General features: G+C 48.2%; 51 protein-coding genes and 1 tRNA gene. 18 read left to right on the top strand and 34 right to left on the bottom strand.

What is annotated here, in order from left to right; all coding sequences use genetic code 11:
• Positions 1-195: 195 nt before the first annotated feature.
• The 4 genes from B5F25_RS14030 to B5F25_RS14015 form a co-directional block, all read right to left on the bottom strand.
• Positions 196-894: a response regulator transcription factor gene (locus tag B5F25_RS14030; protein WP_022039812.1), complete on the bottom strand. Its 699-nt coding sequence runs from the start codon at positions 892-894 to the stop codon at positions 196-198.
• Position 895: 1 nt separating this feature from the next.
• Positions 896-2,455: a HAMP domain-containing sensor histidine kinase gene (locus B5F25_RS14025; RefSeq protein WP_087213062.1), complete on the bottom strand. Its 1,560-nt coding sequence runs from the start codon at positions 2,453-2,455 to the stop codon at positions 896-898.
• Positions 2,456-2,717: 262 nt separating this feature from the next.
• Positions 2,718-4,877 carry an elongation factor G gene (locus B5F25_RS14020; RefSeq protein WP_087250249.1) on the bottom strand — a complete coding sequence of 720 codons (2,160 nt, stop codon included), beginning with the start codon at positions 4,875-4,877 and terminating at the stop codon, positions 2,718-2,720.
• Between the two features lie 400 nt (positions 4,878-5,277).
• Positions 5,278-5,868: a YqgE/AlgH family protein gene (locus tag B5F25_RS14015; protein ID WP_022039860.1), complete on the bottom strand. Its 591-nt coding sequence runs from the start codon at positions 5,866-5,868 to the stop codon at positions 5,278-5,280.
• A 160-nt stretch (positions 5,869-6,028) separates the two neighbouring features.
• Between B5F25_RS14015 and B5F25_RS14010 the strand changes: the two genes are divergently transcribed.
• The 6 genes from B5F25_RS14010 to B5F25_RS13985 all read left to right on the top strand — a co-directional run bounded on the left by B5F25_RS14010 (position 6,029) and on the right by B5F25_RS13985 (position 10,168).
• Positions 6,029-6,102, top strand: a tRNA-Asp gene (locus B5F25_RS14010).
• Between the two features lie 404 nt (positions 6,103-6,506).
• The gene (locus B5F25_RS14005) at positions 6,507-7,730 is read left to right on the top strand and encodes a site-specific integrase (RefSeq protein ID WP_072545349.1); all 1,224 of its coding nucleotides are present in this window, start codon (positions 6,507-6,509) and stop codon (positions 7,728-7,730) included.
• A gap of 14 nt (positions 7,731-7,744) precedes the next feature.
• Positions 7,745-8,386 (top strand): site-specific integrase, encoded by a 642-nt coding sequence (locus B5F25_RS14000; RefSeq protein ID WP_117616275.1) that lies wholly within the window; start codon positions 7,745-7,747, stop codon positions 8,384-8,386.
• A 14-nt stretch (positions 8,387-8,400) separates the two neighbouring features.
• Positions 8,401-8,814, top strand: coding sequence for a hypothetical protein (locus B5F25_RS13995; RefSeq protein ID WP_072545351.1), 414 nt, complete (start codon positions 8,401-8,403; stop codon positions 8,812-8,814).
• A 12-nt stretch (positions 8,815-8,826) separates the two neighbouring features.
• On the top strand, positions 8,827-9,147 hold the full coding sequence (locus B5F25_RS13990; protein ID WP_087250233.1) for a hypothetical protein: 321 nt from the start codon (positions 8,827-8,829) through the stop codon (positions 9,145-9,147).
• Between the two features lie 103 nt (positions 9,148-9,250).
• Positions 9,251-10,168, top strand: coding sequence for a ribonucleotide-diphosphate reductase subunit beta (locus B5F25_RS13985; RefSeq protein WP_087250231.1), 918 nt, complete (start codon positions 9,251-9,253; stop codon positions 10,166-10,168).
• Positions 10,169-10,233: 65 nt separating this feature from the next.
• On the opposite strand, the gene B5F25_RS21265 is transcribed toward B5F25_RS13985, so the two are convergent.
• Positions 10,234-10,431: a hypothetical protein gene (locus B5F25_RS21265; RefSeq protein WP_140406949.1), complete on the bottom strand. Its 198-nt coding sequence runs from the start codon at positions 10,429-10,431 to the stop codon at positions 10,234-10,236.
• 131 nt (positions 10,432-10,562) lie between these two features.
• Positions 10,563-10,820, bottom strand: a complete 258-nt coding sequence (locus B5F25_RS13980) for a hypothetical protein (protein ID WP_087250230.1) — start codon at positions 10,818-10,820, stop codon at positions 10,563-10,565.
• A gap of 555 nt (positions 10,821-11,375) precedes the next feature.
• Between B5F25_RS13980 and B5F25_RS13975 the strand changes: the two genes are divergently transcribed.
• The 7 genes from B5F25_RS13975 to B5F25_RS13945 are packed head-to-tail and all read left to right on the top strand — an operon-like array spanning position 11,376 to position 13,732.
• Entirely contained in the window at positions 11,376-11,636 is a 261-nt protein-coding gene (locus B5F25_RS13975) for a hypothetical protein (protein WP_164496648.1), read from the top strand.
• A gap of 12 nt (positions 11,637-11,648) precedes the next feature.
• Entirely contained in the window at positions 11,649-12,191 is a 543-nt protein-coding gene (locus tag B5F25_RS13970) for an SLOG family protein (RefSeq protein ID WP_140406948.1), read from the top strand.
• Positions 12,145-12,363, top strand: coding sequence for a hypothetical protein (locus B5F25_RS13965; RefSeq protein WP_087250227.1), 219 nt, complete (start codon positions 12,145-12,147; stop codon positions 12,361-12,363). The genes B5F25_RS13970 and B5F25_RS13965 overlap by 47 nt, the downstream gene beginning before the upstream one ends.
• A 12-nt stretch (positions 12,364-12,375) precedes the next feature.
• Positions 12,376-12,966 carry a hypothetical protein gene (locus B5F25_RS13960; protein ID WP_162612730.1) on the top strand — a complete coding sequence of 197 codons (591 nt, stop codon included), beginning with the start codon at positions 12,376-12,378 and terminating at the stop codon, positions 12,964-12,966.
• A gap of 28 nt (positions 12,967-12,994) precedes the next feature.
• Positions 12,995-13,252, top strand: coding sequence for a hypothetical protein (locus tag B5F25_RS13955; protein WP_087210254.1), 258 nt, complete (start codon positions 12,995-12,997; stop codon positions 13,250-13,252).
• Between the two features lie 11 nt (positions 13,253-13,263).
• Positions 13,264-13,494, top strand: a complete 231-nt coding sequence (locus B5F25_RS13950; protein WP_087250225.1) for a DUF3873 domain-containing protein — start codon at positions 13,264-13,266, stop codon at positions 13,492-13,494.
• Positions 13,487-13,732 carry a hypothetical protein gene (locus B5F25_RS13945; protein WP_087250224.1) on the top strand — a complete coding sequence of 82 codons (246 nt, stop codon included), beginning with the start codon at positions 13,487-13,489 and terminating at the stop codon, positions 13,730-13,732. The genes B5F25_RS13950 and B5F25_RS13945 overlap by 8 nt, the downstream gene beginning before the upstream one ends.
• 217 nt (positions 13,733-13,949) lie before the next feature.
• Here the strand turns inward: B5F25_RS13945 and B5F25_RS13940 are convergent, their stop codons facing one another.
• The 16 genes from B5F25_RS13940 to B5F25_RS13865 are packed head-to-tail and all read right to left on the bottom strand — an operon-like array spanning position 13,950 to position 26,258.
• Positions 13,950-14,954, bottom strand: coding sequence for a site-specific DNA-methyltransferase (locus B5F25_RS13940; RefSeq protein WP_204247022.1), 1,005 nt, complete (start codon positions 14,952-14,954; stop codon positions 13,950-13,952).
• Positions 14,923-15,390 carry a DUF3872 domain-containing protein gene (locus B5F25_RS13935; protein WP_162612728.1) on the bottom strand — a complete coding sequence of 156 codons (468 nt, stop codon included), beginning with the start codon at positions 15,388-15,390 and terminating at the stop codon, positions 14,923-14,925. Before B5F25_RS13935 ends, B5F25_RS13940 begins: the two co-directional genes overlap by 32 nt.
• A 15-nt stretch (positions 15,391-15,405) precedes the next feature.
• A complete protein-coding gene (locus B5F25_RS13930) occupies positions 15,406-15,993 on the bottom strand; it encodes a conjugal transfer protein TraO (RefSeq protein ID WP_087250220.1) in 588 nt (195 codons plus the stop codon).
• Between the two features lies 1 nt (position 15,994).
• Positions 15,995-16,993, bottom strand: coding sequence for a conjugative transposon protein TraN (gene traN, locus B5F25_RS13925; protein WP_087250244.1), 999 nt, complete (start codon positions 16,991-16,993; stop codon positions 15,995-15,997).
• Between the two features lie 31 nt (positions 16,994-17,024).
• Positions 17,025-18,326: a conjugative transposon protein TraM gene (traM, locus tag B5F25_RS13920; protein WP_162612727.1), complete on the bottom strand. Its 1,302-nt coding sequence runs from the start codon at positions 18,324-18,326 to the stop codon at positions 17,025-17,027.
• Complete coding sequence (locus tag B5F25_RS13915; protein WP_087250216.1) at positions 18,265-18,588, bottom strand: TraL conjugative transposon family protein; 324 nt, start codon at positions 18,586-18,588, stop codon at positions 18,265-18,267. Before B5F25_RS13915 ends, traM begins: the two co-directional genes overlap by 62 nt.
• 6 nt (positions 18,589-18,594) lie before the next feature.
• The gene (gene traK / locus B5F25_RS13910) at positions 18,595-19,218 is read right to left on the bottom strand and encodes a conjugative transposon protein TraK (RefSeq protein WP_072545361.1); all 624 of its coding nucleotides are present in this window, start codon (positions 19,216-19,218) and stop codon (positions 18,595-18,597) included.
• Between the two features lie 30 nt (positions 19,219-19,248).
• Positions 19,249-20,256: a conjugative transposon protein TraJ gene (gene traJ / locus B5F25_RS13905; RefSeq protein WP_072545362.1), complete on the bottom strand. Its 1,008-nt coding sequence runs from the start codon at positions 20,254-20,256 to the stop codon at positions 19,249-19,251.
• A gap of 2 nt (positions 20,257-20,258) precedes the next feature.
• A complete protein-coding gene (locus B5F25_RS13900; protein ID WP_071150624.1) occupies positions 20,259-20,891 on the bottom strand; it encodes a DUF4141 domain-containing protein in 633 nt (210 codons plus the stop codon).
• A 26-nt stretch (positions 20,892-20,917) separates the two neighbouring features.
• Complete coding sequence (locus B5F25_RS13895; protein WP_087210234.1) at positions 20,918-21,199, bottom strand: DUF3876 domain-containing protein; 282 nt, start codon at positions 21,197-21,199, stop codon at positions 20,918-20,920.
• A gap of 4 nt (positions 21,200-21,203) precedes the next feature.
• Positions 21,204-23,708, bottom strand: coding sequence for a TraG family conjugative transposon ATPase (locus tag B5F25_RS13890; RefSeq protein ID WP_087250214.1), 2,505 nt, complete (start codon positions 23,706-23,708; stop codon positions 21,204-21,206).
• Positions 23,705-24,025: a DUF4133 domain-containing protein gene (locus B5F25_RS13885; protein ID WP_071150627.1), complete on the bottom strand. Its 321-nt coding sequence runs from the start codon at positions 24,023-24,025 to the stop codon at positions 23,705-23,707. The genes B5F25_RS13890 and B5F25_RS13885 overlap by 4 nt, the downstream gene beginning before the upstream one ends.
• A 33-nt stretch (positions 24,026-24,058) precedes the next feature.
• Entirely contained in the window at positions 24,059-24,361 is a 303-nt protein-coding gene (locus B5F25_RS13880) for a DUF4134 domain-containing protein (protein WP_071150628.1), read from the bottom strand.
• A 31-nt stretch (positions 24,362-24,392) separates the two neighbouring features.
• The gene (locus B5F25_RS13875; RefSeq protein ID WP_241148415.1) at positions 24,393-25,160 is read right to left on the bottom strand and encodes a conjugal transfer protein; all 768 of its coding nucleotides are present in this window, start codon (positions 25,158-25,160) and stop codon (positions 24,393-24,395) included.
• On the bottom strand, positions 25,099-25,491 hold the full coding sequence (locus B5F25_RS13870) for a DUF3408 domain-containing protein (protein WP_087250209.1): 393 nt from the start codon (positions 25,489-25,491) through the stop codon (positions 25,099-25,101). The genes B5F25_RS13875 and B5F25_RS13870 overlap by 62 nt, the downstream gene beginning before the upstream one ends.
• A gap of 2 nt (positions 25,492-25,493) precedes the next feature.
• Positions 25,494-26,258: a ParA family protein gene (locus B5F25_RS13865; RefSeq protein WP_072545369.1), complete on the bottom strand. Its 765-nt coding sequence runs from the start codon at positions 26,256-26,258 to the stop codon at positions 25,494-25,496.
• Positions 26,259-26,274: 16 nt separating this feature from the next.
• On the opposite strand from B5F25_RS13865, the gene B5F25_RS21845 reads away from it, so the two are divergent.
• From B5F25_RS21845 to mobC, 5 genes are all read left to right on the top strand, one after another.
• Positions 26,275-26,439, top strand: a complete 165-nt coding sequence (locus B5F25_RS21845; RefSeq protein WP_158098077.1) for a hypothetical protein — start codon at positions 26,275-26,277, stop codon at positions 26,437-26,439.
• A 142-nt stretch (positions 26,440-26,581) separates the two neighbouring features.
• Complete coding sequence (locus B5F25_RS13860; protein WP_140406947.1) at positions 26,582-26,962, top strand: hypothetical protein; 381 nt, start codon at positions 26,582-26,584, stop codon at positions 26,960-26,962.
• A complete protein-coding gene (mobA, locus tag B5F25_RS13855) occupies positions 26,955-27,398 on the top strand; it encodes a conjugal transfer protein MobA (RefSeq protein ID WP_087250206.1) in 444 nt (147 codons plus the stop codon). Before B5F25_RS13860 ends, mobA begins: the two co-directional genes overlap by 8 nt.
• Positions 27,373-28,599, top strand: a complete 1,227-nt coding sequence (mobB, locus tag B5F25_RS13850; protein WP_087250204.1) for a conjugal transfer protein MobB — start codon at positions 27,373-27,375, stop codon at positions 28,597-28,599. The genes mobA and mobB overlap by 26 nt, the downstream gene beginning before the upstream one ends.
• A gap of 57 nt (positions 28,600-28,656) precedes the next feature.
• The gene (gene mobC, locus B5F25_RS13845; protein ID WP_087210210.1) at positions 28,657-30,672 is read left to right on the top strand and encodes a conjugal transfer protein MobC; all 2,016 of its coding nucleotides are present in this window, start codon (positions 28,657-28,659) and stop codon (positions 30,670-30,672) included.
• A 2-nt stretch (positions 30,673-30,674) separates the two neighbouring features.
• Here the strand turns inward: mobC and B5F25_RS13840 are convergent, their stop codons facing one another.
• The 12 genes from B5F25_RS13840 to B5F25_RS13780 all read right to left on the bottom strand — a co-directional run bounded on the left by B5F25_RS13840 (position 30,675) and on the right by B5F25_RS13780 (position 42,080).
• Positions 30,675-31,286 (bottom strand): RteC domain-containing protein, encoded by a 612-nt coding sequence (locus B5F25_RS13840; protein WP_087250202.1) that lies wholly within the window; start codon positions 31,284-31,286, stop codon positions 30,675-30,677.
• Positions 31,287-31,368: 82 nt separating this feature from the next.
• On the bottom strand, positions 31,369-32,226 hold the full coding sequence (locus tag B5F25_RS13835) for a helix-turn-helix transcriptional regulator (protein ID WP_087250242.1): 858 nt from the start codon (positions 32,224-32,226) through the stop codon (positions 31,369-31,371).
• A gap of 119 nt (positions 32,227-32,345) precedes the next feature.
• Complete coding sequence (locus tag B5F25_RS13830) at positions 32,346-32,870, bottom strand: hypothetical protein (protein WP_087250240.1); 525 nt, start codon at positions 32,868-32,870, stop codon at positions 32,346-32,348.
• Between the two features lie 119 nt (positions 32,871-32,989).
• The gene (locus tag B5F25_RS13825) at positions 32,990-34,060 is read right to left on the bottom strand and encodes a hypothetical protein (protein WP_241148414.1); all 1,071 of its coding nucleotides are present in this window, start codon (positions 34,058-34,060) and stop codon (positions 32,990-32,992) included.
• 182 nt (positions 34,061-34,242) lie between these two features.
• A complete protein-coding gene (locus B5F25_RS13820) occupies positions 34,243-34,734 on the bottom strand; it encodes a DUF2004 domain-containing protein (protein ID WP_087213691.1) in 492 nt (163 codons plus the stop codon).
• A gap of 99 nt (positions 34,735-34,833) precedes the next feature.
• Positions 34,834-35,916 carry an Imm5 family immunity protein gene (locus B5F25_RS13815; protein WP_087250238.1) on the bottom strand — a complete coding sequence of 361 codons (1,083 nt, stop codon included), beginning with the start codon at positions 35,914-35,916 and terminating at the stop codon, positions 34,834-34,836.
• A gap of 410 nt (positions 35,917-36,326) precedes the next feature.
• Positions 36,327-37,229 carry a hypothetical protein gene (locus B5F25_RS13805; RefSeq protein WP_087250200.1) on the bottom strand — a complete coding sequence of 301 codons (903 nt, stop codon included), beginning with the start codon at positions 37,227-37,229 and terminating at the stop codon, positions 36,327-36,329.
• A gap of 129 nt (positions 37,230-37,358) precedes the next feature.
• Entirely contained in the window at positions 37,359-38,441 is a 1,083-nt protein-coding gene (locus B5F25_RS13800; protein ID WP_087250198.1) for a hypothetical protein, read from the bottom strand.
• A gap of 47 nt (positions 38,442-38,488) precedes the next feature.
• On the bottom strand, positions 38,489-38,947 hold the full coding sequence (locus tag B5F25_RS13795) for a DUF4375 domain-containing protein (protein ID WP_087250196.1): 459 nt from the start codon (positions 38,945-38,947) through the stop codon (positions 38,489-38,491).
• A 68-nt stretch (positions 38,948-39,015) separates the two neighbouring features.
• Positions 39,016-40,125 carry an Imm5 family immunity protein gene (locus tag B5F25_RS13790; protein WP_087250194.1) on the bottom strand — a complete coding sequence of 370 codons (1,110 nt, stop codon included), beginning with the start codon at positions 40,123-40,125 and terminating at the stop codon, positions 39,016-39,018.
• A 79-nt stretch (positions 40,126-40,204) separates the two neighbouring features.
• Positions 40,205-41,230, bottom strand: coding sequence for a hypothetical protein (locus B5F25_RS13785; protein ID WP_087250235.1), 1,026 nt, complete (start codon positions 41,228-41,230; stop codon positions 40,205-40,207).
• An 85-nt stretch (positions 41,231-41,315) separates the two neighbouring features.
• Positions 41,316-42,080, bottom strand: a complete 765-nt coding sequence (locus B5F25_RS13780; RefSeq protein ID WP_018709299.1) for a hypothetical protein — start codon at positions 42,078-42,080, stop codon at positions 41,316-41,318.
• Between the last annotated feature and the right edge of the window lie 126 nt (positions 42,081-42,206).

Below are 42,206 nucleotides of genomic sequence, written 5' to 3'. Positions count from 1 at the left end.
ATTTTGTATTGCCGGATGACCCGAAGCCCGGCTTCCACCGCCTTCCTCCGCCCTTTCCGCTACGCTCCAAGGACGGAGGAAGGCGGTGGAGGAGTTGCACTTCTAACTTGACGGTGGGATTGACATAGAATTGCATCCAAAGACACATACACCCTATGCCAATCCGCGTCCCAAGAACCTTGTCAATAAAAGACATCAATCCTGTTCGGGAGTAATGAGCTTATATCCCTTTCCGTGAATATTAATAATTTCTATCGAATCATCTTCTTTCAAATGCTTACGCAACTTGGTGATATACACATCCATACTGCGAGCATTGAAATAATTGTCATCAATCCAAATGGTTTTCAAGGCAAAATCACGCTGAAGAATTTCGTTGGCATGTGCGCATAACAGTCCTAACAATTCCGATTCCTTTGTAGTAAGCTTGGTCTGCTTATCGCCTATAGACAGTATCTGTTTTTGAGTATCAAAAGTAAAACGGCCTATCTTGTACATATTGCTTTCTTTGTTACGTTTACCACGCACACGACGCAAGATAGCTTCGATACGGAACGTCAATTCCTCCATACTGAACGGTTTTGTAATATAGTCATCGGCACCAATCTTAAAACCTTCCAGAATATCTTCTTTCAAAGTCTTTGCTGTAAGGAAGATAATAGGAATTTCCGCATTTGCCTGCCGGATTTCCTGAGCTAGCGTAAAGCCGTCCTTCTTCGGCATCATAACATCCAATACACACAAATCATACTTATTCTTCAAGAAAGCTTTATAACCGGCTTCACCATCCGGAAATAATTCGGCAGAATATCCTTTAGCCTGTAAATATTCTCTTAACAACATGCCAAGATTCTCATCATCTTCGCACAACAAAATACGTAATTTCTCGTCCATTTTATTCATCTTTAAATAAAGGTAATACAATAATAAATTTAGTACCCACATTCAGTTCACTTTCGGCACGAATCGTACCTTTGTGATCTGTAATGATCTTTTTCACATAGGCCAAGCCCAAACCAAAGCCCTTCACATCATGCAAATTGCCGGTATGAACCCGGTAGAACTTCTCAAATATTTTTTTCAGGTTTTCCTTCTTTATGCCAATGCCATTATCTTCAATAGATATATGAAGCTTACCAGACTCATTCCACGTACGGACTTTCAGATGGATATTGACATCCGGTTTCTTATACTTTAACGCATTGTCAAGCAAGTTAAAAATCACATTCGTAAAATGCATCTCGTCTACATAGATAAACGGATCATCTGCATCCAAAGCAACATCCAACGCGCCGTTACAATTCTCCACTTTCAACCGGAAAGTATTCGTAACATTGTATATCAATTCATTGGCATCCACTTCTTTCTTCTTTAATGTTGCTTTCTGACGCTCGAACATAGACATCTGCAACACCTTTTCCACCTGAAAACGCAAGCGTTTTGTCTCATCATTGATAACTCCCGATATGTGTTTAAACATTGCAGGAGATTTACCTACCGCCGGATCATTCAACATTTGCGCAGCCAAAGAAATAGTCGAAATCGGAGTTTTGAACTCATGCGTCATGTTATTAATAAAATCGTTTTTGATTTCGGTAAGTTTCTTTTGACGGAAAATAATGTATATGGTAAATATAAATGTCACCAGCAATACCAGCGTAAATATGATAGAAGGTATCATAAACCGCACCGAACTGAAAATGTAATTATCCATTGTCGGGAAAAATACATTTACAAATCCCATCTTAGCAGGTGGATCTTTTTCAAAAAGCAAACGGGAATAGATTTTTTCATTATCATATTCATAATCTGAACACCGGTACACTTCTTTCCCATCCCGATCAGTTACTGTAAAATGATAAGGTATATCTACCCCATTGTTTTTCAGTTCTGAGTTCAAATAATAATCCAGCTGTTTAAAGTTAATCCGTTCCTTCAGCGGCTTGTCACTGGCCGTATATAAAATATTGTAAATCACCTCGTCCAACAATGCACGCTGGTAAACATAACGTTCCTTTAATATTTCCTGCAGGTTTCGAGAAGTCTGCGGAATATTCTTTCCGGTCGAAATAATCACCTTAGGCACACTGGAGGGACGATTAATAATCGTTTTCCATTCAAAACTGGAGAAAGTGCTCCCATCAGGTGAAGTCACCGTATAACGGCGATGTTCTACCACATCCCGGTCACTATCCTTAGCCAATGTCTGTTGACGAAACTGATCGGAAATACGTGCCGCACGTTCTGTTGCAGCCACATCTTTTTCCAAATACTTTTTCGTTTCTACCAATTCCAAATTATGAACTGCCTGAGCAAGGCTTCGTCCTACATTTTCTTCGAACTGCTCCTTACGCATCTTGACCATCTCTTCTATATAGCTTACCTGCAAATACAGCAAACTGAGAAAAGACAATCCCATAACGATTCCTAATATCCAAATAGTTGACTTTTTCATGAGGGCAAAATTAAACCGCTACCTGTTACAATACACCTTGCTTAACATGTTTTAATCCGAGATTCTCTTATATTAACTGAAAATTCCATTTAACATATCAAAACAAGCACTTCAGAAGCAATCAGCACTTACTCAGTTGCAAAATTAATAAAATTTTAAATCAATAACAAATAAATATCCCTAATAGTTTAAGCTTAGTTAAACAAAAAAAGGCCGTATTTTAAGAAATACGACCTTTTAATGTATGAAAACAATAAGCTACTTACATTTCATCCTTTTCCTGTTCTTCGAATTCTTTCATCAATTTCGTCTGAACATCAGCTGGAACCAACTCATAACTTGCAAACTTCATAATGAATGAGGCGCGTCCTCCTGTCAACGAGCTCAATGCAGTAGAATAATTAGACATTTCTTTCAAAGGTACTTTGGCAGCCAGTTTTTCGTAGCCTTTCTCACTACTCATACCCATAATCATGCCCCGACGACCTTGCATATCGCTCATTACATCACCTAACTTATCACTCGGACAGAACACTTCCACATCATAAATAGGCTCCAATATTTTGGGACCTGCATTCTTAAACGCCTCACTGAAAGCATGACGCCCTGCCAGCATAAAAGAAATTTCATTTGAATCGACCGGATGCATTTTACCATCATAAACAATAACCCGCACATCCCGGGCGTATGACCCAGTCAACGGTCCTTGTTCCATACGGCTCATAATACCTTTTAATATAGCAGGCATAAAACGGGCATCAATAGCACCACCTACCACACTATTAATAAATACCAACTTTCCGCCCCATTCCAAATCAATGGTTTCAGTTCCTTTTACTGTAACCTTAAATTCCTGGCCGTTAAACCTATAGACGTCTGGAGCAGGCATTCCTTCATAATAAGGCTCCACAATCAGATGCACTTCACCGAACTGTCCTGCCCCACCCGATTGCTTCTTGTGACGATAATCGGCACGTGCTGCCTTCGTAATAGTCTCCCGATAAGGAATTTTAGCCTCAATAAACTGTACAGGCAATTTTTCATTATTCTCCAAACGCCATTTTAACGTACGCAAATGAAATTCCCCTTGGCCATGAACTAAAATCTGCCTCAATTCTTTCGACTGTTCGATAACCCATGTCGGGTCTTCTTCACGCATACGGTTTAAAATTGACATCATCTTTTCCATATCCGCCTCATTCACCGGTTTAATGGCACGAGTATACTTCGGATTGGGATATTTGATAAAGTTGAAACGATTGTCACAGTCTTTACCATTCAATGTATTTCCGGTCTTTACATCTTTCAGTTTTACCGTACAGCCAATATCACCGGCACGAAGTTCTTCCACTTTTTCACGTATCGAGCCGGCACATACATACAACTGTGCCATACGTTCTTTCGAGCCACGGTCAGCATTAGTCAAGTCATCGCCTTCATGCACCACGCCACTCATTACCTTAAAATATTGTACATCACCAATATGCGGCTCTACAGCCGTCTTGAAAAAATACAATGAAGTAGCGCCATTTGCATCGGGGGGAACAGGCACTCCACGTGTATTATGAACCACCGGCATTTCATCTACAAAAGGAACCACATTGCCTAAAAACTCCATCAAACGACGAACGCCCATATCTTTCCCTGCACAAACACAAAATACAGGGAACATTCCTCGTGCAATCAGCCCCTTACGGATACCTTCACGCATTTCATCCTCGGTAAGGGAATCCGACTCAAAAAATTTCTCCATCAAAGTCTCATCATGTTCAGCTGCAGCTTCTACCAATATTTTATGCCATGCCTGAGCCTTTTCCATTTCTTCAGCAGGAATTTCTTCAATCGTCGGCTCACCGCCTTCCGGTTTCCAAGAATATTTTTTCATTAAAAGTACATCAATCAACGAATTAAAATCGGGACCTGTACTGATAGGATATTGCACTGGCACCACCTTGGAACCATAATTTTCCTTCAATTGCTCCAGCACACGATCAAAATCACATTTTTCACTATCCAACTGATTAACTAAAAATATGACAGGTTTACCCAATTTTTCCGTATAACGGAAATGGTTCTGCGTACCGACCTCTGGTCCACATTGACCATTCAACAACAAAACAGCCGTATCAGTTACATTTAGGGCCGTAATGGCGGCACCAACAAAGTCGTCACTTCCCGGACAATCAATAATATTCAACTTCTTGCCATTCCACTCTACATGATAAACAGTAGAAAAAACAGAATATCCATATTCCTGTTCTACCGGGAAATAGTCACTAACTGTATTTTTAGCAGTAATTCTTCCGCGACGTTTTATAACCCCACTCTCATAGAGCAACGCTTCTGTGAGAGTGGTTTTACCTGATCCATCGTTGCCAAGCAACGCAATGTTTTTAATTTCGTTAGTCTGATATACTTTCATGGTATTCAAGATTTTAATAAACAACAAAAGGATATGCTTTTCATATCTCTTACTTAATGGGGTGCAAATTAGGAATTAATGTCGAGAAATGCAATGTTTTAGCCAGTGTTACTAAACTATGTTTTAAGACAGATTTTATCTTATGAAATCTCCGTATTCCCTCCAATTGATATACCTTTTGATATACCTTCAAAACAAAGATATACTTCATAAGCCATTCCAGTTATACTATGCGCGGTATGAATTTGTGCATTTTGTTGATGTCACAGTTCCAGCATGCTGCCTCCATTCCGTTCACCGCTTCTCCCAACGCAGATAACTTCGTCTGGTGTAAGATTAATAATCTTACAGCGAATGACCCTATATCATTATTTTAGCAGAATCGGGTCCATCCTTTTCTTCAGTTACAAGACGGATATTGAGGATAAGTAGCCCATAAACTATAAGGCTTCCCAAGCTCATTCATACTATTGAACCAAAGATTATGATAATCTTCATCCAACAGATGAGTTTTAGTTCCCTCACCTACCATCCACGAATCATCATCTATTTCTTTTTCCAACTGTTCATGTTCCCAACCCGCATAACCAGCAAAAAAACGGATAAACCCCTCTACCGGATTTCCATTCAAGATATATTGTATCACCGCCGAGAAATCACCATTCAGATAAAGCCCGTTTCCTAAGTCTAAAGCACCTTTTAAATGGCCAAGCACATGCAAAAAGAAAATCGTATCACGATCAACAGGTCCTCCTTTAAATATCGGGATAGCAGGCACAGCTGCCAATTTCGGCACTAACTGGTTCAGTGCAATAAGGTATCTGAAATTTTTATTCATCACAATACCCATACTTCCTTCTATGTTATGTGTCACCATCAAAACAACGGAACGTGCAAAATGATAATCATACAATAGCGGAGAAGCAATAAGAATACTTCCTACATGTGGAAGCGCCTTATTTGAGTGTACCTGAAAAATGCGCATATCCATATTACATTTCTTTTTATCTACTAATATAGCTTTTTATTCTGATACTCAAAAGCTTTTTAACTTTTTTCTAAAAAACATCTCCTAAAAGTTTGGAAATTACAAAAAACATTGTACCTTTGCATCGCAATCGAGAGAGGTAGCAACGAAAGAAAAACAAAATGGTGCGTTAGTTCAGTTGGTTAGAATACATGCCTGTCACGCATGGGGTCACGGGTTCGAGTCCCGTACGCACCGCTTACGAAAAAAGACTGAAACAAGAAAGTCGAAGACAATATCCTCAAAGTCAGTAACTTTGGGGATATTTTTTTGTTATACCACGACAGATGAATACCCCGTTGGAAGTCGAAAATTGGACAAATCGAGTAACCAAATCGTAACCAAGAAAAAAAACGGGAATTTTGGTTACGACTTCGTAGATATGTCGTTGATTTGTCGTTGTTTACATTCAATTTTATCGACACGCCGTAACCTAAAATCCTGAGCAGAAAAAGGAAACAACCGGCACGTTTACGATTCATTTCATGAGGATACACGACAATGACCCTCAAATGTCTGTTTCATAGCCGCCAAGTGTCCGCCTGTGGATTGCGTCAAGTGATTGTCAAACAGTATTTTTGCAACAAAAAACTTAAAAGCGCATGAAACGGAACACATTCAGCGTACTTTGTTACGCAAGGAAAAGGGAACAAGGAAAGGACAAGCAATATCCTATCATGGTTCGCATCACCATTGACAGCGAACAGGTACAGTTCAACTCACAGTTAATGGTGGATAAGAAGATGTGGAAGGACGGTGGCGTAGTCGGTCGTAGTGCGACGGCGGTGTATTTGCGCACGCAGATAGAGAAAATCAAGACCGACATTACCCGCATCTACGAAAAGGAAATCGAAAACAACCGCTACCCTTCACCGCTGAAGCTGAAGAACATCTATCTGGGCATTGAAACGAAAGCCAACACGTTGCTGACCGTGTTCAAGAAGATGAACGAGGAAAAGCGGAAGGAAGTGGGCACGTCGCTCTCACAGAACACCTACAAGAAATACGACCTGACATACCGCCGTATGGAAGAATACATTCAGTTCAGGTTCAGGAAAGAAAAGTATAAAGACATTCCATTGACGGAAATCAACGAGGAATTTATCAACGGCTTCCGCAACTTCCTGCGTGTGGACAAGAAGGTCGGCCACAACGCCACCTCGAAGATGATGCAACTGTTCAAGAAAGCCGTTACCCGCGCAAGGAACGCCGGTCTTATCCAGTTCAACCCATTCACGCAGCCCATCACCTTCGTTCAGGTGGACAAAGGCTTTCTGACAATGGACGAACTCCAGAGCATTATGGACAAGGAGATTGAAGTGGAACGCCTGCAACGGGTGCGCGACGTCTTTGTATTTTCCTGTTGGACGGGGTTGGCGTACATAGACGTATATCTGCTCAAAGACGAACATATCCAGAAGTATCTGGACGGCAACTATTGGATTATCTCCAAGCGCCATAAGACCGGTGTGCCCATCAACGTGCGCCTGTTGGACATTCCCCTGCGCATCCTGCAAAAGTACAAGGGTAAACAGCCCGACCACCGCGCCCTGCCCATGCCGAGCAATCAGAAGATGAACGCATATCTGAAGGAACTCGCTGATATTTGCGGAATTAGGAAGAACCTGACCTATCACCTCGCAAGACACACGTTCGCCACAACCGTTACGCTAACTAACGGAGTATCAATAGAATCCGTATCAAAAATGTTGGGACATACTAATATTCGCACTACGCAAATCTACGCGAAGGTAATCAACCAGAAAAGCGGCAGCGAGATGGAAGCCCTTTCCGACAGGCTGCATGTATCCATGAACGCATTATAGAAAGGAGGACAAATATGAGAACGATAGAAAGACAGCTTAGAGCCAGACAAACGGCGGTGAGTCTGAACGAAAAGGAATTGAGCAGACTGATGAAAGCCACGTTTGACACACCGCGTTTGGAACAGGTGCGTGACCTTTTCATCTTTTCGAGCTTTACAGGCCTGCATTACCAGAACCTGAAATCCCTCCGTAAAGAGAATTTCCACAACAAGTACGGGCAGAAGTGGATTTTCATGGTAAGGGAGCAGACCGACGCTTTCATCCACATTCCCCTGCTGCCTGTTCCACAAATGATATTGGAGAAGTACAAAGTCCGGTTTGCCGGAACGGATGAACTGTTGCCCGTCCCCAGCAACCAACGGCTGAATGTCTATCTGAAAGAGATTGCGGAACTCTGCGGCATCGAAAAGAACATGACCATGTATCTGGCTTACCATACGTTCAAGGATACGATAACGACAAAAAACGGCATATCCACCGGTACGGTATGCCGCATGTTAGGGCGGTTCGACCTGCGCGGCCGCCATGCTTATGTTACCGACCGCATCATCAAGCGCGAAATGGACAGAGTGGCGCGTAACTGCACCCCGTTTGAAAAAATTGCGGCGCAATACATCATGACAACCAATAAATCCGTATATTGTCCCACCAAATAAAAACGATACCCCCTATGCTACACAGAGGAAACATCACCATCACCGGGCTGGAGGACATCAACCGCCACCCCACAGTCAGCGTCAGGCTGGAGAACGGCAACGTATGGCTCACCAAACATGAGCTTGCCCGCCTGTTCGGAGTGTTCATCCAGACGATAGACGCCAATATGCGCTCCATCTTCAAGTCGCGCATCCTGAACGAGAGCGAGGCAACCATCACGGAGAAGCAGGATAAGCGATACGTTACCTACTATAATCTGGAGGCCGTCATTTTCCTCAGCTTCCGCATCAACACCTATTGTACGAAGCTGTTCCGCGAATGGGTGCTGAACTCCCTGTGCGAGTACAAGCGGCTGAAGGAGAAGCAGCCCGAAGTCCTTGTCGTGTTCAACGCTTCGGACAACCAGACATTCATTTCATACAATTAAGTAACAGGAAATATGGCTACAAACAAATCGCAGATAGAAAAGTGGATAACGGCGCAGAAAAAACATCGGCTGTCCGACACCCACGTACAGATGGCGCGTGAACTCGGTCTCAATTCCGATAAGTTAGGCAAGATAGACAACCATCGGCAGGAAACATGGAAAGCCCCTTTACCCCAATTCATCGAGGACATCTATTTCAAACACTTCAAGAAAGAACGTCCCGATGCAGTGAAGCCTTTGAAGCAAATCCTGAACGAACTGGAGGCGAAGAAGGAAGCAAAGAAAAAGGCGAAGGAGGAACGCTGCCGATTGAAGGAGAGTAACGAAGCCTGAAAACTGAAATCCCACAAAAACGGGGCTTGTCCGTGAAATAAACCGGGCAAGGCTCGTTTTGTATCCTCCAAACCCTTATCTTTGGGCAGAAAAAGCCCCAAAGATGATAGAAGACCTCCACATATCCGTCCCTCTTAGTGAAGTACCCGAAGCCCAAGTGGGCAATTACTTCACCCTCTCCGAGATGCCCGGCGAGTTCCTGATAATCCAAAAACCCGACAACACGTTCTATTTCCTATGCAGCCGGGAGTGCGACATCGTGCGGATATGCGAGTCCTTCGACTGGTACATCGTATCGAAGGACGCTTTCAACGACCGCCTGAGCATCGGCATCGGTCTGGCCGACAAGGAGAGCATCGACGGCGAGGTCTATCGCGTGCAGGATGAGGCCACGCTCTCCCTTTGGCGCGACATCCTTCATTTCACCTTCGACAGCGATTTCGTGCGCCGGTTCTTCCCCTACAACACCCGTTTCAAGGGCAAGATGCGCATCGACGGCGCATTGTGCTTCTACATCCACGATTATTACCCCACGCGCTGCAAGGGCATCGCTGTGGAAGACCGTAAAACCAGCAACTTGGTTTTCCGCTTCAAGGAAGGACAGCAGGCAGCTCTCGTCGCCAAAATCTTCTCCCTTTGCATCGCCCGTATGCCTTTCTACAAGGAAAAGGCGGCCAATGCCGTACTTATCCCCATCCCGGCGGCTACCCGTGAGCGCAACGCCGCCCGTTTCGCCCGGTTTTGCAGCCTTCTTTCGCGTCGCCTGAAAATCACCGACGGCTTCCGTGCCACATGGATAAGGGAAGACCGTGAGCAGATGAAAGGCACTCATGGTCTTGATAAGCTCTCCAACCTCATTTTCCACCCCGTCTATTTTCAAGGACGCGATGTCTTTCTTGTGGACGACATCGTGTCCACCGGCGAGAACTTCACGCAGATGAAACGCAGGTTGATGCAGCTTGGAGCCAATTCCGTTACCGGATTATTCTTGGGACGGACGGTGAAAATGGGGAAAGAATAAAAAGACACACCCTTGGTTTCGACATTTCCGCAAGTCGGGCAACCCAAAGTGCTGAGTTGGGCAACTCAGCAAAACGAGTTGGGCAACTCACGGAAACGGGTTGGGCGACTTTGCAGGCTTGGGATAAATGCAAAGAATACAATATTCCAATCCCCGACCCATGCTGCGGAATGTAAAAGCCCGTCATTTCCGTCGGCAAGCATATCCCCGTTCCCGTTGGGAATGGAAATACCCTTGCCGCCTACGCAAAACCGTAGAAACATGCCGCATGGTCAAGCGTGATGAACCAAATCATCACACCATATCCCATACGCCACTTTTCCTTGCCCGGTTTTGCCGCCAAGGTAGGCTTTTACGATTGTCTGTCCCGCCCGTTAATATGCGTTGCCGCTTTTCAGAGGGCAGAATCCATTGCTTCGTAATGGTCGCCATCATGTACGCTCAATGCCGCCACGAGGCTGTTCAACGTGCGCACGGCCTCCAGCCGTTGTTCCGTCGAGCTTTCCTCCGGATGGCTCAATACATCGATGGCACAAGTCAGATGCGCCTTTGTCTGCTGCAAGGTGGACACATCTTGAATGGGAAACAGGTAGAAAAGTCCTTCATCGGAAGAACGGACGATGCCCTTCAGGGCGGTAGCTTGTAATTCCATATCTTTCGGGTATTAACAAATGACGTAACGCTGCCGGCCACCACGTTCGAGGTATCGCCAAATAACCCAACACAAAGTGAACCGGCAGGTTACGTCAAGGTATAACCTACCCGGTTCATTTACCTTTGTGTTTTTGAAATTGGCGATTTCCGAACGTCAGTAAATGAACAACATTACCACGATGCTATTTGCACCGCTGGCACAAAGGTAAGAAAATAACGCCAATAATCCATTGCCATCCTTAAAAACCTCCTTCGGAAAATCCATTGCGGAAAGAAATCAATGTCCCTACGGTATGTTTCCCTTGCCGCTTTCATTCCCCATCACTCCACAATGTGCTATTGAAAGGTTGGATGAGCTGACTTATTACGTGCGCAAAGGTAATTTCGGGTTTTGACGGACTAATCAAATTTTTTAGGCACAATCTCCACGCTTCGCAGGCTCAGGTAGTATTCTGCCGAAAAAATTTGATTCTGCAAAACCCTGTCCTTTGCCCCGCTTACGAAATAAGTCAGCTCACCCAACTCGTCAATGCATAAAAAAAATGTCGTGATTATGAAAGCAACAAGAGAAACAAATGGAAATAAGTCGCTTCCCAATCTGCCTCTGCATAAATTCTTGGGCGTGACGGTGAGGTTCTTCCTTGCGGCATTCTGCACATCCCTGTACGGTGGCTCCCTGCTGGTGTGGTTCGTCGGGTTGTGGCTGGTGTGGAACTTCCTTGCGGGTGTAGTACGTTTCCTGTGGGTCTGCCTTGTGTTCCTGTTGGCATTTGTTTCGCTTGTCGCTTTCATGGTCTGGGTATTAACACTCTAAACTCACATCATCATGGAAACAACAGACATCTCAAAAAACGTGTCGTTTACCGGACACCGCTCCGGCAGGATAAGCCAACCCATGCTCACCCTTTTTGCAGGCATGGTAACGGAAATCAAAAGCCTGTATGCTTCGGGATGCCGTAATTTCTTCTCCGGCATGGCGGAAGGCGGCGATTTGGTTTTCGCCAAGGCGGTCTTGGCGGCAAGAAACGAATTGACCGACATTCGGCTGGTAGCTGCCATCCCGTTCCGGGAGCAGTCCGCACGCTATTCCGACATGAACAAGAGGCTTTACATCAGCCTGTTGGAAGAAGTGGACAAGACGGTTGTCCTTTCAGAAAGCTATCACAAGGGCTGTTTCCACCGGCGCAACGACTTTCTGGTGAAACATGCGGCAATCATGCTCGCCTATTGGGACGGACAACCCTATGGCGGCACATACTATACGGTAAAGAAAGCTATCGAAGCAGGTAAGAAAATCGTTAATCTCTATAAATGGAATCATTATGAAACGGTACAGCAAGACTATCGCACAGCAGTGCAAATATTATGAAGTGGAGAACATTTTCGAGTACATGGTGGAGACCTACATCAACGGCAACCACAGCACCTTTACCCGGCTGTTCAAGGAATTGGAGAAGGACGCACGCAAGCTGTTCATTGAATACCTGTTGTGGGAAGTCAATCCCCAATACCACGTGGTAATACTGAAAGCAACCATCTAAAAAATTACAGTTATGGACAAGAAAATATCCCAAATGACGAGAGAAGAAAAATTGCAGGCTTTGACAGACTACCATGCTTGCAAGCGTGAGCGGCACATCATTCACCGCTATGTTCAGGCACTCCGCCGGGAAGATGCGGAACAGACCGCCTATTTCGAGAGCTTCGGTGAAAGCGTGCATCACATCGTACTGAATGTGAACACCTACGAACGCAGGCTCATTTTCGGCTATGTGGACAGGCAGTTTAACGAATACGGGTGGATAAGCGGCATGTTGCCCATCGTGGAAGAAATCCGGCTGGACAATTCCAATGTAATACACATCGGCCAGTCCGTGAACGGCACGTATGTCGTTACGGTGGGCTGGTGTACCGGCACGGCAGGAGGCGGCAGCCACCCTTCGGTATGGGAGGAACCCATTGCCGATTACAAGGAAGCGGTAGCGAGCGGCATCCGCCAGTTGGAAAGAATCTATAATGATGCGGAACGCCGCTCCCTGACAGACAGGGGGAACTACAACCCGAAGTATATCCGCAGGCTGAAAGCCGGATTACAGGAGGTAAAGCGCCGCTATACCGCTCCGCAGCAGTTAAGTCTATTCTGATTATTCACACATATAACACCAAATGATTATGGACGTAAAGATTGAAAGCATGATTTTCGGGTGGGATGAACGCATACCCGATACGTTGATTAAGTTCATCAACTCCGTGACGCTCACAAAGGACGAGCAGGAACTTCGCGGACTGATGGAAGTGTTCGCCCGGAGCAAGGAGTTCAACCGCTTCTTTTCCTTCGGATATGGCAGCCACCATCTGTGGCTCACGCAGAGGATGGCGTCAGACCCGGCAAGGTGCATGGAAAACCGATTGTTGATTGTTGAATTTTAGCAGATTGCATTATGACTACAAGAATGACGGAAAACGGAGTTTCGACCTGCCGGAAGGCAGGTTCGGAACAGTTCGAGAAGTTCCAGACCGGCATCGGAAGAAGAAAACGCACGCTGGTGCAGTACGATTACAGGGCATACGATGGAGAACTGTTCTCCTGTGTGGCTCCGACTTTGGAGGAATGCCGCCGCAAGTGCAATGGATGGTTATCGGCAAAAGGAAGGAGGCACAGCGATGAATGACAGTTATGACACGCTGATAATCACTTTCAGCGAACCCATCCGGGTTTTGGACGGCATGTTTGAGGACACCGACACATGGGGAGTTTCCACGCTGAAAGAATGGGTCGATACTTACGAATCCACACGCTTCACCCCGATAAACGACTATACGGCAGTCATCACTTCCGAACACAATATGAAGCACGTAAGGGAATGGCTGGAACGATACTTGCCCATTGACAGCCTGCAAATCCGATAACCGGAACAAGCATGGAACAGGAAAAGGTCAGAGCCGATAAAAGCCCTGACCTTTTCTATATCTTATAGGAGATAAAGGAAGTCAGTCCGTTTCTTCTCCCCAAAGTTCGATGTCCGTCGGCGCATGGCGGATTGACCGGACAATAAGGCTGGCTGTAATGGTCACCAATGCCAGATGAGCAATAATGAAATATTCCATAAGCATATACGGTACAGGATTAAAGATTACACCGCCTGTTGGCTATATCCACATATTCCCGGTTCATATCAAAGCCGATGAAACTTCGTCCCAGCCGTTTTGCAACGGCTGCTGTCGTTCCGGCTCCCATGAACGGGTCAAGTACGATGCCGCCTTCGGGCGAGCCTGCCAATATGGGCACTTCCACTAACTTTGTCGGGAACATGGCATAGTGCTTCTGCTTGTTCTGTTCAAAAGCGATACGCCAGACACAACGCATGTTGCGCCCGTTAGGATTTACTTTCATCATCCCTTTAGGCGTACCGGCTATCCGTTGGAACTCGCCGCATTTCCCATTGGAAGTCATCGGATGGCGGTATCTCTCAAAGGTGGATGCGGCATAAGGCTCATACTGCCGGTTAAACCGGTAACGCGGGTGCTTGACAAAGAAGAACATTTTCTCGAAATCCACCGTGAACCGGTCTGTCACGGGAGAAGGCACGCAAGTGGGCTTGTACCAGATAATCTCGTTCCGGAGTATCCATCCGTCCAGTATCATTTCATCGGCAAACCGGCCCGGAATGTTGCATAGGGACTTGGAAAGCACCCGATGCCGTTTCTTGTCCACACGCATGTCAATCAGGCAATGGTCGTTCTTCCAGTTGGAAGCGTACCATTCCGGGGCTTGGCGTGCGTTGTATTTGTACGGCTTGCTGTATGAATCGCCGAGGTTCACCCACAGCGTGCCCGTTTTTTTCAAAACCCTGCGGCATTCCCGGAACACGGAAACCAGATGCGCGATGAATTCCTCGCGCACCGGTTCCTGCCCCAACTGTCCTTGCCATCCCCCGCAACGGGCGCAATATCCGCTCTCGTCGGGCTGGTGGCTGCACCTTTCGTCCGCAGCCCACCACAAGGGGGCAATGCCGTAATCGCGCATCTGCCAGTAAGGTGGTGAAGTCACGATGCAGTCCACCGACCCGTCCGGAAGCATCCGCAATCCCGACAAGGCATCAGTATGGTAAATCCGGTTCAGCTCCATCATCGCCTCCTTCTTCCTCTGTTTCGTTATTGAACGAGAAACTTTTGGTTACAATTTGGTTAAATGAATCCACAATGTAGATGTCAATCGTCTGCTGGTCTGTGCAGAGCGACTTGTAATAGAGCCGGAAGGTTTCGTCCGGCAACGGGTAGAGGTCGTTGGGCAGCAGCACCGTGCCGTCCTCCAGACGAAGTTCCCCTTTGCCCGTAGGCTGGAAATAGCGGATGAAATACTCCGTTTCCTCGTACCGCCCGCTGCGTACCAACTGGCAGCGTATTTCGGCTTCCCCGCCTTCCACGATGGTACTCTGTACCGGCAGGGTTGCCAAATCGAACTCATACACCTGCTGGATGTCCAGCTTGTCGGAACAGGCGCAAAGCAGCACGGCGGCAACCAATGCGAAACCGGCGGTAAAAATCAGTTCAGTCATTCGTTTCATTTTCTTGATGATTTATTAGTCCAATATGAATTTCAGTCCCACCCCGAACTGGAAGTGGAAATTTCCCGTACCGCCACCCCACAGGCAGCGTTCACGCGCATGGAGGAGCAGTACTGTCCGGTTGGTGAGGTAGGTTTCTATCTCCAGCGATACCGCGCCGCCATAGACGAAAGCGTCGCCGTCCGTGATGCGTGCCCCGTCATGGAGCAGGCTCTCGCCCCAATTCACCGTTTCATAACCCGCCATCGCCGAGCCGCCCACGTAGCAGAGGAACACCTTGTTCGCGTCCGAGAGGAAGTTGTAGTAGTATCCCCCTTCCGCCGTGAACTGCGACAGCGGCAGGCGCGTGTCCTTGTACGGGTGGTACTTTTGCAGGTACTCTGCGCCGAACACCCACTTGCTACACCCTTTCGTGTACGAGTCCATTGACAGCCCGAAGTGGTAGCCCAATTCATTGCGCCGGCTTGCCGAATGGAAGCCGTCCGCCATGCCAGCCGTCAGCCGCAGCCCTTTCATGCCCGGCAGACAGCGTTGCGCCTGCACCTTGTCTGCAAGGACAAGGCACAGCGCCATGCTGATTAGAATAAACACCGTCCGTTTCATCTTACTTCACCTTCAATTCGTTGATGACACGGGCACGCACCAGTTCGGCATTGGTGACCGTGAACTGCTGATGCCTCCCGCCGTTCTGCTCGTTTATTTCCACCACCAGTTGCTTGTCGTCCGGCAGGGTGAATTTGGGCAGAGTGAACACCGTGCGCTCCCGGCTCTTGCCGCCAATCTCCGTCACGTAGTTATAGGCACGCAGCGGTACAATCACCTGCTCTTGGATGGCGGTGCGCTTCGCCACTTTCCGGTCCACCACCTTGAACGACACGAAGTCCACCGTGAACGGCACGTTGGAGGAGTTCTTCAGTTCCGTATGGAAATAAAGCAGCCCGTTGTGCGTGTAGATGCCCTTCAGGATGTACTGGATGCCGAAGCGTTTGCAGCCGATGTGCTTCACCAGCCGCTTGTCGTCCTTGTGGATGGACTTCATGATGAGCCGCACCAACAGCGGCGATTCGCTGCCCAACTCCTTCAGATAAACCTCCTGCGAGTTGTTCGGGCGGTTCACCGCCTCTCCGTCGTGCAGGAAGTCCTTCATCTCGATGTTCAGCTTGGTCGGCTCGTCGGCATACTTCACGTTGAAGGTATAGTAGCTTCCATCCTCGGTAATCACCGCCAGATTGGTTTCGCGGGAGAAGTCGCGCAAGGCGGCCTTCACTCGGAGCACGTTTTCCGAGCCGTCCGCCTTGCCCGCGATGATGTCGGCGGAACCCAAGTCCACGTATTTGATAGTGGCGGGGAAGATGATATGCACGGTCTTGTAAAACGTAACCTCCAGCGCATACGGGGGTATCATCCGGTCGAAGGTTATCGGGCGTGTCAGCCCGTCGAACAAATCACCGGTGGACGGACTTCGTTTCATCCCGCCATCATCGGCAGTTGTCGGGACAGCCGTTTTTTCCGTTTCTTTCAAATCGGTTTCTTCCACGACCTTTTGCGCATGGGCTTGGGTCATTGCGGCGATGAACGCCGCCATAAGCATAATTTTCTTCATTTTTCCTTGTGAATAATAGTGATACATAAGATTATTTCTTGGCCACGAGCAGTACCGCGTGGTTCGCCTTGAGCGTTACCTTGACGGTGCGGAACTTCGTGGCGAGGTATTGCGACAGCCCCTGTATCGCACCGCGTCCCAAGTCCGAGGCCAGTTGCGCCCCGGCATCGGTGGAGATGTTGATGCTGCTGCCCATCGTGGAACCCATGTTGGCCGCCATCTCCTTGAGTGCGGTCAGTTCCTGCGACCCCGGCACCGAGATGCCTTTCATGCCGCCCATGTCATATACCTCCAGTTCCACCGGCACGACCCTCCCTTTATAGGCAATGGTACTGATGGTCAGTTCCATACGCTCCCCGTTGATGCGTGCCGTGGCGGTCAGCACGGTGTTGGCCGGTATATACATGCCCCCGACGTCAATCGGTTCCAGCAGGCGGATTTCCGCCTCCTTGCCGTCGCTTACTGTAACCGTGCGCCGGATGCAGGCACGGATGCTGTTCCTGCCTGCCGTGTGCGCTTGGTCTGTTACCGTGTGGAACCCCATGTTGTGGGGACGGCTGTACCGTTCCATGAACTCGGCATCGGACATCGGTTGTGCCAGCATCGACACGACCTGCTCCGCCACCTGCGTGACCGGGCTGACCGTCCTTCCCTTCGTTTCCGTTACGGGTACGGACTTCGCTCCGCCACCCTCTTGTGGCAGGTAGCGCGAGGCCATCTCGTAGGATTTCTCCATCAGGCGGAGCTGCTCGTCGGCGGTTTCCTTTGCCTTGCGTTCCTCTTCCGCCCGGCGTTCCAGCTCTTGTATGCGCCATTCCAGTTCCAGCGTTTTCTGGTCGTCCTCCGGCTCCGGCTGCTCGTAGAAGCTGCCAATCTGCCGGTTGATGTCCCGGTAGGCATCCGCCGAGGTGCGGATGGACGACCCGCCCGATGATGCAGTTTCTTCGGTCTGGAACACATCTTCCACGGCCTCCCTGTCCGTATCATCCTCCGCCACCGCCAAGTCCTGCAGGGTGCTCATCTTCTCCCGCTGCTTGCGCTCGAAGTCCTGCTGCTCGTAGGCGGCACGCTTGTCCGAAGGCAGGTTCTTCTCCTCCGGCATGGGCACTTCCACGTTGAAGCCGTCGGGCAGGCTCTCCCCTTCGTCCGACGGTGCGAATATCAGCCACATCGCCACGCCGAAGACAAGGAACAACAGCGGATAGACCAGCATCTTCCTCCGTTTCCGGATTTCTTCGGGAGTCAGCGGTTGGGACTCCTTCCGCCCGCGTTCATTCTTCTTTGCCGTTTCCGGCTGTTTTTCCGTTTTGTTCTCTTTCATGTTTCCTGTCATGATTAAAATGGATACTGTCTTTACTTATGCCCGGATGCAGTTCCAACTGCCGCATCCGTTCTATTCTCATCTGCTCTCCCCGGCGTTTGCCGATGTTGTATATCGACGACACGGTGATGTAGATGGAGAGGGCGCTGAATCCCACGAGCATCGCCACCACCACGATGAGCCGCACATCGGGCGACATCCGCCCGCACACGCAGCGCATCCCGTCGCTTATCCGGTCAGGGATGTAATGGAGCCACTTTCTTGTCTTTCCCATACGCCTTTACCTTTCTATGGTCCGTAAATCGCGGTTCTCCAGAATGGTGAACTGCTCCATCGTGAAACCGTGAGGATTGTTGTCCGACCGCACCGAGTTCAGCAGGCGGCAGCGGGTTACAAGACTGCGCTCGGTGATGTTGCTGCTCCTGACGAGCGACTGGCGGGCATAGGTCGTCACGATATAGGGGTAACGCTCGAAGTCGCACGCCACGCTGTCCACCCGCACGGTCTGGTTGATGTTCGCCGAGATGATTCGGTTGTAATACCCCTTCTCTTCCCAGTCCTTGTAGTAGCGGAAGGCACTTTCGTCACACAGGTACAATGCCCGGCGGATGTTGCCCTCAATGGCCGCCTTGTCGGGCGAGAGTGTGAAGAACAGTTCGTGGAACCGCCTGACATGTTCCCGCGCCTCGACCGGACGGTTCTGGGAAAGGTCTTGCGAGAGCGCGAGGATGAGCGACTTGCCGTTGTCCAGCACGTAGATTTTCTCCCGCTGCTTCTCGGCGAAGCTGTATGAACTCCACAGCGCGTAGCCCGTGACCAACGCGCACAGCACGACGAAGGCTATTGCCATCGTGCGTATCTGCCGGAAGCTCGTTTCGATGTTCTTTAATGACTTGAATTCCATTTTCTTTAATTCTTGTTGTTGATTGTTGAATCATTTGCCCCGCAGCTTGCCCGCGACATGCCCGGCACCAGCCCCGGTAGCCGCTGCCGCCACTTTGCCGGTCTTGACGGCGGAGTTGTTCACCTGCTTGCCGTAGTTGCCAGCGCCCGCCGCCTGTATCACCCATGTCGATACCGTCGGGATGGTGAAATACCCCACGATGGCGATGAGCATGAAGATGATGTAGGCCGAGTTGTTCGTGTCCGGCACGAAGTTCGGGTCGGTCAATGCCGCGATGTCCTTCTCAATCATCAGCGTCTGGATGCGTGCCAGCACCGAACTGAACAAATCGGAGATGGGCAGCCACAGGTAGATGCTGATATACTGGCATATCCAATGCACCATCGTGCTGTGGAAACCGTCATACACCGAAATGGCGAATGCCAGCGGCCCCAAGATGGAGAGCACGATAAGGAAGAATGTCCTCAGCGTGTCCAGTATCAGCCCCACCGCCTGAAAGAGCAGTTCCAGAAAACTGCGGAAGGCGTTGCTGATGGTCTGCTTGATTTCATACTTGCCGCGCTCGATGGCCATCCCCGCCATCGTCTTCAGTTCCGACGGTGTCCAGCCCAAGTCTTCAATCTGCCGCTCGTATTCTTCGTCGCTGACCAGATAGGCCGTTTCCGGGTTACGCACCAAAGCCTCGTATTCCAGTTTCTCCCGCTTCTCGGCGTACTCCTCCATGTCGAGCGTCTGCCCTTGCAGGATGCCGTGGCAGCCGGTGACGATGGGACTCATGATGCCGTTGATGGTTCCCAACACGAAGGTGGGGAAGAACATGATGCACGCCCCGATGCAAAACGGACGGAACAGCGGATACACATCTATTGGCTCGGCACGTGAGAGCGCCTGCCACACCCGTGAGGCCACGTAGAACAACGCGCCCAATGCCGCCACCCCGGTGGCCACGCCCGTGATGTCCGAGCAGAGCGGCATCATCTCGTCATAAAGGCTGCGCAGCACTTCATGCAGGTTGCCGAATGTACTTTCTCCCGTCATGGCTACCAGTATCTTTGGTTATCGGTCCCGTACAGGTCGAGCACGCGCCGCGTGTCGTTCTTCTCCTTTGCCCGGAGGTACGACACGCCGATGTTGCGGTTCGTATAGTAGCGGACTAAGTTGCGGTGGTTCTTCACATCGCGGTAGATGCGGTCTATCAGGTCCATGCGCTCCTTGTCCGTCATTGAAAGGCCGGTCTGCGTGACGACCGTCTTCAGCTCGTCGAGCATCCCGCTGCTTTCCTCCAGCATCTTCGTGTAGCCCGAGGCGATGGCGGCCAGTTCGTCCGTCGTGTAGTTCTCGTCGGCAAGCATCTTCTGGAACGAGTTCACGTAGATGTCCGATATTTCCCCCACAAGCAGCACGGTCTGTTGCACCTTACGCGCGTCCTTCACCAAGTTATGCACCGACTTGAGCGCGTCGTAATACTTCTTTCCCTGCTCGTAAATCTTGACCGTTTCCTGAAAGTTCTTCACCATGTTCTCGGCGGTCGTGGTGGTCTGTATCACGTTCCGCGTGGTGTTCACGATGCTCTGCGCGAGGTTCGACGGGTCAAAGGTCACCCATTGCGCCCGGACCGTCGTGGCGGTGCAGAGCAAGGCCGTAAGGCAAATTGCTATTGGTATTCTTTTCATGTCCGTTGATGATTAAAATGTCCTTGTCAATATTCGTATTCCTTGCAGTCCCGTACATACACCCCTTCCGAGGCGAGCACGAGCCGCTCGTTATCTTCGTCATAGGCGACCTGCACCCTTTCGGGCAGTTCCGCCCACGTTCCCTGTCCGTTCCGGTAGAGCGTGGCGGTCAGCACGGCTCCCCAGCGGTAGGCAAGGGCGATGCGGTACGTGCGCCCTTCGCGGTACACCCTGACTGGGGGCGACTTGCCCCGGCTTTTCCACCGCCCGCAGATGCGGTCGAGCGGGAACAACGTTGCATATTCCATAGGCTCATCCTTTCCTTGCGTTCCTTTTCTCCTCTGCCAGCCGCTTGATGGCCAGCTCGATGTTGCCGCCGAGCTTCTCCGCCATGCGCTGCACCTCCACTTTCTCGCTCTCTTCGGTGGTGTAACAGAGGTATTCCTCCAATGAGGTTTCCGTCGCATACACCGCCGACTGCACGCCGCCCAGCCCGAACCACACCTCCTTGTACTTGCGCGTCGGGTCGTTGGACATGTTCACCGAAAGAATCTGCCCCTTCTCCTTGTCCGTCAGCCCGAGCAGCGTCTGTATCTGGTCGAACTTGTTCAGGTATTTCCGCTGGTCAAGGAGAATCTTGCAGTCCGAGTTGTTGATGATGCTCTCCTTCACAATCGGCGAGGAGATGATGTCCTCCACCTCCTGCGTGACCACCACCGCCTCCCCGTAGAACTTGCGGACTGTCTTGTAGAGGTAGCGGATGTAGTCCGCCATGTTCGCCGAGGCGATGGCCTTCCACGCTTCCTCGATGACTACCATCTTGCGGATTCCTTTCAGACGGCGCATCTTGTTGATGAACAGCTCCATGATGATGATGGTCGTAACGGGGAACAGGATGGGATGGTCCTTTATCTGGTCGATTTCGAAGACGATGAAGCGTTTCGTCAGCAGGTCAAGCTGCTTGTCCGAGTTGAGCAGGAAGTCATACTCGCCGCCCCGATAATAGGGTTCCAGCACGTTTAGGAAGCCCGCCAGGTCAAAATCCTTCTCCCGTACCTGCTTTTCCTCCAGTATCCGTCGGTACTCCGACTTCACAAACTCGTAGAAGGTGTTGAACGAGGGTTCTTCCACTTCCCCCGCCTTGATGCGCCCGATGTAGAGCGACACGGCGTTGGACAGCGCCACCTCCTCTGAGCGGGTTGCCGGTTCATTGTCCTTCTTCCACAAGGTGAGCAGCAGCGTCTTGATGCTCTCCCGCTTCTCGATGTCGAACACCCGGTCGTCGGTGTAGAACGGGTTGAAGGCTATCGGGTGCTCGTCCGTGTAGGTGAAGTAGATGCCGTCCTCGCCCCCGGTTTTCTGGTGTATCAGCGAGCAAAGCCCCTCATACGAGTTTCCGGTGTCCACCAGCACGATGTGCGTGCCCTGTTCGTAATATTGGCGGACAAGGTGGTTCATGAAGAACGACTTGCCACTACCCGAACCGCCCAGCACGAACTTGTTGCGGTTGGTGGTGATGCCCCGTTTCATCGGCAGGTCGGAGATGTCCACGTGCAGCGGTTTGCCGCTGATGCGGTCTGACATCTTCAGCCCGAAAGGGGAAAGCGAACTGCGGTAGTTCGTTTCCTCCGTCCAGAAGCAGACGGCCTGCTCGATGAAGGTATAGAATGATTCCTCCGCCGGGAAGTCTGCGGCGTTGCCCGGCATCCCCGCCCAATAGAGCGTGGCGGCATCCACCGTGTCGTGGCGCGGTTTGCACTCCATTGCGGCAATCTGGCTGCCCGTGTCGTTGCGGATGACCTTCACTTCGTCCGGGTTGTCCGTCCATGCGATGACATTGCAATGGCAGCGCACCGAGGTCAGCCCATAGGAATGCGCGTCGTTCAGGTACAGGTCTATCCATTCCTTGTTGATTTGGTTGCTCCGCGAGTAACGGGAGAGCGACTGCATGTTGCGTGCCGTCTTCTCGAAGCGTTGCAGGTTCTCCGCGCTGTCGTCGATGAAAAGGTACTGGTTGTAGATGTGGTTGCATGGGAGCAGCAGCCCCACCGGGCTGGCGAAGGAGAGGCGGCAGTCCGACCGGTCTGTGGAGAGCCGTTCATAGCGGCTGTCCGTACCGACCCGGCCCGGCAGTGCATCCAGTTCCGAGAGCGTATAGACCGACAGCCGTTTGTCGCCGATGCGCACCCCCTCGTCGCCCAGTTCGATGTCCTCCAGCGTGCCGGTGTCCTCCAGCGACAGGCAGAGGTATTTCTCCAGCAGGCCGGGTTTTTCCTCCGTGCCGGTTACCTCGTCGCCCGACAGACGGCGCAGTCTGACCAGTCCCGTGTCGTTTACAATGCGGGCGAACTGCCCGGCGGCATCTAAAAAACGTGCCGCCGTGTCCCGGTTCACTTCCTTGGGGATGATAAAGCCCCGGCACAACGACGAGAAGCTGCTCTGCATCCGCATCCGCTCCTTGGTCGTCTTGGTCAGATACAAGTAGCAGCAGTGGTTCAGGAAAGGCCGTTCGTTGAAGTGCAGTTCATAGCTCCGCGAGAGGAAGCCGAGCTTTTCGCCCTCCGTCCGGCTGCGGTAGTGTTCCTTCACGAACCAGTCCTGCTTGTGTACCACCGTGTAGTCGGGCAGCACCTTAACCGCTTTGCACCATGCCGCATGGATGGCGGCATATTCGGCAGAGGTTACCGTGAACAGTTCGGGAAGCTCCACTTCGAAGGCCACGGTGATGTCCGCGTCTTTCGAGACGATGCAATCCGACTCGACGGCCAGCAGCGGGAACTTGCTTTCCAACGTGGCGGCTTTCAATATATTTCTCATAGGCTTCTCTTTGGGGTGAATAACTTCCGGACGCTAATCCGGTTAATCAGGTATCGCGGGTGCTGCCGTTTGGCGAGCCGTTTCATCAGCCCGTGCTCGCCGTACTTGGCGTTCAGGCGGAATGTGAGCCATACCAGTATCGATGCGGATACCGCGCCAAAGGCGATGCACACCCATTGACCTGTTCCTGCCATGTACATCACGATGAACACCACGAACACGGCAAGCAGTCCTCCGGCGAAGATGAACAGGTATTGTGCCTTCAGCCCCTTGAACTCCGCGCTCTGCCCGATGCCCTTGTTCAGTTCATATTCCATAATCCTATTCTATATATTATTTATGTATAGGGATTAGAGGAAGAACGAGCGCAGGATGGTGGCGGCGACTATCAGGAAGATGCACGCCCCGAACCACGAGGCGGCGGTCTTGCTCGTATCCGGGTCACCCGAACTGAACTTGTTATATACCTTGATGCCTCCTATCAGGCCGACCACCGCACCGATGGCATAGACGAGTTTCGTTCCCGGGTCGAAGTACGAGGTGACCATCTGCGTGGCTTCCGTGATGCCCGCTTGTCCGTTACCTTGCGCGTAGAGCGCACCGGCTGCCATCAGGCAGGCCGCCATGAAAAAGATTCTCTTTGTTGTGTTCATAAAAAGTTGGTTTTATGCGGATAGACCGCTGTTAAACAATGTCGTCAATGGAAAAATCACCGGGTACGATACTCTCGGCGGGAGGCTCCGGTTGTCGTATCCGGCGGTAGTCCGCCAGATGCAGCTCGATGAGCGAGGCGATGCGCCGTTCCCGTTCCGCATCCCCGGCGGTGAGCTGGTCGAACATCGGCGTGCCCTTGAGTTCGGCAAGTGCACGTCCGGCCTGCTGCCGTTCTGCTTCGGTGGCGGTGCGGTCATCCATCGCCACGCGCACCGCCAGCCCCATGTCCTCGAAACGGAGTCCCGCCGCTTTCGGCGCATGTCCTTCCAGCATCTCGTCCTCGTCTATCGGAGGCTCACCGGCTTCCGTGTCCCGGTATTCCATCGGTTCGTCCTGCCCCTCCACGGGTTCCAGCCCGCCTTCGGCAAAGAGCGCGTCCAGCTCGTCGGCGGACACTACCTTGGGGTATCGTTCCGATTCCGTTGCAAAAGTATCCGCTTCGACTTCCGGTTTCACGGTTTCCGTTTTCTCGGGTACTTGTGGCGTGGAGTGGCACAGGGAAAATGTGCTTTTGCCCAAAATGTCTTCCGCGTCGGCTACTTTCCGGGGCAGCGTTTCCTCGCTTTCGCGCTGCCTTTTCCGGCGTTCATGCCGCTCATACAGGAGATAGGCGGCTGTCCAGAGCAGGTAGCCCGCGACGCATAGCGTGATAAAAGTTGTCATAGATGATTGTTTTTTAAAAGATTCCCGTATTCCGTTGCTTGTATTCGCGTTCGATGTCCCCCTGCCAGTCGGCAAAATGCTTCTCTAACACATTGTCCACGTAGCTGAACAACGATACCCGGTTGCCTCCGATGGTCTGCACGATGCGCTGTATCCGCTCGTGGAACTCCTTGCGCAAGTAGATGGTCTTGCCCAGCCGGGCGCATACGGGCGACTCGTGGATGAACAGGCGGAGGTACTCGCTCTCATGGGCTGGCTTGATGTCCGGCTGTTCCGTCTGGCGGGGTACGGGCGTTTCCGGCTCCACCGTAGGAGGGACGGCCAGAGCGGGCTGTTCTTCCTTGAACGAGGCGACGATGGAGCTTTCGTCCAGTTCCGTCAGGCTGATTTTCTTCCGTTCCCCCATGGCTACCTCCCGATAATGGTGAGTATCTCTTCCGTTATCTCCCGGATGTGGCTTCCCTTGGCGAGCGTGCCGTCCACCGGGAACAGCGTCGAGCGGAACACCGCCTTGTGTTCCCCCGTCAGTTCGCGCCGGAACCGCTTGCTGTCGGGCAGGAAGGTCTGTAGCACCTGTAGCCCCAGCTCCCGGATGATTTCCTCATATACCCTGTAGAGTTCCGACTTCTCGCGCCCGTCCACCATGTTCCACAGCAGGTACAGCCCCTTGATGTTCGTCTTGCCCGTGTCCATTAGCGTGTCCTTCAGCTTGGTGGCGAAACGCAGTGTGCTTTCCATCACCACCCGGTCTGCCGCGATGGGCGAGAAAATGTAGTCCATGTTCGCCAGCGTCCGCAGCACGCCGCCGCTGTTTACCGTGCCGGGCAGGTCGAAGAACACGATGTCCGTGCCGGGCAGCTTCTCCAATAGTCCTTCCGCCTTTTCCACGGCATCCTCCGCCGTGCCCTCGACGACCGGGTAGGCCTTCTTGCCGATACGTTGCAGTTGGCGGTAGGCCATCGCCTTGTAGTGTTCGTCCTCCATGACGGTTTTCAAGTCGCGCTTGCGCATTTCGGCGATGCTGTGCTGCGGATAGTCGCAGTCCACCACCGCCACGTTCAGCCCTTTCACGTAGTGCAGGTAGCTGGCCGCCAGCACCGTCAGGGTCGTCTTGCCCGCCCCTCCCTTCTGGGTGGAGAAGGCGATGTAAAGTGTTTCTTTTTCTGTTGGCATAACCGTTCCGTTTCAAATGATGCGGCAAAGGAAAAGAGAAACGGGAACGGTGGAAAAGGATTTCACGCTTCGGGGCGCGAGTGGCTCGGCTTTGGCGTGGAGTGGCTGGCTGGTTGGTCATACATCTGATTGTCCGGATAGTCCGTTGGACATCCGTATGATTGCCGGGTGGAATGGCTGATGCACCGGTGGCTGATATGGCTGGATGGCTGTTTGTGTCATTAGCCGCTTGACGGGTTGTCCGGTTCTGCAACCGCCCGGTTGTCGGTACGGTTGGATGTCGGGCTGGCTGGTCAGTCGGCTGTCCCAACGTTGCAACGGAGGTGCTGGCTACCGTCGGAATTATCCTCCGGGCAAAGTGGCTCCCCTATGGCATAATGTGGCTGGTCGGGGTGTTGTGCTGCAAACGGCTCCGCTTCCTACCTTTGCAGCATGAATCCGTTGGCGTGGTCGGAGGCTTTCCGTCTGGTTATCGTCCGCTTTCCCCGAAAGCGCTTTTCTCCACCGGTGGGGAAAACGTATGTTCGCCAGAACATAGCAAGCTGTGTTTTTTGCAGCACGCATCCGCTTCTGCCGCAAAAAACGCTTGCCCTTGCAGGGGGCGCAATTTGGCTCCGAAGTCGCAAATTGTAGGGATGGGGCATAACGGCGGCACGGCCACGGACGGGCAGGTTTCACCTTTTAATGACAGCAAGCATGAATGAACAACAGCAACACCCGAAAAGAAGGAAAGGCGGACGGACACCCAAGTCCGCGCCCGCCTTCCACCGCGAGACCGTCAATCTCGACGCCGCGCAGCACGCCCGGTTCCTCACCCTTTACGAGCAGTCCGGTCTTTCGTCCAAGTCGAAGTTCATCGCCGCGCGCATCTTCGGCGACAGCTTCCGGGTCATACGCACCGACCGGGGCACGATGGAGTATGTGGCCAGGCTCACCGCCCTGTACCAGCAGTACCGCGCCGTCGGGGTGAACTACAACCAGGCGGTCAAGGAACTGCACGTGCATTTTACCGAGAAAAAAGCGTTGGCCTTGCTCTATAAACTGGAGAAGCTGACCCTCGAACTGGTGGCGCTCAGCCGCCGCATTGTCGGACTTTCAGAAGAACTCAAAAGGCATGGTGGCGAAAATCAGCACGGGTAAGGACTTGTATGGCGCGTTGGCCTACAACCAGACGAAGGTAGAGGAAGGGCACGCGAAGATATTGGATGCCAACCTGCTCCCGTACCCGGAGGACGGGCGTTTCCGCATGGGCGAAACGATGGAGGCTTTCACGGCATGGCTTCCCTCGCACTACCGCACCGAGAAGCCGGTCATCCACATCTCGCTCAATCCGCATCCCGACGATGTATTGACCGACGGGCAGCTTGCCGCCATCGGCAGGGAGTACATGGAGAAGTTGGGCTACGGCAACCAGCCTTTCCTGATTTTTAAGCACGAGGACATCGACCGCCACCACATCCACATCGTGTCCCTGCGCGTGGACAGCGGGGGCAGGAAAATTTCCGACCGCTTCGAGCACCGCCGGAGCAAGGAAATAACCGAGCAGTTGGAACAGAAGTACAGGCTGCATCCGGCAGAGGGACAGAAGAAGGCGGAGGAATGGAAGCTCCGCCCGGTGGATGCGGCGAAGGGCGACATACGCCGGCAGATAGCTGATACCGTCAAGCCGTTGCTCAAGCTCTACCGCTTCCAGTCGATGGGCGAGTTCCGGGCATTGCTCTCCTTATATAACATAGGCATGGAGGAAGTCAGGGGCGAAGCGGGCGGACGCGCCTATCACGGCATTGTCTATACGGCATTGGATGCGGACGGGAACAAGGTGGCGACCCCCATCAAGTCGGCAAGGCTGGGCAGGATGGCGGGTGCGGAGGGCTTGCAACGGCGCATGGAGTGGTCAGCCTCGCGCATCAGGGCGGACGGTTGCCGCGAGCGGCTGCGCCCTCCGTTGGCCGGGGCATTACTGAAGGCAAGGGACGAGGCGGATTTCCGCCGCCGTCTGGCTGCCATGAACGTGGATTTGGTGCTACGCCGCAATGAATCCGGCAGGATTTACGGGGTAACCTTCATCGACCACACGAGCCGTACCGTGCTCAACGGTTCCCGGCTCGGCAAGGAGTTCTCCGCCAATATGCTGGAAGCGCGTTTCAACCCGCAATCCGAACCGGTCTGCAAAGTACAGCCCCACGTGGCAACGCCTGAGCCGGAAACCGGTACGGACGGTAAGGTGCTGGGAGGGCTGTTGTCCGTCATTGAGCCGGGAACCGGTGCCGTGCCGCGCTATCCGCGCCTGCACAAGCCGGACAAGAAGAAACGCCGCCGCAGGTACGGGCGGCAGGACTGAATGCAGCCCGGATAACATTCAACCGAATTTCAATCACCGTTAAAACAAGTATAACTTATGTCACAGGAAGATGATTTGAGAGGGCTGGCCAAGGTCATGGACTTTATGCGTGCCCTCAGCGTATTGTTCGTCATAGTCAATGTATATTGGTTCTGCTACCCCTCGATGAAGGAATGGAACATCGACATCGGGGTGGTGGACAGGATACTGCTTAATTTCCAGCGGACGACCGGGCTGTTCTCGTCCATTCTTTGGACAAAGCTGTTCGCCCTTGTGTTCCTCGCGCTCTCCTGCTTGGGGACAAAAGGCGTGAAAGAGGAAAAGATTAAGTGGCCGCATATCTGGGCGGCGCTTGCCGCCGGTATCGTGCTGTTCTTCTTCAATTGGTGGCTGCTTGCCCTGCCGCTGCCCCTTTCGGCGCGTACCGGTTTCTATCTGCTCACCTTATCCGCAGGCTACGGCTGCCTCTTGGCCGCCGGGGTATGGATGTCCCGCCTGCTCCGGCAGAACTTGATGGAGGATGTGTTCAACAACGAGAACGAATCCTTCATGCAGGAGACACGGCTTATCGAGAACGAGTATTCCGTCAATCTGCCCACCCGTTTCTGGTACAGGAAAAAGATGTGGCACGGCTGGATAAATGTCGTGAACCCTTTCCGTGCTTCCATTGTCTTGGGCACGCCGGGCAGCGGCAAATCCTTTGCCGTGGTCAATTCCTATATCAAACAGCAGATTGAAAAGGGCTATGCCACCTATATCTACGACTTCAAGTTTCCGGACTTGAGTACCATCGCCTACAACCACCTGCTCCGCCATCTGGACGGCTACAAGGTCAGGCCGAAGTTCTATGTCATCAACTTCGACGACCCCTCGCGCAGCCACCGCTGCAACCCGCTCAACCCGAAGTTCATGACCGATATCTCCGATGCCTACGAGAGTTCCTACAACATCATGCTCAACCTCAACCGGACTTGGGCGGCCAAGCAGGGCGACTTCTTCGTCGAGTCGCCCACCATCTTATTTGCTGCAATTATTTGGTTTTTACGCATTTACAAAAACGGAAAGTATTGCACCTTCCCCCATGCGGTCGAGTTCCTGAACAAGCCCTACGAGCAGATTTTCCCCATCATGTCCTCCTATCCCGAACTGGAGAACTACCTCAGCCCTTTCCTCGACGCATGGCTCGCCGGGGCTGCCGACCAGCTCATGGGGCAGATTGCTTCGGCCAAGATACCGCTCTCGCGCATGATTTCCCCGGCACTCTATTGGGTGATGTCCGCCGACGAGTTCTCCCTCGACATCAACAATCCCGACGAGCCGAAGGTACTCTGCATCGGCAACAACCCCGACCGGCAGGCCATCTACGGGGCTGCACTCGGACTGTATAACTCGCGCATCGTCAAACTGGTGAACAAGAAGGGCAGGCTGAAAAGCTCCATCATCATCGACGAGCTGCCCACCGTGTTCATCAAGGGGCTGGATAACCTTATCGCCACCGCGCGTAGCAACAAGGTGGCCGTGCTGCTGGGCTTTCAGGACTTCTCGCAGCTCATCCGCGACTATACCGACAAGGAGGCGAAGGTCATCATCAACACCGTCGGCAACATCTTCTCCGGGCAGGTGGTGGGCGAGACGGCCAAGACGCTCTCCGAGCGCTTCGGCAAGATTCTCCAGAAACGGCAGTCCATCTCCATCAACCGCAACGATGTGTCCACCTCCATCTCCACCCAGATGGACAGCCTTATCCCGCCGAGCAAGATTTCCTCGCTGACGCAGGGCATGTTTGTCGGTTCGGTGGCGGACAACTTCGGAGAGAAAATCGAGCAGAAGATTTTCCATTGTGAGATTGTGGTCGATGCCAAGAAAATCGCCGAAGAGGAAAAGACCTACCGGAAGATACCGGTCATCACCGACTTCAGGGATGCCGACGGCATCGACCGCATGAAGGAAATGGTGCAGGAGAACTACAACCGCATTAAGGAGGAAGCCCGGCAGATTGTCGCCGACGAACTGGAACGTATCGGGAGTGACCCGAATCTGAAGCACCTGCTGGAACTGAACAAACAGGCATAGGCTTATTTGTTTCGCCGGTATTGCTTCTCGTCGTCCGTATCCATTTTCCGCAGCAGGGCTTCGCGCAGCCGGTCGATGAAATAGGTGCGGTCGTCGCCTTTCCGACGCCGCATCCGGGCATAGTAGCTCGAAGCGTTTTTCACGTCCACGCCGAGCACGCCGCACACATATTCCACCACTTGCTTGAGCGTGATTTCACCGTCATTGAACAGCTTCAGTTCATGGCAGGCATAAAGCAGTTCAATAAGATGGATGGCATCGTCAGTCCACAGCACGGGAGGCCCGTCGCCGGGCGGACGGGCTTCTCCGTTTCCGGAACCCGTCCGTCTTTTTTCCATTCGTTCCATCGTGTTTTCCACATACATGATAGCTCCCACCACATGGCAGTAGCACACCAGATGGCTCTGCCCGTTGTTGTGGTAGCGTTCCCGCAGGACGGTCAGCCGGAACTTCGTGTATTGGAGATGGAGGAACACGCAGGTGTGGTTGCCGTGTTCCTCATGCAGATGGCTGAGGTGGCGTATGAAATCGTCGCTTGCCTCATTCAGCCTTTCGGTATCGCAATCCCCCTGTTCCAGTAAAAGCAGGTAGGGGCACAGGTAAAATACATCCATTTGAAACTATTTTATCGGTTATGAACGGCAAAAATAGCGGTGTACATGGATGTGGCAGTTCCGTTTTTCGCCGGAAATGCCGTCATTCCCCCAAATAGAACTTCCGCCGTTCCGCGCACAGCTCGTCGTACAGCTCCTTGTGCAGCTCGCTGGGGCTTTGCTTCATCTGTCCCGTGCAGAATTCCCAGAAACGGTTGGCGGACTCGAAACCGTTCTTCTCGGCTATCTCCCTGAGCGGGCGGTCGTAGTGGTATTTCAAGTCCCGCCGTATCTGTCCGATGCGTTGCTCCCGCAACCATTTGTTGGCGGACTGGCGGTATATCTTGCTGAATTTCTCGCGGAAGGTCGATGCGCTCATGCAGAGCATCCCCGCCAGTTCCTCCACGCTGTTCGTGCGGTAGCTGTAGCGGTTCACCTTCAGCCGGAACACGGCGGCATACAGGGGCTTCAGCCGTTTCTCGGCATATTGCAGCTCCGCTTCGGTGAGCGGTGTGGGCTGGTGGCTCACCTGCTTGCGCCGCTCCACGAAAAAGTAGTCGCACACCTCGTTGCACATATTATACAGGGGACGGGGGATGCGGGTCTGGTACAGCACGTCGCACAGGTAGAGCATCTCCGGCGTGCGGCAGGCTTTCCGCCAAGGCTCCACCAGTCCGTGCAGCAGCCGGTTCTGAACTTCCGTGTCTTCCGACAGGGCGAGCAGCATCAGCAGCGGGCGGCATCCGGGAGCCGACACATCCGGCAGCGCGGGCTTTCCTGTCAGCAGGTCGAGGATGTGGTGGCATAGGTTTGTGTCCCGCGCATAGGGTTCCAGCGCGAGGTAACGCTTTGGGGTACGGGCATTCAGCAGCCCTCTCACTTCTCCGCACAGGGCGGCGGTGGCCTGTTCCAAGCCTGCCGGGGCGGTGGCGGACAACTGTTCGATGAAATTTGTTTGCATAAGAGATATGTTTTTATTGTTTGATGAATCCGTAAAGATAACCGGTTGCCCCTGTCCGGTTGTTCCGCTTTCCGCCGGAAATGCCGCACGGTAGGGAAATATTGTGTTTATGGCAAGCATTATACCACTATTTCCATAAGCAACAGATAGAAAGTCGCGAACTGGACAATCAGGGAAACGACATGGATGCCGTAATAGAGCAGATACTTTTTCTCCTTCTCGAACTTGGCGAAATACTTCTCGTATTTGTCGTTCTTGAATAAGAATATTTCATTGATATAATATCCGCATATCATGAAGACTACGAGCAATGAATAAAAAATGATGCCGTTTTCCAAAATAATACGCACTAATTGTACCCTTAGTATTTTGGTGCAGGCAAGGCAGACAAGACTGAATATCCAACAGATGATGATGAATGGGGTGATAAGTGCCCTACTGCTGCAAGGAAGATAGATGCCTTTATCCATTCCGGTTTCTTCTGCTTTCTTACTACTCGAAACTAAGTATTTTATGTAGCGGTTATCCCATTTTGAGAGACTTAGCCAATAGAAAGGGTTTAGCATCCTCATGAAAATGAAGAACAGTAGCTTATAAGTGCAGTAATAATTTATATTGTAATATTTCTCCAATAATTTCCTCATGCTTAATAAATAATGATGCATCCTTTTTCCACCTTGTTTTACGATTCCAAGCCAAATATCCAGTAACACGCCAGCAAGTACAGAATGAGAAACACGATAAATCCTACTCGAAAAAAGTGTCATTGATGACAGTTTTCCCGAGTAGGGCATTCGCCATTATCTCTATATACCAAATTGTCATGAAAACAATTCAGCGAATCGTTATCAGCATTTCTTTCCTTTTCTCTTATTCCTTCTATCTCCTTATAAGTATCGTCCACGACTTGACGGGACACCCCGTTCAGTTTCTTCGCATGTTCCTGAACAATAGAACCTATTTCATGACAAATCCAAGCGGCGGCAATCAGTACCGCGAATACCATCAATATATTCTTTATCGGTTTGTAGCGCAGCAGATACCCCAAGAAAGCGAACAGGATATACGCGACGTATATACATATAGTGTTGAGAGTTCTGCCGAAATATTCTTTTTGATGGCGTTGCAGTTCGGTGGAGGTTTCCCATGCGGTGATGGCGTGTCGGTACAATTCCGTATGAGCTATGAACATCAGACTGTCTTCGCTGGCAGCGGGATGAGCGGCATATTGATAGGCAACGCCCATTGTTTCCAACTGATAGCTGTCATAGGCTTTCGATGCCAAAGTGTCCGGTAGCATTGAAAGCAGTAGTCCGCACGTGTCAATATCAGCTAAAAAAGATGTTTCAAGAGAATCTGTTTGGGCTATAAGTTTCGTTTTGGGCATTACCATAGGTATATTGTGCAATATTTCTTCCGGGTCGATGCTGAACTTGTCTGCCAACGATTGGGGATAAGTCTGTTTTATTTCTATTATTTTATCAACAGATGCAGCCATTGTTTGGGGACGTATAAACCAGTCATAGTAATAGGTCATTGCCGATAGAGGCAAAACAAGAACCAGACCGATTACCCAATTTCGGAGAAAGCCTGTCCATTTTTCATCGTTCATTGCCCAAAAACTCAAGAAAGTTGCGATGCTCAAACTGTATGGAATGAGGGCAGTAAATGCTGCCATCCCCAATTGCAAACAAAAGGCCAATGCCTCCGAGGTGGCTAAGTCATAAAATGTGCCCTTATCTACTTCCTTAATTACAAGTACCGTGAAGCCACATACCAAAACGATGGCAAGAATGATAACAAAATATATACTAAGTTTCTTCAAATACTTCATATTCATTTTACTGATTAATGGTTTGGTGGAAAACACCCGTTCTGGGGTTATCTTCCTTTGTTACCAATGAATTTACTTTTATATACAATTCTTACTTTTGTTGTATTATTCATATATGTACGCTATTTAATGGGATGCAGCTTGCCGCCGTTAGGTGGCATAGGTGCTTGTTAGTCGCATATTTAACTTTCACAAGTAATATCTAATATTTTTCCTTTATTGTCAGTATGTACTACGACTATTTCATCTGAATTTTCACTATCAATCATGTAATCCCAAACAGCATAGTGATTATCACCGGGATAAAAAGTAATAGTTTCTACTCTCTGAATCAGCAAGGATAGAAACTGTTCTTCCTTTGTTTTTGTCGAATCGGCATTTGGTAACAAGTCATCAATAGCTTCCCATTCATCAAGATGCCAACGGACATATTCATTCGTTGTGCCACCATCTTCATAATCCTTTAATATGAATTTATCTATTTCTGTCTTGTATTTAAGAAGGTTGGAAAGATAGCCTTCCAGCTCTGCCGACCAATCCTTGGGATTGCCTTCATAAGCACAGAAATCCAAACACAATTCGACATCCTTGTTACAAATCATTACATGACCTTCAAAATAGTCCTCTTCCTTATTATCTACTTCACCGAAATAAGTAATATTCTTCTTGCTCATATTCTTTTGTTTTTAATTAATTGCGACTAATGGTTCAGCAGGGAACGGCTTGCCGTTATCCTGCGTTGTTAGCGAAATTATTTTATATACTCACAGAAACTAAGTCAAGTACAGCTTTCTACTTCCAACTATTTTCCTTAACCACTTAGGGGTATATTCTATACTTCGTGGAAATTTGGTGTAAAAGCTCAAAATCCAATCTAATTCCTGGAAATAACTTGGAATTTCATCCCAATTATCATAATTAAAATCCAAATTGTAAGAACTATTTGAGTTAATGACCATTTTTAGAGAGAACCAAGCTCCTTCCTTTGGATAATACATATACATTTCTTTTCGTTTTAATCTAAATTCCTTGCATATATTGATGGTCGCCATCGTCCCTATTTTTATCTTATCTCCAGTAGAAAAGCGTATATTTAACATACTGCTGGTGCATGATACAAATAAAACATCTATAAAATCCCATTTCATTCCAGAGGGTATTTGAAGTAAAATAGCATCTCTAATATCATCAAAAGATATTCTTTTATTTGTTTTTACTAAATCTAATTGATGACGAACAGGTATATCAATTAAAGGAGTTACTCTTTTGCATACTGGCAATGACTGGTATTTGGCATTTGGATTTTGAGAAACTTCCAATACCATTTTTACATACCACAGCCAGTACTCCTTACGTTTCTCTACGTCTCCTGTTTCCACGAAAGGATTGCTGCCAGAGCAAGCTATCGAGCCTATAAAATCCGCATTCCAACTTTCAAAGTCGAAAGCATCATCATCTTCACCATCATAATCCTCTATTGACAATATGGAAGCTGCATCGTAATGGATTGCATATCCCAAAGCTATGATAGCCCAACCTGCCATGCCTTCGGGACTGTCTGCGGATTGTTCCACATAATTGCGCAGCCGTTCTATTGAGGCCAATATGCTTTCGGTAGTTCCTTTATTCTTGTACAGATAACTGTCCATTTCCGACAAGACATCGTATAACAGGCTTTCTGCTCCAAATTCTTCTGGAAAGCAGGAACAAGCTTTTTTGCAGCACTCACACAACACTTTTTGCACTGTCTGGGGGTTGCCTATTTGTTTCATCAAATCAACACGATAGGATAAAGGCAAATGCCCCATGCTGTTTTGATTGATTATTTTTTTAAGTTTTTCTATTTGCTGTATCATACTGGTTTCTGTTTTCGCTAATGGTTCAGCAGGGAACGGCTTGCCGTTATCCTGCGTTGTTATCAACTTTTTTCAAACTCAAAATTTATCTAAATCTTTGAACATGCCGATTGTTTGTGTACTTATATCTATATAAGTCAAAGATATCACCGAAAGTCGTACACATGAATGGAAGAAACGATTTGTCATAGTCCATAATATAACAAGAGTTTAGTACATCTTGGTAATCTTGACGGATTTATGATTTTAAGCAATCCTTCACAATAGCTGCCCAACCTAACTTCTTGCCATAAAGCAGTCAGTTTTGGATAAGACAAATCGGAGTATTTAGCGATAAAGGCATCATCAACTGTCTGCCTTATACTATTGATGTTCTTTTCTAAGAATTTCTCGTACATAATAAAATATAACTATAGATTTATTATTTTTGTTATATTTTCATTTTCCAATTCTGCCATTACTTTTTCCATATATATATTATAAAGTTTTTCTCTAAATTGAATAGTTTCTTCAGAAAGCATAAATGATTTTAAGGTTAAAAACGGAATGAACCTCTTAATCAGTTCGTTTGTTATAAACTTTATATTTTTCCCTTGAATATGACGGTATCGTAGTAATACCAATATTTCCGTGGGAATTAATTGCCATTCTGTAAAGTAAAACTCATTTTTAGAGAAGTTACCATCATTACATTTTCGTAAATGGTAGATACAAATATCATCTATTAGTTGGTTAAACATAGTCGTGTCATCTGTGCAAATATTATCTATTAATTGGGCATATATGGGGTTAAGCCTCTTCTCTGTATAAATATTTAACAGGTGGCTGTTGTTTTTATTGTAATATTTATCATACATGACAATTGATTCTGGTAAAATTGTATCTTGATAATACACATAAGGAAAATCACTCTTTAATGTATCTTCTATTCTTTCAATTAAAATACATAGCATAATATCGGATTCTTTTTTTGGGAAAAAAGTCAAAACCCCCAAAAAGACAGATGTTAGTCCGACTTGATTCACTAATTCATTTTTACGATTCGAGTCTGAAAAATAAACAATATAACTTGAATAATAGTAAAATAAATAGTCTAAAAGTGAACAAAAATTATTTTCATTAGGGTCATACCAAAATAATTTACAGCATTTTCGCAAGTAGAAACTAGCAACAAATCGCATGGATAAATAGTCTAATCTAATAATATGAGGAGTCTTTGCAAAAAGTTCTAATTTTTGTTTATTTTCTTCTACGAATGTATCAGGTTCTTTATCTGTTATATTTTCTAATATTTTTTTTATTCGTCTATTCATATATTGGTTGTTTTTTGTACTGTTATAATAATCTAGGAAATTAATCAATCTGCTGATAATTAGAATTAGTTGATAATGGGATGCAGCTTGCCGCCGTTAGGCGGAACAGGTGCTTGTTACCCACGTAATTTATTCTTTGTTTCTTCGATTTATTTGTATATTACTTATTTCTGATTTTCCGCCAAAACAACGTAATTCTTCCACATTTGGATTATCTAATACTGCATATACAGATTCTTTTGTCATACTTTTAATGCCTGACATATATACTTTTCTCAATTTTTTAGCATTTACAAGACTTGTAATATCAACCAACTTGTTTAGGTCGTCAATATAAACTTCGGTCAAATTGTTTAGATTGGATAAGTTTGGTATCTTAGTAATATTGGCCAACCAAATCAACTCAAGCCTTTCAAGTCCCGTGAGTGTACTAACAAATGAAATATCATCCAATTTAGATATTCTAAAAAGTCTTAGTTGGCGCAAAGTCCTAAAATCACTCAAAACCGTCAAGTCTATTTTTGAACCGTCACACCACCAAATGGACAAGTCATTAATAGGCGTTTGTTTTAAGAAAGACAAATCCTTGTTCTTGACAGCCCTTAATTCCAACTTTTTCAATTGACTTAGTCCTACAATAGATTCAAGATTCTTATCTAATTTCCCGAGAAAGAGGGATTGGAGATTTTTGAAACGCAAAAGCCATTGACAATCAAACACAGGTTTACCATTCTTCAAAACCGCATCTATATACAAATGCTCCAACCGGCTTGATAGTGTTTTGATAAAAGAAAAATCCCTTAAATTATAAATGTCTAATATTAACGATTTTAGATTTGACAAACGTGAAAGAATCGATAAGTCAGTATTCTTATATTCAAATCTGCCTATTTCGATATTTTGTACATCAGGAACAAATCGTAGGAAATCCAGATTCCAACCATTGAAATCATCCTCATATCCAGAAGTTTTATCAGCCCCTCCATATACACGAAAAGAAATATCAGGACGTGATATAAATATGCGATTCAACTTTTCAAGAACCGTATCAGGAATATAATCGCTTATTTGAACTCTCTTTATAAGTTTATCCTCGATTATTTGCTGAATTACGGATTCTGTCACATCATCTACCATGTAACCATCTTCGGGAAGTCTTGGAATCCTTCCAAAACTGCGAGAAGTAAATATTTCAATTTGTGTTCTAAACATATCTTTACTACGTGGGTAATGGTTTGGAAAGGAACACCATTCAGGGGTTAACTTTCCTTGTTATCTATATTCTTTATTGAATCAAGATGAAACTTCAGAAGCATAAGCCTTGAAATTTGTTCCTTATCTTGCCAATACTCTTCATCTATTTTCGATAACTCATCATCATCTGATTGGGTAAGATATTCAGGTAAGTCCCATAATTCTTCAAGACGTTCATCATCTTCAAACTTTTCAATGATAGAATAAGCTTTCAATAATAGTTCCTTGGTATTAATAGCTCCTATTTGTTCTAAACCTTCAACTGCAAGTAAATAAGCATCATAACCCCAATTACAGAAAAATTGAACAAAACCACCATTATACATCTCCAATTCCAACCAATATAGAGATGCTATCATCCTATCATCATGTTCCATTTCTTGATAGTTGGGCTTAACTAAATCCAACTTATACCCGAGCTGAGAAAAACTCTGTTCCCAAATTTCTTCTAAATCGTTCATCATTTTTTGCCTCCTATTTATTATAGCTAATGGTTAAGCGGGGAACGACGTTAGTCCGTTATCCCAGTTTATTAGAAACTTATTCTTTTCCTTTTCAGTATATCTGCCAACCAATCAGGAATGAACTCTTTCGCCCGTGGATATTTACTGAAATCCTCACTAAAGTCACTATCGTTGAATGCCTCTTTCTGTTTTTCGTCTCGTGTATCGTAATCAAATCTTATATCCATATGATTGTCTTTATATATTGTTATTTTACATAGATAGAAAGCCCCTTCTTGCGGACATAAAGAATACATCAGGTCTTTAAGCTTTTCTACTTTTCCTGAAAGATATATTAAAATTTTAATACCATTAGGACCAAACCAGACTGGCTCGTTTCCCTTGTAATAATAAATCTCAGGTTGAGATGTACTTTCAACGGTATAACAGTAAAAATCGCATTTACTCCATTGGGCAAAAGCCACCATTTTTACTAAAACTTCCTTGATGCCATTTATACAGGCACAACATTTCGCATCTTCTTTCCAAAGACGTAATTGTGTACGATAAGGAATGTATTTTGCAGGTGATGTTGCTTTGTTTGCGGGGGCTGGATATGGCAGGCTGTCATTTACACAGGCAGTTTTGATGCAATCGGTAAGATACCAGTTCCAGAACTCTTTATTGCGCCTGTCATCAACAGAATCCAAATCGACAATACCACCATTATATACTAAACTTGCGAGGAAAGCGGTATCCCATTCGTCAGGGTCTTCTATTTCTTCTTCAGAATCATAATCACTGACAACCCTGTCTGCACCCGCCCCGGCATCATAAGCGGCATGAACAGCTACTTTGGCTGCAAATGCAGCTGTAATATTATCTTCCATGTAATTATCGGCAAACACGTCCAAATGGTCGGCATCTTTCAATAAATCCTTTTTGCCCGTTTGCCCCAGCAGGTATTTCTCCGTTTTCTTAATCAGTCCGATAATTTCCGTATCGTTCTTGAAAAATTCATTCCATATCGGATATACTTTCAACGCACACAAAATGCTAATTCGTCCAATGACATACGGTTCATTGATGGCTTGAAGTATCGCACGTCTTGTGGGCAGGGACAAATGCCCTTTGTTTGAATGATTGATTTCATTCAAACCTTTACTTGTCAATGAGGCTATGGCTTCTGTATGTTTCATCGCAATAATTGTTTCTAATGGCTTGACAAGGAGCTGCGTTCAGCAGCTAACTTGGCTTGTTATCAACATTTATAATTACTTACTCCCATATTATTTCACAAAGAGCCAGCTTGGTATCTTCATTACAGATAAATGCCCGGTTATTCCAAACATCTAACACTCGGAAAGCACTATATCCACGAGGCATAACGAGGTCAACCAAAGTACAATCAGAAAGGCGCAATAGTTTTTGCTTGCCTTTCCACTCATCTGTTTTGAAAATGGAAGATAAAATTAGCCAAGTTCTATCCCCAGAGAATTTACCTCGCATCCCATGTTTTCCGGGCAAACGGCTTAAATTGTCTTTACCCCACAATTTATTTTTAAACAAACCGTTAAACTCCAACTCTATATACCAATAATATCCCATTCCAGCCAAACCTACTGGATTAGTTGTGCTACTTTCCAAAAAAGCATATAAATGTCCAGTCTGTTCTTGCATAGAACCTATCAGAGGATAGTTATAATTGAAAACTGCTTTGGAGAAATCTCCATTCGCTTTTGTCACCGAATCAAGATGTGCTTGCCGAGTTCCAGCTTTGCTATACACACAAGAACCAATGTCAGACCAACGGGCAGTCTTTGTTGCAAAATTGACAGTCAAAGTTGTGAAACTGTTCGTTGCTTCCAAAACCCTATCTACTCTACATACAATAGGAAATACACCATGCTCTCCGGTAACAGCTATTGGCATAGGTATGCCTCCGGCACACCAGTTATCCATAGAAATAGAAGTCCAATCGCCATTTATTTCAGATAACCACCAAAGAGTTTTGCTGGTTCCACAAAGAAATAATATTCCGTTGTTGCAAGATAAAAGTACGGGGTCTTGCCAAATGTCTTGCACTTCTTGGGGCTTTGGACTGGGGATAAATCGGGAAATATCTCCTTTTATCCATAGCACTCCTTTCGACTTTTGCTGTGAATGATAAACAGAGAATACTATTTCCTCTTCGCTACGAGCTATCATCCCTTTGCCGCCAAGTGGACTATATTTGAAAGAAGTGCCAGACAATTCAATTCCGCCAAACTCCCAATCTTTTATTATTTTCAGTTTCGCTTTCATGATTAAAATTCCGTTTTTGTTGATAATGGTTTGGTGAGGAACAGCGTTAAGCTGTTGGCTCGACCTTGTTAGTTGCTTACTATATTTACTTAATGATTTCAATGTCTTGAATAGGTACATAACCTATATGGGCATTAAAAATGGAATTTATTCTACACCAGGTATTTACTATTTTACTTATAACAACAGGCATTCCAAAACTAACTGCTATGCCATCTTCCCCTTCGGTAATTTTTTCTCCATCAGGTAAAGAATAAATGTAGGGACTGCATAGTATGGCACTATCTCCAACTTGTGGCGTAAAATTCGTCCTTTTAGCATTCGGGGGGCTCTGTAATATTATATTATACTGAGCTTCCATACATTTCGTAGATAAGAATAGGTATGCTTCAAAACAGTCATTACATTCATTCTCTTCAGGAAAATGCTCTATATGAAAACCCGGAGCGTCAGCATACAACTTTCCGTGGGTTTCATAGCCTTTATTATATACTCCATATATCAATCGCCCATTAGAATCATAATATGCCATACTATGCAATGTACCCCCGTCAGCCCATCGCTTAAACACTTTCCTGATTTTGTTATCGCTATCGAAATACATAGTAAACAATATATTTGCATTCTTTATCTGACCATCATCTAAGATTTTGTATGAATGGATTTGATCAAATTCCATATATTCATTCTCTATTACTTTTCCTAAACTATCTAAAGGAACAAGGTATGCAATTCTCAAAGTCATTTTGTTTATTGCATCAATCTCTGTTTGAATAGTTTCCTTATAGTTTTGTGCAAAAGTAAAAGGTGAAAGCAAGAATAAAATATAAAGTATAATTACTCTTTTCATATTGCAACTAATGGTTTGCAGCTAATCGCCGTTTAAGGCGATTGAGGTGCGTGTTATCAATCTTTGCCTGCGAATAAGGAATCTGGTATCCTACCCGTATATTCATTCGAGCTTGGCACTTCTTCG

The organism is Bacteroides sp. An19 (genome assembly GCF_002160215.1).
Taxonomy (GTDB): domain Bacteria; phylum Bacteroidota; class Bacteroidia; order Bacteroidales; family Bacteroidaceae; genus Phocaeicola; species Phocaeicola intestinalis.
The sequence above is the reverse complement of the archived record's forward strand: the minus strand, read 5'-3'. Positions and strand labels throughout refer to the sequence as shown.

Excerpts from the sequence above, each read along its gene's own strand:
- B5F25_RS14030 (WP_022039812.1), bottom strand. The coding sequence starts at position 894 with ATGGACGAGAAATTACGTATTTTGTTGTGCGAAGATGATGAGAATCTT.
- B5F25_RS14025 (WP_087213062.1), bottom strand. The coding sequence starts at position 2,455 with ATGAAAAAGTCAACTATTTGGATATTAGGAATCGTTATGGGATTGTCT.
- B5F25_RS14020 (WP_087250249.1), bottom strand. The coding sequence starts at position 4,877 with ATGAAAGTATATCAGACTAACGAAATTAAAAACATTGCGTTGCTTGGC.
- B5F25_RS14015 (WP_022039860.1), bottom strand. The coding sequence starts at position 5,868 with ATGGATATGCGCATTTTTCAGGTACACTCAAATAAGGCGCTTCCACAT.
- B5F25_RS14005 (WP_072545349.1), top strand. The coding sequence starts at position 6,507 with ATGAAACGGAACACATTCAGCGTACTTTGTTACGCAAGGAAAAGGGAA.
- B5F25_RS14000 (WP_117616275.1), top strand. The coding sequence starts at position 7,745 with ATGAGAACGATAGAAAGACAGCTTAGAGCCAGACAAACGGCGGTGAGT.
- B5F25_RS13995 (WP_072545351.1), top strand. The coding sequence starts at position 8,401 with ATGCTACACAGAGGAAACATCACCATCACCGGGCTGGAGGACATCAAC.
- B5F25_RS13990 (WP_087250233.1), top strand. The coding sequence starts at position 8,827 with ATGGCTACAAACAAATCGCAGATAGAAAAGTGGATAACGGCGCAGAAA.
- B5F25_RS13985 (WP_087250231.1), top strand. The coding sequence starts at position 9,251 with ATGATAGAAGACCTCCACATATCCGTCCCTCTTAGTGAAGTACCCGAA.
- B5F25_RS21265 (WP_140406949.1), bottom strand. The coding sequence starts at position 10,431 with ATGTTTCTACGGTTTTGCGTAGGCGGCAAGGGTATTTCCATTCCCAAC.
- B5F25_RS13980 (WP_087250230.1), bottom strand. The coding sequence starts at position 10,820 with ATGGAATTACAAGCTACCGCCCTGAAGGGCATCGTCCGTTCTTCCGAT.
- B5F25_RS13975 (WP_164496648.1), top strand. The coding sequence starts at position 11,376 with ATGAAAGCAACAAGAGAAACAAATGGAAATAAGTCGCTTCCCAATCTG.
- B5F25_RS13970 (WP_140406948.1), top strand. The coding sequence starts at position 11,649 with ATGGAAACAACAGACATCTCAAAAAACGTGTCGTTTACCGGACACCGC.
- B5F25_RS13965 (WP_087250227.1), top strand. The coding sequence starts at position 12,145 with ATGAAACGGTACAGCAAGACTATCGCACAGCAGTGCAAATATTATGAA.
- B5F25_RS13960 (WP_162612730.1), top strand. The coding sequence starts at position 12,376 with ATGGACAAGAAAATATCCCAAATGACGAGAGAAGAAAAATTGCAGGCT.
- B5F25_RS13955 (WP_087210254.1), top strand. The coding sequence starts at position 12,995 with ATGGACGTAAAGATTGAAAGCATGATTTTCGGGTGGGATGAACGCATA.
- B5F25_RS13950 (WP_087250225.1), top strand. The coding sequence starts at position 13,264 with ATGACTACAAGAATGACGGAAAACGGAGTTTCGACCTGCCGGAAGGCA.
- B5F25_RS13945 (WP_087250224.1), top strand. The coding sequence starts at position 13,487 with ATGAATGACAGTTATGACACGCTGATAATCACTTTCAGCGAACCCATC.
- B5F25_RS13940 (WP_204247022.1), bottom strand. The coding sequence starts at position 14,954 with ATGATGGAGCTGAACCGGATTTACCATACTGATGCCTTGTCGGGATTG.
- B5F25_RS13935 (WP_162612728.1), bottom strand. The coding sequence starts at position 15,390 with ATGAAACGAATGACTGAACTGATTTTTACCGCCGGTTTCGCATTGGTT.
- B5F25_RS13930 (WP_087250220.1), bottom strand. The coding sequence starts at position 15,993 with ATGAAACGGACGGTGTTTATTCTAATCAGCATGGCGCTGTGCCTTGTC.
- traN (WP_087250244.1), bottom strand. The coding sequence starts at position 16,993 with ATGAAGAAAATTATGCTTATGGCGGCGTTCATCGCCGCAATGACCCAA.
- traM (WP_162612727.1), bottom strand. The coding sequence starts at position 18,326 with ATGACAGGAAACATGAAAGAGAACAAAACGGAAAAACAGCCGGAAACG.
- B5F25_RS13915 (WP_087250216.1), bottom strand. The coding sequence starts at position 18,588 with ATGGGAAAGACAAGAAAGTGGCTCCATTACATCCCTGACCGGATAAGC.
- traK (WP_072545361.1), bottom strand. The coding sequence starts at position 19,218 with ATGGAATTCAAGTCATTAAAGAACATCGAAACGAGCTTCCGGCAGATA.
- traJ (WP_072545362.1), bottom strand. The coding sequence starts at position 20,256 with ATGACGGGAGAAAGTACATTCGGCAACCTGCATGAAGTGCTGCGCAGC.
- B5F25_RS13900 (WP_071150624.1), bottom strand. The coding sequence starts at position 20,891 with ATGAAAAGAATACCAATAGCAATTTGCCTTACGGCCTTGCTCTGCACC.
- B5F25_RS13895 (WP_087210234.1), bottom strand. The coding sequence starts at position 21,199 with ATGGAATATGCAACGTTGTTCCCGCTCGACCGCATCTGCGGGCGGTGG.
- B5F25_RS13890 (WP_087250214.1), bottom strand. The coding sequence starts at position 23,708 with ATGAGAAATATATTGAAAGCCGCCACGTTGGAAAGCAAGTTCCCGCTG.
- B5F25_RS13885 (WP_071150627.1), bottom strand. The coding sequence starts at position 24,025 with ATGGAATATGAACTGAACAAGGGCATCGGGCAGAGCGCGGAGTTCAAG.
- B5F25_RS13880 (WP_071150628.1), bottom strand. The coding sequence starts at position 24,361 with ATGAACACAACAAAGAGAATCTTTTTCATGGCGGCCTGCCTGATGGCA.
- B5F25_RS13870 (WP_087250209.1), bottom strand. The coding sequence starts at position 25,491 with ATGGGGGAACGGAAGAAAATCAGCCTGACGGAACTGGACGAAAGCTCC.
- B5F25_RS13865 (WP_072545369.1), bottom strand. The coding sequence starts at position 26,258 with ATGCCAACAGAAAAAGAAACACTTTACATCGCCTTCTCCACCCAGAAG.
- B5F25_RS21845 (WP_158098077.1), top strand. The coding sequence starts at position 26,275 with ATGATGCGGCAAAGGAAAAGAGAAACGGGAACGGTGGAAAAGGATTTC.
- mobA (WP_087250206.1), top strand. The coding sequence starts at position 26,955 with ATGAATGAACAACAGCAACACCCGAAAAGAAGGAAAGGCGGACGGACA.
- mobB (WP_087250204.1), top strand. The coding sequence starts at position 27,373 with ATGGTGGCGAAAATCAGCACGGGTAAGGACTTGTATGGCGCGTTGGCC.
- mobC (WP_087210210.1), top strand. The coding sequence starts at position 28,657 with ATGTCACAGGAAGATGATTTGAGAGGGCTGGCCAAGGTCATGGACTTT.
- B5F25_RS13840 (WP_087250202.1), bottom strand. The coding sequence starts at position 31,286 with ATGGATGTATTTTACCTGTGCCCCTACCTGCTTTTACTGGAACAGGGG.
- B5F25_RS13835 (WP_087250242.1), bottom strand. The coding sequence starts at position 32,226 with ATGCAAACAAATTTCATCGAACAGTTGTCCGCCACCGCCCCGGCAGGC.
- B5F25_RS13830 (WP_087250240.1), bottom strand. The coding sequence starts at position 32,870 with ATGAGGAAATTATTGGAGAAATATTACAATATAAATTATTACTGCACT.
- B5F25_RS13825 (WP_241148414.1), bottom strand. The coding sequence starts at position 34,060 with ATGAAGTATTTGAAGAAACTTAGTATATATTTTGTTATCATTCTTGCC.
- B5F25_RS13820 (WP_087213691.1), bottom strand. The coding sequence starts at position 34,734 with ATGAGCAAGAAGAATATTACTTATTTCGGTGAAGTAGATAATAAGGAA.
- B5F25_RS13815 (WP_087250238.1), bottom strand. The coding sequence starts at position 35,916 with ATGATACAGCAAATAGAAAAACTTAAAAAAATAATCAATCAAAACAGC.
- B5F25_RS13805 (WP_087250200.1), bottom strand. The coding sequence starts at position 37,229 with ATGAATAGACGAATAAAAAAAATATTAGAAAATATAACAGATAAAGAA.
- B5F25_RS13800 (WP_087250198.1), bottom strand. The coding sequence starts at position 38,441 with ATGTTTAGAACACAAATTGAAATATTTACTTCTCGCAGTTTTGGAAGG.
- B5F25_RS13795 (WP_087250196.1), bottom strand. The coding sequence starts at position 38,947 with ATGATGAACGATTTAGAAGAAATTTGGGAACAGAGTTTTTCTCAGCTC.
- B5F25_RS13790 (WP_087250194.1), bottom strand. The coding sequence starts at position 40,125 with ATGAAACATACAGAAGCCATAGCCTCATTGACAAGTAAAGGTTTGAAT.
- B5F25_RS13785 (WP_087250235.1), bottom strand. The coding sequence starts at position 41,230 with ATGAAAGCGAAACTGAAAATAATAAAAGATTGGGAGTTTGGCGGAATT.
- B5F25_RS13780 (WP_018709299.1), bottom strand. The coding sequence starts at position 42,080 with ATGAAAAGAGTAATTATACTTTATATTTTATTCTTGCTTTCACCTTTT.